Source organism: Streptomyces sp. NPDC052301 (genome assembly GCF_044593395.1).
GTDB lineage: Bacteria > Actinomycetota > Actinomycetes > Streptomycetales > Streptomycetaceae > Streptomyces.
This window is the reverse complement of record NZ_JBIUBE010000019.1, coordinates 57,672-113,265: the sequence shown is the minus strand read 5'-3', so window position 1 is coordinate 113,265 and position 55,594 is coordinate 57,672. Positions and strand designations below refer to the sequence as shown.

General features: G+C 71.4%; 51 protein-coding genes, 5 tRNA genes and 1 pseudogene (1 of these 57 running past the window's edge). 17 read left to right on the top strand and 40 right to left on the bottom strand.

All coding sequences use genetic code 11. From position 1 onward, the window contains the following. From ACIHEJ_RS36580 to ACIHEJ_RS36565, 4 genes are all read right to left on the bottom strand, one after another. On the bottom strand, nt 1-1,510 hold the 5' portion of the coding sequence (locus ACIHEJ_RS36580) for a [protein-PII] uridylyltransferase (protein WP_400142002.1). Its footprint begins 1,037 nt before the window's first position; only the first 1,510 of its 2,547 coding nucleotides appear in the window; it begins with the start codon at nt 1,508-1,510; its stop codon lies off the left edge, out of view. A gap of 28 nt (nt 1,511-1,538) precedes the next feature. Continuing rightward, on the bottom strand, nt 1,539-1,877 hold the full coding sequence (locus ACIHEJ_RS36575) for a P-II family nitrogen regulator (protein ID WP_400142000.1): 339 nt from the start codon (nt 1,875-1,877) through the stop codon (nt 1,539-1,541). Beyond that, entirely contained in the window at nt 1,874-3,217 is a 1,344-nt protein-coding gene (locus tag ACIHEJ_RS36570; RefSeq protein WP_400141998.1) for an ammonium transporter, read from the bottom strand. Before ACIHEJ_RS36570 ends, ACIHEJ_RS36575 begins: the two co-directional genes overlap by 4 nt. Nucleotides 3,218-3,560: 343 nt before the next feature. Next, on the bottom strand, nt 3,561-5,039 hold the full coding sequence (locus ACIHEJ_RS36565) for a hypothetical protein (protein WP_400141996.1): 1,479 nt from the start codon (nt 5,037-5,039) through the stop codon (nt 3,561-3,563). A 457-nt stretch (nt 5,040-5,496) separates the two neighbouring features. Here ACIHEJ_RS36565 and ACIHEJ_RS36560 point away from each other — a divergent pair, with 457 nt between their 5' ends. Further along, nucleotides 5,497-6,159: a bifunctional DNA primase/polymerase gene (locus tag ACIHEJ_RS36560; RefSeq protein WP_400141994.1), complete on the top strand. Its 663-nt coding sequence runs from the start codon at nt 5,497-5,499 to the stop codon at nt 6,157-6,159. A 692-nt stretch (nt 6,160-6,851) separates the two neighbouring features. On the opposite strand, the gene ACIHEJ_RS36555 is transcribed toward ACIHEJ_RS36560, so the two are convergent. Continuing rightward, nucleotides 6,852-7,547: a TetR/AcrR family transcriptional regulator gene (locus tag ACIHEJ_RS36555; protein ID WP_400141992.1), complete on the bottom strand. Its 696-nt coding sequence runs from the start codon at nt 7,545-7,547 to the stop codon at nt 6,852-6,854. Nucleotides 7,548-7,717: 170 nt separating this feature from the next. On the opposite strand from ACIHEJ_RS36555, the gene ACIHEJ_RS36550 reads away from it, so the two are divergent. Continuing rightward, nucleotides 7,718-8,836 (top strand): serine hydrolase domain-containing protein, encoded by a 1,119-nt coding sequence (locus ACIHEJ_RS36550; protein ID WP_400141990.1) that lies wholly within the window; start codon nt 7,718-7,720, stop codon nt 8,834-8,836. Between the two features lie 57 nt (nt 8,837-8,893). Here ACIHEJ_RS36550 and ACIHEJ_RS36545 read toward each other — a convergent pair. Next, nucleotides 8,894-9,139: pseudogene (locus ACIHEJ_RS36545) on the bottom strand (hypothetical protein); the annotation flags it as partial. Nucleotides 9,140-9,350: 211 nt separating this feature from the next. Continuing rightward, a complete protein-coding gene (gene ftsY, locus ACIHEJ_RS36540) occupies nt 9,351-10,556 on the bottom strand; it encodes a signal recognition particle-docking protein FtsY (protein ID WP_400141988.1) in 1,206 nt (401 codons plus the stop codon). A gap of 170 nt (nt 10,557-10,726) precedes the next feature. Between ftsY and ACIHEJ_RS36535 the strand changes: the two genes are divergently transcribed. Both ACIHEJ_RS36535 and ACIHEJ_RS36530 read left to right on the top strand, forming a co-directional pair. Continuing rightward, nucleotides 10,727-12,187, top strand: a complete 1,461-nt coding sequence (locus ACIHEJ_RS36535; RefSeq protein WP_400141986.1) for a cytosine permease — start codon at nt 10,727-10,729, stop codon at nt 12,185-12,187. 300 nt (nt 12,188-12,487) lie between these two features. After that, nucleotides 12,488-13,459, top strand: a complete 972-nt coding sequence (locus ACIHEJ_RS36530; protein WP_400141984.1) for an LLM class flavin-dependent oxidoreductase — start codon at nt 12,488-12,490, stop codon at nt 13,457-13,459. A gap of 323 nt (nt 13,460-13,782) precedes the next feature. Here the strand turns inward: ACIHEJ_RS36530 and ACIHEJ_RS36525 are convergent, their stop codons facing one another. The 4 genes from ACIHEJ_RS36525 to ACIHEJ_RS36510 form a co-directional block, all read right to left on the bottom strand. Continuing rightward, complete coding sequence (locus ACIHEJ_RS36525) at nt 13,783-15,201, bottom strand: sugar porter family MFS transporter (protein ID WP_400141982.1); 1,419 nt, start codon at nt 15,199-15,201, stop codon at nt 13,783-13,785. A 238-nt stretch (nt 15,202-15,439) separates the two neighbouring features. Further along, the gene (gene smc / locus ACIHEJ_RS36520) at nt 15,440-19,054 is read right to left on the bottom strand and encodes a chromosome segregation protein SMC (RefSeq protein ID WP_400141980.1); all 3,615 of its coding nucleotides are present in this window, start codon (nt 19,052-19,054) and stop codon (nt 15,440-15,442) included. A 247-nt stretch (nt 19,055-19,301) separates the two neighbouring features. Further along, entirely contained in the window at nt 19,302-19,505 is a 204-nt protein-coding gene (locus ACIHEJ_RS36515) for a hypothetical protein (protein WP_030346494.1), read from the bottom strand. Between the two features lie 381 nt (nt 19,506-19,886). Then, the gene (locus ACIHEJ_RS36510) at nt 19,887-20,168 is read right to left on the bottom strand and encodes an acylphosphatase (RefSeq protein ID WP_400141977.1); all 282 of its coding nucleotides are present in this window, start codon (nt 20,166-20,168) and stop codon (nt 19,887-19,889) included. A gap of 184 nt (nt 20,169-20,352) precedes the next feature. Here ACIHEJ_RS36510 and ACIHEJ_RS36505 point away from each other — a divergent pair, with 184 nt between their 5' ends. Both ACIHEJ_RS36505 and ACIHEJ_RS36500 read left to right on the top strand, forming a co-directional pair. Then, on the top strand, nt 20,353-21,573 hold the full coding sequence (locus tag ACIHEJ_RS36505; protein WP_400142025.1) for a CAP domain-containing protein: 1,221 nt from the start codon (nt 20,353-20,355) through the stop codon (nt 21,571-21,573). Nucleotides 21,574-22,241: 668 nt separating this feature from the next. Further along, entirely contained in the window at nt 22,242-22,403 is a 162-nt protein-coding gene (locus ACIHEJ_RS36500; RefSeq protein WP_400141975.1) for a hypothetical protein, read from the top strand. Between the two features lie 88 nt (nt 22,404-22,491). On the opposite strand, the gene ACIHEJ_RS36495 is transcribed toward ACIHEJ_RS36500, so the two are convergent. Continuing rightward, entirely contained in the window at nt 22,492-23,076 is a 585-nt protein-coding gene (locus ACIHEJ_RS36495; protein WP_400141974.1) for a flavodoxin family protein, read from the bottom strand. Nucleotides 23,077-23,200: 124 nt separating this feature from the next. Here ACIHEJ_RS36495 and ACIHEJ_RS36490 point away from each other — a divergent pair, with 124 nt between their 5' ends. Next, on the top strand, nt 23,201-23,596 hold the full coding sequence (locus ACIHEJ_RS36490) for a winged helix-turn-helix transcriptional regulator (protein WP_400141973.1): 396 nt from the start codon (nt 23,201-23,203) through the stop codon (nt 23,594-23,596). On the opposite strand, the gene mutM is transcribed toward ACIHEJ_RS36490, so the two are convergent. The 8 genes from mutM to recG form a co-directional block, all read right to left on the bottom strand. Continuing rightward, the gene (mutM, locus tag ACIHEJ_RS36485) at nt 23,569-24,429 is read right to left on the bottom strand and encodes a bifunctional DNA-formamidopyrimidine glycosylase/DNA-(apurinic or apyrimidinic site) lyase (protein ID WP_400141971.1); all 861 of its coding nucleotides are present in this window, start codon (nt 24,427-24,429) and stop codon (nt 23,569-23,571) included. The two genes, ACIHEJ_RS36490 and mutM, sit on opposite strands and share 28 nt — an antisense overlap. Before the next feature lie 83 nt (nt 24,430-24,512). Beyond that, entirely contained in the window at nt 24,513-25,325 is an 813-nt protein-coding gene (rnc, locus tag ACIHEJ_RS36480) for a ribonuclease III (RefSeq protein ID WP_400141969.1), read from the bottom strand. Nucleotides 25,326-25,345: 20 nt separating this feature from the next. After that, nucleotides 25,346-25,519, bottom strand: coding sequence for a 50S ribosomal protein L32 (gene rpmF / locus ACIHEJ_RS36475; protein ID WP_003951102.1), 174 nt, complete (start codon nt 25,517-25,519; stop codon nt 25,346-25,348). Nucleotides 25,520-25,521: 2 nt separating this feature from the next. Then, a complete protein-coding gene (locus ACIHEJ_RS36470) occupies nt 25,522-26,175 on the bottom strand; it encodes a YceD family protein (RefSeq protein WP_400141967.1) in 654 nt (217 codons plus the stop codon). Between the two features lie 127 nt (nt 26,176-26,302). Then, nucleotides 26,303-27,409, bottom strand: coding sequence for a cell division initiation protein (locus tag ACIHEJ_RS36465; RefSeq protein WP_400141965.1), 1,107 nt, complete (start codon nt 27,407-27,409; stop codon nt 26,303-26,305). Between the two features lie 57 nt (nt 27,410-27,466). Continuing rightward, nucleotides 27,467-27,946 carry a pantetheine-phosphate adenylyltransferase gene (gene coaD / locus ACIHEJ_RS36460; RefSeq protein WP_400141963.1) on the bottom strand — a complete coding sequence of 160 codons (480 nt, stop codon included), beginning with the start codon at nt 27,944-27,946 and terminating at the stop codon, nt 27,467-27,469. A gap of 26 nt (nt 27,947-27,972) precedes the next feature. Continuing rightward, the gene (rsmD, locus tag ACIHEJ_RS36455) at nt 27,973-28,560 is read right to left on the bottom strand and encodes a 16S rRNA (guanine(966)-N(2))-methyltransferase RsmD (protein ID WP_400141961.1); all 588 of its coding nucleotides are present in this window, start codon (nt 28,558-28,560) and stop codon (nt 27,973-27,975) included. Between the two features lie 110 nt (nt 28,561-28,670). After that, a complete protein-coding gene (gene recG, locus ACIHEJ_RS36450) occupies nt 28,671-30,884 on the bottom strand; it encodes an ATP-dependent DNA helicase RecG (RefSeq protein WP_400141960.1) in 2,214 nt (737 codons plus the stop codon). A 200-nt stretch (nt 30,885-31,084) separates the two neighbouring features. Between recG and ACIHEJ_RS36445 the strand changes: the two genes are divergently transcribed. Together ACIHEJ_RS36445 and ACIHEJ_RS36440 are read left to right on the top strand one after the other, a co-directional pair. Beyond that, nucleotides 31,085-32,926: an HSP90 family protein gene (locus ACIHEJ_RS36445; RefSeq protein WP_400141958.1), complete on the top strand. Its 1,842-nt coding sequence runs from the start codon at nt 31,085-31,087 to the stop codon at nt 32,924-32,926. Further along, entirely contained in the window at nt 32,919-35,864 is a 2,946-nt protein-coding gene (locus ACIHEJ_RS36440) for a tetratricopeptide repeat protein (RefSeq protein ID WP_400141956.1), read from the top strand. The genes ACIHEJ_RS36445 and ACIHEJ_RS36440 overlap by 8 nt, the downstream gene beginning before the upstream one ends. 33 nt (nt 35,865-35,897) lie before the next feature. Here the strand turns inward: ACIHEJ_RS36440 and ACIHEJ_RS36435 are convergent, their stop codons facing one another. Beyond that, nucleotides 35,898-37,640, bottom strand: coding sequence for a DAK2 domain-containing protein (locus ACIHEJ_RS36435; protein WP_400142023.1), 1,743 nt, complete (start codon nt 37,638-37,640; stop codon nt 35,898-35,900). A 258-nt stretch (nt 37,641-37,898) separates the two neighbouring features. On the opposite strand from ACIHEJ_RS36435, the gene rpmB reads away from it, so the two are divergent. Further along, a complete protein-coding gene (rpmB, locus tag ACIHEJ_RS36430) occupies nt 37,899-38,084 on the top strand; it encodes a 50S ribosomal protein L28 (protein ID WP_003993230.1) in 186 nt (61 codons plus the stop codon). A gap of 160 nt (nt 38,085-38,244) precedes the next feature. Here rpmB and thiD read toward each other — a convergent pair whose 3' ends face one another. Together thiD and ACIHEJ_RS36420 are read right to left on the bottom strand one after the other, a co-directional pair. Continuing rightward, nucleotides 38,245-39,045: a bifunctional hydroxymethylpyrimidine kinase/phosphomethylpyrimidine kinase gene (gene thiD / locus ACIHEJ_RS36425; RefSeq protein ID WP_400141954.1), complete on the bottom strand. Its 801-nt coding sequence runs from the start codon at nt 39,043-39,045 to the stop codon at nt 38,245-38,247. After that, the gene (locus tag ACIHEJ_RS36420; RefSeq protein WP_400141952.1) at nt 39,042-40,007 is read right to left on the bottom strand and encodes a thiamine-phosphate kinase; all 966 of its coding nucleotides are present in this window, start codon (nt 40,005-40,007) and stop codon (nt 39,042-39,044) included. The genes thiD and ACIHEJ_RS36420 overlap by 4 nt, the downstream gene beginning before the upstream one ends. Before the next feature lie 265 nt (nt 40,008-40,272). Between ACIHEJ_RS36420 and ACIHEJ_RS36415 the strand changes: the two genes are divergently transcribed. Next, a complete protein-coding gene (locus tag ACIHEJ_RS36415) occupies nt 40,273-40,506 on the top strand; it encodes an Lrp/AsnC family transcriptional regulator (RefSeq protein ID WP_003997603.1) in 234 nt (77 codons plus the stop codon). Between the two features lie 20 nt (nt 40,507-40,526). Then, nucleotides 40,527-41,045, top strand: coding sequence for a DUF3515 domain-containing protein (locus ACIHEJ_RS36410; protein ID WP_400141950.1), 519 nt, complete (start codon nt 40,527-40,529; stop codon nt 41,043-41,045). A gap of 10 nt (nt 41,046-41,055) precedes the next feature. Here ACIHEJ_RS36410 and ACIHEJ_RS36405 read toward each other — a convergent pair whose 3' ends face one another. From ACIHEJ_RS36405 to ACIHEJ_RS36395, 3 genes are all read right to left on the bottom strand, one after another. Continuing rightward, nucleotides 41,056-42,213: a D-alanine--D-alanine ligase family protein gene (locus ACIHEJ_RS36405; protein ID WP_400141948.1), complete on the bottom strand. Its 1,158-nt coding sequence runs from the start codon at nt 42,211-42,213 to the stop codon at nt 41,056-41,058. 104 nt (nt 42,214-42,317) lie between these two features. Further along, entirely contained in the window at nt 42,318-43,328 is a 1,011-nt protein-coding gene (locus ACIHEJ_RS36400; protein WP_400141946.1) for an NAD(P)H-dependent glycerol-3-phosphate dehydrogenase, read from the bottom strand. Next, nucleotides 43,325-44,095 (bottom strand): lysophospholipid acyltransferase family protein, encoded by a 771-nt coding sequence (locus tag ACIHEJ_RS36395; RefSeq protein WP_400141944.1) that lies wholly within the window; start codon nt 44,093-44,095, stop codon nt 43,325-43,327. The genes ACIHEJ_RS36400 and ACIHEJ_RS36395 overlap by 4 nt, the downstream gene beginning before the upstream one ends. A 154-nt stretch (nt 44,096-44,249) precedes the next feature. Between ACIHEJ_RS36395 and cofC the strand changes: the two genes are divergently transcribed. Both cofC and ACIHEJ_RS36385 read left to right on the top strand, forming a co-directional pair. Further along, the gene (cofC, locus tag ACIHEJ_RS36390) at nt 44,250-44,888 is read left to right on the top strand and encodes a 2-phospho-L-lactate guanylyltransferase (protein ID WP_400141942.1); all 639 of its coding nucleotides are present in this window, start codon (nt 44,250-44,252) and stop codon (nt 44,886-44,888) included. Between the two features lie 73 nt (nt 44,889-44,961). Then, the gene (locus ACIHEJ_RS36385) at nt 44,962-45,165 is read left to right on the top strand and encodes a hypothetical protein (protein WP_366012015.1); all 204 of its coding nucleotides are present in this window, start codon (nt 44,962-44,964) and stop codon (nt 45,163-45,165) included. 71 nt (nt 45,166-45,236) lie between these two features. Here the strand turns inward: ACIHEJ_RS36385 and ACIHEJ_RS36380 are convergent, their stop codons facing one another. The 4 genes from ACIHEJ_RS36380 to leuC form a co-directional block, all read right to left on the bottom strand. Continuing rightward, on the bottom strand, nt 45,237-45,884 hold the full coding sequence (locus ACIHEJ_RS36380; protein ID WP_400141940.1) for an HU family DNA-binding protein: 648 nt from the start codon (nt 45,882-45,884) through the stop codon (nt 45,237-45,239). A 136-nt stretch (nt 45,885-46,020) separates the two neighbouring features. Next, nucleotides 46,021-46,251, bottom strand: a complete 231-nt coding sequence (locus ACIHEJ_RS36375; protein ID WP_400141938.1) for a hypothetical protein — start codon at nt 46,249-46,251, stop codon at nt 46,021-46,023. 273 nt (nt 46,252-46,524) lie between these two features. Beyond that, on the bottom strand, nt 46,525-47,118 hold the full coding sequence (leuD, locus tag ACIHEJ_RS36370) for a 3-isopropylmalate dehydratase small subunit (RefSeq protein WP_400141936.1): 594 nt from the start codon (nt 47,116-47,118) through the stop codon (nt 46,525-46,527). Nucleotides 47,119-47,123: 5 nt separating this feature from the next. Next, nucleotides 47,124-48,548: a 3-isopropylmalate dehydratase large subunit gene (leuC, locus tag ACIHEJ_RS36365; protein ID WP_400141934.1), complete on the bottom strand. Its 1,425-nt coding sequence runs from the start codon at nt 48,546-48,548 to the stop codon at nt 47,124-47,126. A 206-nt stretch (nt 48,549-48,754) separates the two neighbouring features. Here leuC and ndgR point away from each other — a divergent pair, with 206 nt between their 5' ends. Beyond that, the gene (gene ndgR, locus ACIHEJ_RS36360; protein ID WP_009320373.1) at nt 48,755-49,471 is read left to right on the top strand and encodes an IclR family transcriptional regulator NdgR; all 717 of its coding nucleotides are present in this window, start codon (nt 48,755-48,757) and stop codon (nt 49,469-49,471) included. A gap of 396 nt (nt 49,472-49,867) precedes the next feature. Here the strand turns inward: ndgR and ACIHEJ_RS36355 are convergent, their stop codons facing one another. Next, nucleotides 49,868-50,365, bottom strand: coding sequence for a DUF4188 domain-containing protein (locus ACIHEJ_RS36355; RefSeq protein ID WP_400141932.1), 498 nt, complete (start codon nt 50,363-50,365; stop codon nt 49,868-49,870). An 80-nt stretch (nt 50,366-50,445) separates the two neighbouring features. On the opposite strand from ACIHEJ_RS36355, the gene ACIHEJ_RS36350 reads away from it, so the two are divergent. Next, nucleotides 50,446-51,090 (top strand): MerR family transcriptional regulator, encoded by a 645-nt coding sequence (locus ACIHEJ_RS36350; RefSeq protein WP_400141930.1) that lies wholly within the window; start codon nt 50,446-50,448, stop codon nt 51,088-51,090. Nucleotides 51,091-51,140: 50 nt separating this feature from the next. Here the strand turns inward: ACIHEJ_RS36350 and ACIHEJ_RS36345 are convergent. The 6 genes from ACIHEJ_RS36345 to ACIHEJ_RS36320 form a co-directional block, all read right to left on the bottom strand. Next, a tRNA-Glu gene (locus ACIHEJ_RS36345) sits at nt 51,141-51,216 on the bottom strand. A 28-nt stretch (nt 51,217-51,244) separates the two neighbouring features. Next, a tRNA-Gln gene (locus tag ACIHEJ_RS36340) sits at nt 51,245-51,316 on the bottom strand. A gap of 21 nt (nt 51,317-51,337) precedes the next feature. After that, nucleotides 51,338-51,410: transfer RNA gene (locus ACIHEJ_RS36335), tRNA-Glu, on the bottom strand. Between the two features lie 62 nt (nt 51,411-51,472). Next, a tRNA-Glu gene (locus ACIHEJ_RS36330) sits at nt 51,473-51,545 on the bottom strand. A gap of 21 nt (nt 51,546-51,566) precedes the next feature. After that, nucleotides 51,567-51,638: transfer RNA gene (locus ACIHEJ_RS36325), tRNA-Gln, on the bottom strand. 90 nt (nt 51,639-51,728) lie between these two features. Further along, nucleotides 51,729-52,460 (bottom strand): HAD family hydrolase, encoded by a 732-nt coding sequence (locus ACIHEJ_RS36320; protein WP_400141928.1) that lies wholly within the window; start codon nt 52,458-52,460, stop codon nt 51,729-51,731. Here ACIHEJ_RS36320 and ACIHEJ_RS36315 point away from each other — a divergent pair. Beyond that, complete coding sequence (locus ACIHEJ_RS36315) at nt 52,459-52,785, top strand: hypothetical protein (RefSeq protein ID WP_400141926.1); 327 nt, start codon at nt 52,459-52,461, stop codon at nt 52,783-52,785. The two genes, ACIHEJ_RS36320 and ACIHEJ_RS36315, sit on opposite strands and share 2 nt — an antisense overlap. Nucleotides 52,786-52,845: 60 nt before the next feature. On the opposite strand, the gene gltX is transcribed toward ACIHEJ_RS36315, so the two are convergent. The 3 genes from gltX to ACIHEJ_RS36300 all read right to left on the bottom strand — a co-directional run bounded on the left by gltX (nt 52,846) and on the right by ACIHEJ_RS36300 (nt 55,520). Further along, nucleotides 52,846-54,330: a glutamate--tRNA ligase gene (gltX, locus tag ACIHEJ_RS36310; protein ID WP_400141924.1), complete on the bottom strand. Its 1,485-nt coding sequence runs from the start codon at nt 54,328-54,330 to the stop codon at nt 52,846-52,848. Next, nucleotides 54,323-55,108 (bottom strand): fumarylacetoacetate hydrolase family protein, encoded by a 786-nt coding sequence (locus ACIHEJ_RS36305; RefSeq protein ID WP_400141922.1) that lies wholly within the window; start codon nt 55,106-55,108, stop codon nt 54,323-54,325. Before ACIHEJ_RS36305 ends, gltX begins: the two co-directional genes overlap by 8 nt. Before the next feature lie 217 nt (nt 55,109-55,325). Beyond that, the gene (locus tag ACIHEJ_RS36300) at nt 55,326-55,520 is read right to left on the bottom strand and encodes a hypothetical protein (protein ID WP_400141921.1); all 195 of its coding nucleotides are present in this window, start codon (nt 55,518-55,520) and stop codon (nt 55,326-55,328) included. Nucleotides 55,521-55,594 lie beyond the last annotated feature (74 nt).

The following is a 55,594-nucleotide window of genomic DNA, read 5'->3' as shown; positions in this document are numbered from 1 at the left end:
CCACGTCCTTGGCGATGATCTCCCCGGCCAGCGAGTGGTCGCCGGGCCAGCCCTTCCCCATGTCGTGCAGCAGGGCGGAGACGAGCAGCAGGTCGGGGCGGCTCACCCGGCGGGTCAGTGCCGAGGCGCGGGCCGCCGTCTCGATCAGGTGCCGGTCGACCGTCCAGATGTGGACGGCGTTGCGCTGCGGACGGCAGCGGACCCGTTCCCAGTCCGGCAGCAGACGGCTGATCAGGCCTTCCGCCTCCAGTGCCTCCCAGACGTCGACGGTCGGGCGGCCGGAGCCGAGCAGGGTCACCAATTGCTCGCGCGCCTCGGCGGGCCAGGGAGTGGGCAGGGGGCGTGCGGTGGCCGCCAGGCGCCGCACGGCGTGCAGGGAGAGCGGGAGACCGGCCTGTGCGGCGGCGGCCGCGGCCCGCAGGGGCAGCACCGGATCGCGCTCGGGACGCGCGGCGCGGGCGAGCACCACCTCGCCGTCCTGCTCCACGACGCCCTCGGCCAGCGGCGACCGTTCCGCGACCGGCGTGCCGCCGCCCAGCGCCTTCGCGTCGCCCGCCACCGCCCTTCTGAGGAAGTCGCTCCGCTCCCTTGCCAGCTTGCGCAGCCGCGGCCGGACGGCGCGCGAGCGCAGCACGCGCCCCACCTCACGCCAGGTGACATCGCTGGCGTACGCGATCACGCGCGCCGCCTCGTACACCTGCCGCAGCAGGGTGTCGGCGTCGAGGAGACCGAGTTCGGCGGCCACCTGGTCCTGCTCCTGCAGGGCCAGACGGTCGGTCGCGCGGCCCGTCGCCAGGTGCAGCGCGTCCCGGACGTCCAGCAGACGCCGACGGGCCTCGGCGAGGCCCTCGCGCGGGGCGTCGGCGAGCCAGGACGCGGCGACGGCACGCAGCGCGGTGGCGTCGCGCAGGCCGCCGCGGGCCTCCTTGAGGTCGGGTTCCAGCAGATACTGCAGCTCACCCTGGCGCTCCGCGCGGTCGGCGCACAGCTGCTGCAGTTCGGGCAGGCGCTTGGGGGCCTGGTTGCGCCAGTCGGCGAGGACGGCCGTACGCAGTCCGGCGGTGAGGCCGAGGTCGCCGGCGAGGTGGCGGGCGTCCAGGAGGCTCAGCTGGGCCTTCAGGTCCTCCCCCGCGGTCTTGCGGGCCTCCGCGGGGGTGCGTACGGAGTGGTCGAGGGCGAGGCCGAGATCCCAGACGGGGTACCAGAGGCGGTCGGCGAGGGCGGCGACCGCGCCCGGGTCGGAGCCGTCGTGCAGCAGCAGGAGGTCCAGGTCGCTGCGCGGGGACAGCTCGCCACGGCCGTAGCCGCCGACGGCGACCAGGGAGACGCCCGGCAGTCCTCCCGCCGCCGCGCCGAAGAGCCCGCCGAGCCATTCGTCGGTCAGCTCGGCGAGGGCGGTACGGCGCGGCGGCCCGGACAGCGCCCCCTCAGTGAGGAGGCGCAGCCGGGCCGCCGCGTACCCGCCGGGTCCCGAGTCTTCCGCCTTCGTGCGCACATCCGTCCCGGTCACCCAGCGACTCCCGTCGTTCGTGTCGTGGTCAGAGCGCGTCCGGCCCGCGCTCGCCGGTGCGGACCCGGACGGCCGTATCGACCGGCAGGGACCAGACCTTGCCGTCGCCGATCTTGCCGGTGCGGGCGGCCTTGGTGATGACGTCGATCAGCTGTTCGACGTCGTCGTCCTCGGCCAGCACCTCGATACGGATCTTGGGTACCAGGTCGACGGTGTACTCGGCACCACGGTAGACCTCGGTGTGTCCCCGCTGCCGACCGTAACCGCTGGCCTCGGTGACCGTCAGCCCGTGGACGCCGAAGGCCTGGAGTGCCTCCTTGATCTCGTCCAGCCGGTGGGGCTTCACGACGGCGGTGATGAGCTTCATGCGTCCACCTTCTTGGTCTGCGCGGCGGCCATGGCCGGGGCGTGGGCGGCGGAGCCGAGGACACCGCCACCGGTGCCGCTGAAGTCGTAGGCGCTCTCGGCGTGCTCGGCCTGGTCGATGCCGGAGATCTCCGCGTCCTGGGGCACCCGCATGCCGATGGTCCGGTCCAGCAGGAAGGCGAGGACGGCGGAGACGATCAGCGAGTAGGCGAGGACCGCGCCGACACCCGCGCACTGCTTCCACAGCTGGGTCCAGGTGTGGTCGCCGTAGAAGACACCGGTCGCGGTGGACTGGCCCTTGCCGGTGGCGAAGAAGCCGATCAGCAGGGAGCCGATGATGCCGCCGACCATGTGGACGCCGACGACGTCCAGGGAGTCGTCGAAGCCGAACTTGAACTTCAGGCCCACGGCCGCGGCGCAGGCGACACCGGCGATGGCACCGACGGCGATCGCGCCGAGCGGGGAGACCGCACCGCCGGACGGGGTGATCGCGACCAGACCGGCGACCGCGCCGGAGGCGGCACCGAGGGTGGTGAAGGCGCCGTGCCGGATCTTCTCGTAGGCGAGCCAGGCCAGCATGGCGGCGGCCGTCGCGACCTGCGTGTTGACGAACATCAGCGCGCCGACGCCGTCGTCGTTGCCGAGCCAGGAGCCCGCGTTGAAGCCGAACCAGCCGAACCACAGCAGGCCCGCGCCGAGCATGACCAGCGGGAGGCTGTGCGGGCGCATCGGGTCCTTCTTGAAGCCGACGCGCCTGCCGATGACGAGGATGACACCGAGGGCCGCCGCACCCGCGTTGATGTGGACCGCCGTGCCGCCCGCGAAGTCGATCACACCGAGCTTGTAGGCCCAGCCGTCGGCGCCCCAGACCCAGTGGGCGACCGGGACGTAGACGATCGTGACCCACAGGGCGATGAACAGCGACCAGGCCGAGAACTTCACGCGGTCGGCGAGGGCACCGCTGATCAGGGCCGGCGTGATGATCGCGAACATCATCTGGAAGACCATGAACACGAAGATCGGGATGGTGTAGCCGGGCCAGAGCTCCGTCAGACCGATCTTGCGCAGGCCGAGCCAGTCGGGGTCCCAGCCGATCAGGGCGTTGTTCGTGCCGAAGGCGAGGGAGAAGCCGTAGAGCACCCACAGAATGGTGACGATGCCCATGCTGATGAAGCTCATCATCAGCATGTTCAGGGTGCTCTTGACGCGGACCATGCCTCCGTAGAAGAAGGCCAGACCCGGCGTCATGATCAGCACCAGGGCGGAAGCAATGAGCATGAAGCCTGTGTTCGCGGACGACAGTTTGGGCGCGTCCGCCGCAAGCATGATGGCTGGTGCCATCGGCGTCTCCTCGTCGGTTGGTACGGCCCCGTGCGGGCGGTGCCTGAGCGGTCCGGCGGGTCGTGGGGGCGGGCCGGTTATGGGCCACGAGACTGACGCAGCGCGGTTTCGGTGGAAGCCCCTCGTTGTTTCGCCGGGGTGACGAAGACGCCCTGTGTGTTACGCGTCGATGAAGCGCGGGATGTCCGGCCGGGCGCTCGTTATCGTGGCGCAGCCTGCACCGGAGCATCCGGCAGGAGAAACAGGCCGGCCGCGGCGGGCCTTCCGATGACCTGGCGTGGGGGAGCCGAGTCGGGCAGTTCGGGAGGACCGGCCGCGGCCGGGGCTCATGGGGGTGGGCCGGTCAGACGGCCTCCGCGGTTTCGGGCAGGTCCAGGGCGAGCTTGTCGCCGAGGTCGACGACGGCGGCGAGGTCGCCGTAGTCCCGCGCGGCCGTGTCGACCGTCTTTCGGATACGAGTGTTCACACGCTCGGAGCGGACCTTCCTGGCGATGTCCATGGCCTGAGCCGCATAGGTCGTGCTCTGCTCGGGCTCGCGCTGGAGCAGGTGCACGGTGGCCATGCCGATCAGGTTCAGCGCGTACGACCGCTGGTGCTCACTGTCGTCGGCGAACTTCTCCACCGCCTTGCGCATCAGCGGCTCGGCGAGGGAGGCATAGGTCGGGCTGCGTCCGGCGACGTAGGCGAGGTCGCGGTAGGAGTGGGAGTTCTCGCCGTACAGCTCGGCCTCGGAGAAGAAGCGGATCCAGTCGGGGTCCGGCTCGTCCCACTCGTCGGCCTCGGCGAAGGTGTCCTCGGCCATGCGGACCGCACGCTTGGTCTTGCCCGGCTGGCCCATGTTCGCGTAGGCGCGGGCCTCCATCGCATACAGCATCGACTGGGTGCGCGGGCTCGCGCAGTCGCGGCTGCCGTACTGGGCGAGGTGGATCAGCTCCAGGGCGTCGTCGGGCCGCCCCAGGTGGATCATCTGGCGGCTCATACTGGAGAGGATGTACGAGCCGAGCGGCTTGTCACCGGCCTCCTTGGCCGCGTGCAGGGCGAGCACGAAGTACTTCTGCGCGGTGGGCTGCAGACCGATGTCGTAACTCATCCAGCCCGCCAGCTCGGCGAGTTCGGCGGCGACCTTGAACAGCTTGCGGGTGGTCGCCTCGGGCTGCGGCTCCTGGAGCAGGTCGGTCACCTCGTGCAGCTGGCCGACGACCGCCTTGCGGCGCAGGCCGCCGCCGCACTGGGCGTCCCACTGGCGGAACATCCGCGTGGTGGACTCCAGCAGGTCCAGCTCGGGCTTGGAGAGCCGGCCCGGCCTGCGGGAGTCCGGCATCGGCTCGGGCTCGGTCGTCACCGGCGAGCCCGGGGTCGGGACGAGCCAGCGCTGCATGGGCTCGATCAGGGAGGGACCCGCGGACAGTGCGAGCGAGGTGCCGAGGAAGCCGCGCCGGGCGAGCATCAGGTCGCTGCGCGAGAACTCGCTGAGCAGGGCGACCGTCTGCGGGCCCGTCCACGGCAGGTCGACACCGGACGCGGAGGGGGACGGACGCGCGGCGCGCAGGCCGAGGTCCTCGATGGAGACCACACAGCCGAAGCGCTCCGAGAACAGCTCCGAGAGGATGCGCGGGATCGGCTCGCGCGGGTTCTCCCCGTCCAGCCAGCGGCGCACGCGCGAGGTGTCCGTGGAGATGTGGTTGGCGCCCAACTGGCGTGCCCTGCGGTTCACCTGGCGAGCCAGCTCGCCCTTGGACCAGCCGCTGCGCACGAACCACGATCCGAGCAGCTCGTTGGGGCGCTTGTCAGCGTTCGCCCCGCCACCGCCGTTGCCGCCCACTGGAACGCCCCCATCCCTGAGACCACTTGTCGCCGAGTGCGCCAAGCCCTATCAGAATGCCGGTAAATACGGCCTCTCGTCCGCCGGTTCTCACCCACCGAACGAGATGACGACTCGCCTCCGGCATACCCGTGAAGGCATATGCCCCCAGGCCTCGCACACACACAGTAATCCTACGATCACCCGCTCAGCCACGTGGATCCCTGAAACGCCACCATTCGCCACCCCTTCGAATGAACTCACGATCGCCCGCACGCGATTCACTTGACATAGGACGGCCGGGAGTGGGCGGAGTGATGCACGGAGGGGCGCGTGGACCCGGGTGCGCCACCCGAAACGCTTCAAGGCGCCGCCTTGGCCCAGCGGTGGCGCGGGGAGGCGGAGCCGTAGCGTTACGTTCCGCTTCCGTCTCGCTCCGTGCCGTAACCACCGGCGCGCCGGACCTGTTGGAGGGGGCATGGGCTTCACGATCGGCGGCATCCGCGAGATCCGCTCGGGCACGCGTCGGCGCGGCCGCTCGTCGGAGTGCACCGCCGTCGCCGAGTTCACCGGACTGTGGGGCTGGGACGTGGTCCCGGGCGCGCGGGCCGCGGCGGGTGTCTGCTCCTGCGGACCCGCCGGCTGCCCGGCCCCCGGGGCGCACCCCCTCGACTTCGCGCCCCAGGTGCCGGCCGGGGCCACGCTGGACGAGGTCACCAAGGCCTGGTCCGAGTTCCCGGGCGCTGCGGCGATGCTGCCGGTCGGCCGCGCGTTCGACGTCCTGGAGGTCTCCGAGCCCGCCGGGCGCCGCGCCCTGGCCCGGCTGGAGCGCATGGGTCTCCCCCTCGGCCCGGTCACCGCGACCCCGGACGGCCGCGCCCACTTCTTCGTCGCGCCCGGAGCCGCCGCCGAGCTGCCCGGGCTCCTGTACCGCATGGGCTGGGACGACCCCTCCGCCCTGGACCTGCGCGGCCTCGGCTCCGGCGCGCACATCACCGCGCCGCCCTCCGACCGGGGCGGCCTGGGCCCGGTGCGCTGGCTGCGACCGCCCGCGCTGGACTCGGCGACCCGGCCTCCGGCAGCCCGGCTGCTGCTGGGCACGCTGGCGTACGTGGCGCACCGGTCACGGGCGCGTGCCTGATCGGGCCTCGGCGTTCAACCGCACCGTGGCCGGCGCTGAGATGGTCAAGGTCCGGCCGTAGCCGGAGGGCGTCGACGCGGCTCTCGTTCGCGCGTCGGGCCCTGCGCTTGGCCGGGATCGACGGGGCGCCCTGGGCGGCATCGAGGGGCTGGCAGCGGGCGAGGAACGGGCGGCGAACCGGGGGCGCGGCGGCGATGCGCAGTGTGTGGCCCCGGCCGCGCCGTACGTTCACGCCCTGGTTGGGCGCGGCCCGCTCGGCGTCGTCCGGCTCGGTCGCGCGGAGGAAGTCGGCGGCCTTGTCTGGCATCTCGCGTGCGACCGGCAGCTCCGGGGCCGGTGCGTCCGCCTGATTGGCCGCGGTGTGCTCGGACACGAGGTCGGCGACGGCCGTGCGGACGGCGCCCCGGCCGACGTCGTCCTCGCGGGCCAGGGCTGCGATGGACCGACCGTCCAGGTATGCGGGGCGGCCGGCACCCGCCCGTCGCGGCCGGGCGCCGGCCGCCCTTGTCGCCCCTGGCCTCGGCGGACCGCAGCCCGTCGCAGGTCGGTTCACGCGGGAGGTCGCGCTGGAGTCCGCCGGCGGCGGCGAGGGTCTGCACGATGAACTTCGCGCGGGTGGCGGGCGGTGAGGTCCATCACGGAGAGGAGACCCCGGATCGTCCGGGTTCATCGGACATCCGCCGCGCCTGTCGTCATTCGATCGTTGCCGACACTCCCGAGCCGGTCCGCCGGCTCGGACGGATCGCGGCCTCGATGTGGGCGAGTTGGGCGGCGATGATCTCTTCGAACGCTGCGCGGCGATCGGCCCCGAGGGGACGGACGTCGCGGGCGAAGTGGGCCAGGGTCGGGAAGCGTTCGGGGTCGGCGCCCAGAACCGCCACGCGGAACAGCTCCATGCCCTGTTCGTACTCTCCGGGGGTGACGGTGCTGACCCCGGCCTCGGAGGCGATCAACGCGGAGATGAGGACCGCGATCCGGTGGTAGCGCGCCGGGATCTCCTCGTCGGGCAGCCCCGACGCGCGCAAGGCCTGCAGCACCTCTTCCATGACCAGCCGGGAACCGGTGCCGCTTGACGCGTAGCGTCCCCAGACCGCGGCGAGCTGGGGCTGCCGTCCGAAGGCCTCTCTCAGCCGCAGGGCCAAGGTCGTGACGCGCTGCTTCCAGTCACCCTCGGGGCGATAGCCGTCCATCGCGGCCACCAGGATCCGGTCGGCGACCGCGCGCAGCAGTTCCGTCTTGCTGCGGAAGTGCCGGTAGAGGCTGGAGGAGTCGGTCCCGAGGGCCGCGGCCAGCTTGCGCACGCTGAACGAGTCCGCGTCGCCCGTGCGCAGCAGTTCCGCCGCCGCATCCAGGATCTCTTCGGTGGACCAACGCCTTCGGCCTGCCATCTTGCTCCTCTCGCCACCTCTCATCCTATCTGTGCACTTGGTGTTGCACGCACTGCGTGCATAATAAGGACATGGCTATGCCGGGCGGGTCGGCATGCCACTCGTGCCCTGTTGTCCGGGCCAGGCGACCGATGCGGAGCTCACCCCGGGAAAACGAAAGGACGCATGACGTGAGGAACCCACTGGATCACGTGGCACTGGACGCGGCCGTCGAGAACGTCCACCGCGCCGGGATGCCGGGCCTGTTCGCCGAGGTGCGGGACGGAGACCAGGTCTGGCGCGGCGCAGCCGGGGTCGCCGATGTCGCCACGGGCCGCCCCGTCACCGCCGACATGCGGCACCGTGTCGGCAGCATCACCAAGACCTTCACCGCCGCCGCGGTTCTGCAGCAGGTCGAGAACGGCCGGATCGGTCTCGACACACCGATCGGCCGGTACCTTCCGAAGCTGGTTCCCGGTGAACGCGGTGACGCGATCACCGTCCGGATGCTGCTCGACCACACCAGCGGCCTCGCCGAGTACCTCCCGTACGCCTACCCCTCCCTCAAGGCGTACCCCGCCCTCGCGGAGACCGGACCCCAGAGCCTGGACGACCACCGGTTCACGCGGTTCGACCCCGTTGAACTGATCGAGATGGGCGTCACCGCACCTGCCGTCGGCGCCCCGGGCGGCACTCCGGGGGTGTACTCCAACACCAACTACCTGCTCCTCGTCCAACTCCTGGAACAGGTGGCGGGCACGCCGGCGGAGCGATACATCACCCGGCACGTCATCGAGCGCGCCGGACTCCGGGACACCGAACTCCCCGCCGGACCGTACGTCGACGGGCCGCACTCGCAGCTCTACGAGGCGTGGTTCGGCATGATCGACCCGCCGCGCGACTACAGCGTCTACGACATGTCATGGGTGGGGCCGTCGGCCTCGCTGATATCGACCGTCACGGACCTCAACCGCTTCTTCGCCATGCTGCTGGCCGGAGAGATCGTCAGTCCGTCGTCGCTCGCGCAGATGCAACGCACCGTCCCGGTCGTCTCCCAAGAGGGGAAGACGATCGACTACGGCCTCGGCCTGCACCCGATGGAGGGGCCCGGTCAGGGCACCTTCTGGGGCCACGGCGGTACGGTCTGGGGTGGTGGAGCGCTGGCCATGACCCGTGCCGACGGCAAGCGGCAGATGTCCGTCGCGGTGAACCTCCAGAGGTGGAACCGGCTCGACTCCTCCGGCAAGCCGCAGCCCCATCCCATCGACGACGCGCTTGCGACTCTGTACCGCGTGGCGATGTACGGCTGACCGGGCCGCCTGCTGAACCCGTCGGCCGCTCTCATTCCTCTTCGTCCTCGTCGGGACTGCCCGCACGTCATTCACCCGCTCCAGCGCCTTCGCCGGGCTCGCGCCCGCCGTCCGCGTCGGCGGCCGGCGCAGCCGCTGCAGTTCCGAGATCCGACGCCCGTCCGGCACCCCCCGGCAGAGCCGTCCGATCCGCCGGCAGTGCGGTGCCTGCCCGCCGCGCGGCGCCCGCCACTGTCGCGCACAGCCGCTTGTCCGCTGCCTGTCGCACCGATGCACCTGCTGGGCCGGCACGCTCACGCCCGGCCACGGCCGACCACGACACGTCCGGCGGATCACCGACCAAGAACCGGCCGACGTACCGGACGGTGCGCATCCGCACCGCGAACCCCAGCCGGTGCGGTGCGACGGAGCCCCGAGGCCGTGATCGTCGTACGGCGCGCCGGACAAGGCGAAGCGCCCGTCCCCGACTGCACCTTGGGGCGGGCGCTTCATGTGTACCTACCGGTACACGGTCCTAGTCGCCGATCAGCGCGTCCACGAACGCCTCCGGCTCGAACGGCGCGAGATCGTCCGCGCCCTCGCCGAGCCCGACCAGCTTGACCGGCACGTTCAGCTCACGCTGGACCGCGACGACGATGCCGCCCTTGGCCGTACCGTCCAGCTTGGTCAGCACGATGCCGGTGATGTCCACGACCTCGGCGAAGACCCGGGCCTGCACCAGTCCGTTCTGCCCGGTGGTGGCGTCCAGTACGAGCAGCACCTCGTCCAGCGGCGCGTGCTTCTCCACGACCCGCTTGACCTTGCCCAGCTCGTCCATGAGACCGGTCTTGGTGTGCAGGCGGCCGGCGGTGTCGATGAGGACGACGTCGACCCCCATCTCCTTGCCTTCCTTGACCGCGTCGAAGGCGACGGAGGCGGGGTCGCCGGCCTCCGGACCGCGCACGGTGTAGGCGCCGACACGCTCGCCCCAGGTCTGCAGCTGGTCGGCGGCGGCGGCACGGAAGGTGTCGGCGGCGCCGAGGACGACCGTACGGCCGTCGGCGACGAGCACGCGCGCGAGCTTGCCGGTGGTGGTGGTCTTGCCGGTGCCGTTGACGCCGACGACCATCACGATGCCGGGCTTGCGGTCCTCGGGCTCGGTGCGCACCGTGCGGTCGACGTCGGTGCCGACCAGCTTGAGGAGCTCCTCACGCAACAGGCCGCGCAGCTCGTCGGGGGTGCGGGTGCCGAGCACCTTCACCCGCTCGCGCAGGTTGTCGACCAGCTCCTGGGTGGGCTGCACGCCGACGTCGGCGGTGAGCAGCGTGTCCTCGATCTCCTCCCAGGTGTCCTCGTCGAGGTGCTCGCGGGAGAGCAGCGTGAGCAGCCCCTTGCCGAGGGCGTTCTGCGAGCGGGACAGGCGGGCGCGCAGCCGGACCAGCCGGCCCGCGGTGGGCTCCGGGATCTCGATCTCGGGCGCCTCGACAGCGGCAGGGGGCTCCTCCACGACGACCGGTGCGGGGCCGCCCGGGAGATCCACCTCCTCGATCGTGCGGCGCGGTTCGTCGCGCGGCGTCTCGGCCTCGTCGCCGACGTGCGGCTCGGCCGGGGGCGCGGTGATGTCGGGCGTCTTCGGGGGCGGCGGAGGCAGCGGCTTCCGGCGCCGGCTGCCCACGATCAGCCCGCCGAGCGCGCCGAGCACGACCACGGCGATGATCACAGCAAGGATGATGGTTTCCATAACGGCTCCAGTATCAGCCATGGGGTAGGGCGGGAGGTTGTTTGTGGCTTCCTCCGAGAGACAAACGCCACCTATGAGAAGGAGTCGGAGCAAAGTACGATGGTGGCGGCTCGGTTGACGCGCGTAGAGTCCCGACCGTCACCTGTCCCCCCACGTCTGGCCCCTTTTTCATGAGCAAAACCGTCGAGACCGAAGGCGCTCTCGAGACCCGCGGCATCGAGCAGGTCCCGGATCACGAGCGCACCGCGCAGACCCGTGAGCTGTTCCCCACCTGGGTCGGCGCCAACATCAGCGTGCTGCTGCTGACCATGGGCGCGAGCCTGGTCGTGGCGTACCACCTGAACATCTGGCAGGCGCTCGTCGTCGCGGTGGCCGCGCCGGTCGTGTCGTACGGCCTGGTCGGCCTGATCGGCATCTCCGGGAAGCGGGGCGGGGCGCCCGGCATGGCCCTGTCGCGCGCGGTCTTCGGACAGCGGGGCAACCTGCTGCCCGGCTCGCTGATCTGGGTCGCGCGCTGGGGCTGGGAGACGATCAACGCGGTCACCGGCGCCTACGCGATGCTCACCATCCTGGACATCCTGTTCGGCATCAAGGGCAACAGCGTGCTGGACATGGTGACGCTGCTGGTGTTCGTCGTGGCGACCTTCGCGATCTCCGGGCTCGGCATCAACGCCGTGCAGAAGTGCAACAAGTACGCGACCTATTTCTTCGGCGTCTTCTCGGTGCTGGTCCTGGTCTACCTGGCCGTCAACACGGACTGGTCGAAGGTCGTGCACCACGGCGGCGGGTCGACGGCCGCGGTGATCACCGGTGTCGGCATGATCGCGGCCGGCGGTGTCAGCTGGATCCCGACGGCGCCCGACTTCACGCGCTACCTGCCGCGCACGGCGTCCTCGAAGGCGATCGTGGGCACGGCCGTGGGCGGTGCCGGCATCGTGGTCCTCCCCATGGTCCTCATGGGCGCGGTGATGGCGGTCTCCACGCCGGACCTGGCCTCGGCCACCGACCCGGTGTCCTTCCTCGGCGAGATCCTGCCGACGTGGATCGCGGTGCCGTACCTGTTCATCGCGCTGGTCGGCATGCTGCTGATCAACTCGATGTCGATGTACTCAGCGGGCTTCACCGCGCAGACCCTGGGCTTCAAGGTGCCGCGGCACTGGGCGGTCTCGGTCAACGCCGTGATCTCGCTGGCCTTCGGCGGGGTGCTGATGCTGGTGGCGACGAGCTTCATGGGCTCCTTCATCGCCTTCCTGTCCCTGCTGGCCGTCGCCTTCTCCGCCTGGGTCGGCGTCTTCGGCGCGGACATGCTGCGCCGCACGGAGTACGACGGCGAGGCGATGACCGACACCACCCGCACCAGCGCCTACTGGTACAAGGGCGGCTTCTCCCCCGCCGCCGTCGCCGCCTGGGCGATCGGCCTGGTGTCGGGCCTGATGTTCACGACCTCGGACTGGTTCACCGGCCCGCTCGCGAAAAACAACGTCATCGGCGAGTACGGCCTCGGCTGGGTCGCCACGATCGTGATCTCCGGCCTGCTGTACCTGGCCCTGCCCAAGCCTCGGGTGACGGCTCCGGCCGGGGCCACCGAGGCTGCCGAGACCACCGAGGAGCGGGCGACCGCCGACGTCTGACCGCGGGCTCAGCCGGACAGACCACTCTCGTGCAGGGCCGCGCTCGCCCGGGAACGGAGACGAGCGCACCGGCCCTCGGCCTCCTCGTCGGCACCGTCCGGGCAACAGCAAGGGGCGGCCGGCCACCGCAGGTCCCCCGGCTCGAGCCACTGGGCGGCCCGCCTCCGCCCGGCGTCCACCCGCGGATCGTCGGGTACGGCGTCGGTCGTCCGCCGAGCCCGGCCCTCGGCCTCCTGGCTATCTGACGCTACGTCAGCTACCGTCCCCCTCCACCGCAGCGCACCGGAGGGGGACCTTCCCATGCCCGTCACGGTCGTACGTTTCAACCTCGTCGCTCCCGGCGCGAGCCCCGCCGCCCTCTCCGCCCGCTACCGGGCCGCCCTGGAGATGGCCGCGTACGCCGATGAGCACGGCATCAGCACCGTGCAGACCGAGGAGCACCACGGCGCCGAGAACAACTGGCTGCCGTCGCCGTTCGCCTTCGCGGGCGCGGTGTTCGGGGCGACCCGCCGGATCGCGGTCACCGTGTCCGCGCTGATCGGCCCGCTGCACGACCCGCTGCGGCTGGCCGAGGAGATCGCCGTACTGGACCTGTTGAGCGCCGGTCGGCTGGTGACGGTGGCCGGGATCGGCTACCGGCCCGAGGAGTACGCCCTCTTCGACGTGGACTGGAAGCGGCGCGGCCGGCTGCAGGACGAGCTGCTGGAGACGCTGCTGAAGGCCTGGTCGGGCGACGAGTTCGGCTACCGGGGCCGCAGCGTCCGGCTCACCCCGCGCCCGTACACCGATCCGCACCCGCTGCTGCTGGTCGGCGGCTCCTCGAAGGCCGCCGCCCGCCGGGCCGCCCGGCTGGGCCTGCCGTTCTTCCCGAGCGCGCATCTGCCGGAGCTGGAGGCGTACTACAAGGAGAAGCTCACCGAGTACGGCACCGAGGGCTGGGTCATGATGCCCGCCGCCGAGACCCCGCTGCTGCACATCGCCGAGGACCCGGACCGGGCGTGGGCGCACTACGGCGAGCACTTCCTGCACGAGGCACGGACGTACGCCTCCTGGCAGTCCGGGCAGATCCGCTCGGCGGTGAAGTCGGCGGCCACGACGGTGGAGGAGCTGCGCGCGGAGGGTGTGTACCGGATCCTGACATCACAGGAGTGCGTGGCGCTGGGGGCCGACAGTCTCGTACTGCATCCGCTGGCGGGCGGGATGCCCCTGGAGGAGGCGTGGCGAAGCCTGCGCCTGTTCGCGGAGCAAGTGCTTCCGCAAGCGGGGGCCTGAGCTCGCCCTTCGGGCGGGAGTGAGGGGCGGATCCGTTCCGGCGGCGGGTGCGGACGGCCAGGGTTCGCGCAGGTCAGGCTCGTGCGACCCGGGGCGTGAGGTGCGGGCGGTGGAACGGATCTGCCGATCGGCCCCCTCCGGGCCGGCGCGACGCCGTGGGCGGGCGCGACGCCGTGGGCGGGCGGGGTCCGGACCGGTGGGGGCCGGGTCGGGGAGGGAACCGCCGCCCCCGGACCGGTGGGGGCCGGGCCGGGGGCGGCGGACGGTACGAGGAGAGGGGCAGCGGGGACTTGGCCCTTCTCCCCGAGTTCGGGGGCCGGTGATCAGCCCATCTCCTCCAGGGCCTTGCCCTTCGTCTCCTTGACGTACTTCAGGACGAACGGGATGGAGAGCGCGGCGAAGAGCGTGTAGATCACATAGGTGCCGGACAGGTTCCAGTCGGCCAGCGACGGGAAGCTCGCGGTGATGGCCCAGTTGGCGATCCACTGCGCGGAGGCGGCCACGCCGAGGGCGGCGGCACGGATCTTGTTCGGGAACATCTCGCCGAGGAAGACCCAGACCACCACGCCCCAGGAGAGGGCGAAGAAGAGGACGAACACGTGGGCGGCGATCAGGGCGACCCAGCCCTGCGTCGCGGGCAGCTTGCCGTCGACCAGGTGGTACGAGAACGCCCAGGCCTCCAGCGCGAGGCCGACGACCATACCGACCGAGCCGATCAGGGCGAGCGGCTTGCGGCCGACGCGGTCCACGAAGATCATCGCGATCACGGTGCCGATGATGTTGATGATCGACGTCGTGAAGGAGTAGAAGAACGAGTCCGTCGGGTCGACACCGACCGACTGCCACAGCGTCGAGGAGTAGTAGAACGCGACGTTGATGCCGACGAACTGCTGGAAGACCGACAGGCCGATACCGACCCAGACGATCGGCTTGAAGAAGAAGGAGCCGCCGAGCAGGTCCTTGAAGGAGGACTTGTGCTCGCTCTTCATCGCGTGCTCGATCTCGGCGACGCGGGCGTCCAGGTCGGTGCCCTTGCCCTCGACCTCGGCGAGGATCTCCTTGGCGCGCTCGCGCTTGCCGACGGAGAGCAGGAAGCGCGGGGACTCGGGGATGGCGAAGGAGAGCAGGCCGTAGAGGACGGCCGGGATGACCATCACGCCGAGCATGACCTGCCAGGCCTCCAGGCCCATCAGCTCGCCGCGCTGGTCGCCGCCGGCGGCGTTCAGCAGGCCCCAGTTGACCAGCTGGGAGATGGCGATGCCGACGACGATCGCGGCCTGCTGGAAGGAGCCGAGCCGGCCGCGGTAGGCGGGCGGGGCGACCTCGGCGATGTAGGCCGGGCCGATGACGGAGGCCATGCCGATGGCGAAGCCGCCGACGATGCGCCAGAAGGCCAGGTCCCACAGCGCGAAGGGGAGGGCCGAACCGACGGCGCTGATCGTGAAGAGGACCGCGGCGATCTGCATGCAGCGGATGCGGCCGATGCGGTCGGCTATGCGGCCCGCGGTGGCGGCGCCGATGGCACAGCCGATCAGGGCGATCGCGATGACCTGGGCGAGGGCCGCGGAACCGATGTCGTACTTGCCGCGGATGGCCTCGACCGCACCGTTGATCACGGAGCTGTCGTAACCGAAGAGGAAGCCGCCCATGGCGGCAGCCGCCGCGATGAAGATGACGTGCCCGAGATGTTCGGGGTGAGCCGTCCCGGCTCCTGACTGAGGTGCCTGCGCTGTGCTGGTCACGTAAATCTCCTCGGGCCACGGCAACGCTGCCGCGGGTGGGGGTGATCCCATTCAGGTATCCAGTGGCGCACTGGTTCACACCACCCACACCTGAAGGTAAAAGCAACGTTGCAGAGACTATGCCTTCAAGTTTCGAAGTCAATAGTTCAGGTGCTGTGAGTTTTGAGTCACCCAGAGGCTCTCGGTGTTCAAGAAGTGAACACTGAGTCAGTTGATCTTCTTTGTGGATCTTGAAGAGTCAGCGAAGGCGCTGCGAGATGACCTTGGACACGCCGTCGCCCTGCATGGAGACGCCGTAGAGCGCGTCGGCGACCTCCATCGTGCGCTTCTGGTGCGTGATCACGATCAGCTGCGAGGCCTCCTGCAGCTCCTGCATGATCCGGATCAGCCGCTGCAGGTTGGTGTCGTCGAGCGCCGCCTCGACCTCGTCCATGACGTAGAAGGGGCTCGGCCGGGCCTTGAAGATCGACACCAGCAGCGCCACGGCCGTCAGCGAGCGCTCGCCGCCGGAGAGCAGGGAGAGCCGCTTGACCTTCTTGCCCGGCGGCCGGGCCTCGACGTCCACGCCCGTGGTGAGCATGTTGTCGGGGTCGGTGAGCACGAGCCGTCCCTCACCGCCCGGGAACAGGCGGCTGAAGACGCCCTCGAACTCGCGGGCCGTGTCACGGTAGGCCTCGGTGAAGACCTGTTCGACGCGCTCGTCGACCTCCTTCACCACCTGAAGCAGGTCGGCGCGGGTCTTCTTCAGGTCCTCCAGCTGCTCGCTGAGGAACTTGTGCCGCTCCTCCAGCGCCGCGAACTCCTCCAGCGCCAGCGGGTTGACCTTGCCCAGCTGCTGGTACGCCCGCTCGGCGGCCTTCAGCCGCTTCTCCTGCTCGGCCCGCACGAAGGGGCGCGGCTGGTTCCGGGGGTGCTCGGGGTCCTCCGGCAGCTGCTCGCCGTCGGCGGGGGGCGAGGGCGGCACGGGCTGGTGCGGCCCGTACTCCGCCACCAGCCCCGCCGGCTCGACACCCAGCTCCTCCATGGCCTTGGTCTCCAGCTGCTCGATCCGCAGCCGCTTCTCGGCGCCGAGCACCTCACCGCGGTGCACCGAATCCGTCAACTTGTCGAGTTCGGCCTTCAGTTCGCGTCCCGCGGTGCGCGCGGCGGCCAGCTCCTGCTCGCGCCGGGCCTTGGCCGCCTCGGCGGCGGCACGCTCCTGCTCGGCGCGGGCGACGGACACCTCGACATGGGCGAGCAGTTGCCGGGCGCCGGAGGCGACGGCCCCGGCGACGGCCTCCTCGTGACGCAGCCGGGCGCGGCGCTGCTCGGCACGCGTGCGTGCCTCGCGTTCCGCGCGGGCGGCCCGGTCGAGCGAGTCGGCCCGCCCGGCGAGCCCCTTGACCCGCTCTTCGTGGGTACGGACCTGGAGGCGAGCCTCCATCTCGGTCTGCCGGGCGTTGGCGCCGTCGGCGGCGAGCCGGTCGCGTACGGCGGTGTCGGGCTCCTCCTCGACCGGCATCTCCTCGGCGACGGCCAGGCGCTCGGCCAGCTCCTCGGCCTCCTGTACGGCCCTGTCCAGCGCCTCCTGGGCACGTGCGGCCGCGGCGGCGGACCGCTCGGCCTCGCCCGCGGCACCCCGGGCCTGCCCGGCGAGCCGGCCCAGTTGCTGGGCCACGGCCGACTTCTCCCGGTCGGCGGCCCGGCGCCGCTCCCCGAGCTCCTCCACGAGGCCGGCCGCCCGCTTGCGGTGCTCGGCCGCCGTGTGCTGTGCCTCGGCCAGCTCCTCGCAGCGGACCACCAGCTCGGCCAGCTCGGCGGCGGCCTCGTCGACGGAGGCCTGCACCTCCAGCAGGCTCGGCGCACCGGCCGACCCGCCGTGCGCGAAGTGGGCGGCGAAGAGGTCGCCCTCGGCGGTGACGGCGGTGAGTTCCGGGTGGGCGCGGACGAGGTCTTCGGCGTCCTCGAGGGTCTCTACGACGACGGTTCCCCGCAGGAGACGGCGGACGGCGGGCATGAGGTCGGCGGGGCCGCGGACGAAGCGCTCGGCCGGTCGGGGCGCACCGGGCAGTGGTGCGTCGGCGGGTGCGTCGTGGCCGGGCACGCCCGGCGGCGGAGCCGCATCGTGATGCTGCCCCGAGTCCGTTCGGGGCGTGTCCCCCGCCAGGAGGAGTGACGCCCTTCCGCCGTCCTGCTTGCGCAGGAGTCTGATCGCCTCTGCCGCCGAGGCCGGGGTCGTCACGGCGATCGCGTCCGCCGCCGCGCCGAAGGCCGCGGCCAGGGGGACCTCGTAGCCGGGTGTGACCGTGAGGAGTTCCGCGGCCGGGCCCAGGACGCCGGCGAGGCGATCACGGGCGCCGAGGAGTATGCCGGTTCCGTCCTTGCGGCGCAGGCCCAGGGCGAGGGCCTCGTGGCGGGCCTGGGTCGCGGCGCGGGCGCGTTCGGCCGCGGTGGCCGCCTCGCGGGCGGCGGTGAGTGCCGCCTCCGCTTCCGTCAGCTGCCGCTTGGCCGCCTCGTGCTGCTCGGCGAGGTCCGCGTCGTCCGCGTCGAGGCCGTCGACCTCGGCCTTCAGAGCCTCGTACTCCTCCTGGGCGCGCACCGCGCGTTCCTGCGCCTCGTCGCGGGCCGTGGCCAGCCGGTCGATCTCGGCCTGGGCGGAGGCGGCGCGTGAGCGGGCCGCGTTGACCTGTCCGGAGAGGCGGGCGAGTCCCTCGCGCCGGTCGGCGATGGCACGGGCCACGTCCTTCAGCCGGCGCTCCTCGACGGCCAGCTCCCGCTCCAGCTCGGCGCGGTGGGCGACGGTGTCGTCGAGGGCGCGCTGGGCCGCCTCCAGGGCCGCTTCCAGCTCGGCCTCCTGCTCGCGGACGCGGGCGGCCTCCTGCTCCAGGTCCTCCGGGTCACGGCCGCGCCGTTCCTCCGCGGGGGCGGAGGTGGCGCTCTTCACCCGGGCGTCGGCCAGCGAGATCGTGCCGCGGACGCGTTCGGCCAGCTGGGACAGCTCGTACCAGGTCTGCTGGGCGCGCTGGAGGCGGGGCGTGAGCTGCCGTACCTCGTCCTCCAGCAGGGCTTCCCGCTGGAGTGCCTTCTTCAGCTCCTGCTCGGCGGCTTCCTTGCGCTCCTTGAGGGCGGCTTCGTCGGCGATCTCAGTCCTGAGCGCCTCGCGGAGTCGTACGAGGTCGTCGGCCAGCAGCCGCAGACGCGCGTCCCGCAGGTCCGCCTGGATCACTGCGGCCCGGCGGGCCACCGCCGCCTGCCGGCCGAGCGGCTTCAGCTGGCGGCGCAGTTCGTCCGTCAGGTCCTGCACGCGCGCGAGGTTGGCCTGCATCGCGTCCAGCTTGCGGAGGGCCTTCTCCTTGCGCTTGCGGTGCTTGAGGACACCGGCCGCCTCTTCGATGAAGGCGCGGCGGCCCATCGGATCGGCGTGCAGGACGGAGTCGAGCTGGCCCTGGCCGACGATGACGTGCATCTCGCGGCCGATGCCGGAGTCGGAGAGCAGTTCCTGGATGTCGAGGAGGCGGCAGGTGTCACCATTGATCTGGTACTCGCTGCCGCCGTTGCGGAACATGATCCGCGTGATGGTGACCTCGGCGTACTCGATGGGCAGGGCCCCGTCGGAGTTGTCGATGGTCAGCGACACCTCGGCCCGGCCGAGCGGCGGGCGGCCGGTGGTGCCGGCGAAGATGACGTCCTCCATCTTGCCGCCGCGCAGCGACTTGGCGCCCTGCTCGCCCATGACCCAGCTGAGCGCGTCCACGACGTTGGACTTGCCCGAGCCGTTCGGTCCGACGACGCACGTGATGCCCGGTTCGAACCGGAGCGTGGTCGCCGAGGCGAACGACTTGAACCCGCGGAGGGTCAGGGCCTTGAGGTGCACGCCGCCGGACTCTACCGGGCGCCGCTATCTCACTCCATGAACCCCCGCAACCGCGCGGTTTCGCCACTGAACATGCAGGGCAGACCGTACGTTAAAGAGGGTGAAAGGATGCGCGGGGAAATAGAAAGAAGGGACGCCGAAGCGTCCCTTGCAGTTCTCTACGGCTGGGTCACAGCCGCTGGATCAACTGAGCGGTTGATACGGGCAGCCCCACCACTGCGACTGCTGTCGTGAAGCGATGCAGTGATCAGGTGAGCGCAGGCTCCGCCTGGTGTGCGTCGATGCTCTCCATGATCCTGTCCTGAGAGGCGGCAGCCGTCAGCGCTTCGTTCTCCGCCTGGATCCGTCCGAGCTCGGACTCCAGGTCCTGCACACGCTGCTGCAGCCGTCGCATCTCGGCGAGGAGTCGAGGGTCGGAGCCGCCGACGTAACCGAGAAGCGCCTTTGCCATGATGGATGGTCCTCCACAATGAGTGACCGACCGATGCGGTGTGGGTCGTGAGGGATTTGCACCCGCGGTGCTTGGCACATCCGGGTGTTGCTCTGCTGTTGCTCCATGCCAAACAGCTAAGGTGCGCGGGGCTTTCAGCGTCTCACCAAAAAGTTTGACGGTCAACACGATCACGCCCTGTATTGGCGGGCGAACCGGGTGCGCGGCCGGAAAAGTGGCGGCGCTGGGAGTCATCCGGAGCCCTCAGGGCGTGACGATCAGCTGTACCAGCGGAGCCTCCCACGCCACGGCGTTCTTGGCAACCACCAGGTCGTTTCTGCTCTCCGCATGTGCCCCCGGCAGTTCGCCGCACCCCGGCCTGCACGGCTTTACAGAAACGGCTCAGCGGATGGCGAAGCCGTCGTAGCCGCCCCGCGGTGTGTCCCAGATCTCGGTGACACCGTCGACGTGGCCGGGCGTGTCGTCACCCTCGAGCCAGTCGAGCAGCCCCTCGCAGTCCGCACGCGAGCCCTCGGCGACCACCTGGACCCGGCCGTCGGCCAAATTGAGAGCAAAACCACTCAGGCCGCCGATCTCCAGCGCCTTGGCGCGCGTGAACCAGCGGAAACCCACACCCTGCACGCGTCCACGCACCCAGGCGACCAGCCGTACATCCTCGCTCATGGATGCAACCTAACCGGCCGATGTCGCTCGGAGCGCATCGCCCCTCGGGGGCATGGGGTACCGTCCCGACCCGATAAATCTCATATGAAACTCACTCGTTCGAGTGAGTCGGGTTGGCCAGAGGGAGTCACGCACGGCGCACCGGCACCGGGCCGACCGCGAGGACGAGGAAGAGGGCAAGGACATGGGACGCCACCGCCGCTCCGCCGCCGACCGCGCCGCCACGGGCCACGCCACGGGGGGCACGCACACACGCCGTTCCGCTGCCGGCGCCGGAGGGACCGCAGGTGGCGAGGGCTCCCAGGACCGGTACGCGGACGGCTCGTACGGGGGCGGCCGGGTGCCCCGGGGCATCGCTCCGTATCTGAACCCCGAGGCCTACGCCGACGCGACGGCCAGGGCACACGCGTACTTGTTCGAGGCGGAGGACGGTCGGCCGCTGGGCGGTGACGGTACCGCGGGCGGCGGTTTCACCCCGGAGGGCGGCCCGGCGGACGGCTCCGCCCACCGCGGCCGGCGCCGGAAGAAGGGAACGCGGCCGGTGCGGACGGGCCTGCTCGGGGTGTCGGCGGCCGTCGCCCTCGGTACGGCCGCCGTGGCCACGGGCGTGGTGCCCGGCCTGCAGCACTACAAGCTCGGCGGTGCCACGCACACCACCGGCGGCGACCGAATACAGGCGGCGGACTCCCCCACCGACACGGCCATGGCGCAGGGCGGCACGTCGGGCAGCGCCGACGGCGGTACCGGCACCGCCCCGGCCGGCCGGAGCACCGGGCCCGCGGCGTCCCCGAGCCCGTCCCCCTCCGCGTCGTCCTCCGCCCCTTCCGCCCCTTCCTCCCCGTCCCCCTCCGTTTCCCCTTCGAAGTCTGCCTCGCCGAAGCCGCGGGCCACCGAGGCCACCCCGTCGAGGACGGCCGCCCGGAAGCCCGCCGTCCCGAAGGTGACGCCGTCCACGCCGAAGAGCCCTCCGTCGCGCACGGCGACCGAGGCACCGACGCCGAGCTCCGCGCCGGTGACGGTGTCGGCGCAGGCCGCCGCCGAGGCGCAGGTGCTGAAGCTCGTCAACGAGGAGCGGGCGAAGGCCGGCTGCAGCCCCCTGGCGGCGAGCTCCTCGCTGACCAGGCTGGCCGAGTCCTTCAGTGGCGACATGGCGACCCGGGACTTCTTCGACCACACCGACCCGAACGGCAGGACGCCGTGGGACCGGGCGGCGGCGGCCGGGGTCACCGACCTCGGCGGCGAGAACATAGCCCGCGGGCAGGCCGACGCGGCGTCCGTGATGCAGGCTTGGATGGCCAGCCCCGGCCACCGCGCCAACATCCTGAACCGCGACTTCAAGACTCTCGGCGTCGGTGTCCACTTCGGCCCGGGCGGGCCCTGGTGGACGCAGGACTTCGGCTATTGAGACAGCCGCAGGTCAGAGACCTACGCGCCGTCCTGGGCCGCGTCCGGATCCCCGTCATCGTCCGACCGCCATCGCGCAAGGAGACACCTGCTCGGGAGGAAGCTACGCCTGACTTGCCCGGTCGAGGTCGATCAGATGCTCCTGGACCGGCTCGTACGACCCGTACACCATCACGTCGAAGAAGGCCCACCCCATCCCATCGTGGGGGAACGGCACCACTACCAGGACGGTCCGGGCGGCACCATAGCCGTGTCCGTGACCAAGAGCGGCACGGCTCACCGACCAGGCCCGGCCGGCCCTCGCCGCCGTTGAGGGCGGGACGGTGGTCGAGGCCGGCACGGGAGCGCGTGACCGACGGCGTCCGTACAGAGCCCACCCTGAACCGGGGCAAGACCTACCGGCTCGACCTGGTGTGTATCGGCTGCGACAGCGGACAGTTGACCTCGACACCGTCCGATCGAAGCGCCCAGCACGTACAGCAGCGAAACCTCGGCGACCTACTCGCCCGTAGTTCGCATGGAGGGCCCACCGCGACACCCCCGTCCGGGCCGTCTCCGGACCGTGCGGGGGTGCTCAACGATGACCGACGCCGACAACCACCTGCTCAATCACAGGTCGCAGCGTTGATCGGTTGCACAGCTGTGTACAGTCCGCGGCCAGGGGGCGCTGTGGACCGGGACGACGACACCGAGTACCACCAGGCCCTGACAAGGACGTGGGTCATGGTGGCGATCGCCTCGTGCTGCTCGCTGCTGGTCCTCGTGTTCGTGGTCCTGGCCGTTCTCGGCGTGGGCGTTTTCCTGGCTCTCGCGGAGGCCCTCGGCCGATAGCCCGTCGCAGCGTTGATCGACGACCCGGCCGGAGTCCGGAATCCCCCGGCCCTGCGCTTCTTCGGGCCCCGATGCTCCGGCGGCTCCCCTAGGCGGCGAGGCGCCCCCGGGTGAACACGGTCGCCGTCTCGGCCACCCGGCGGCCCAGGTGCTCGGCGGTGGCGATGTCGGCCTTGTGGACGGCCTCCGGGCCCTCGTCGGTGTTGCTCTGGGCGGCGGCGCCGGCGAAGAAGCCGAGGCGGTTCAGGTCGTTCTCCGACGCGGTGCTGGCGTTCCAGCCCGGGTGCAGGCCGAGGTTGACCCAGGTCATGCCGTGCTGGGCGGCGAGCGTCTGGAAGAACTGCAGGGTGTGCAGCTTGTCGCCGCTCTTGGACGCGGAGTTGGTGAAGCCGGCGGCCAGCTTGTCCTTCCAGTCCTGGCCGAACCAGCGCTTGGAGGTCGCCTCGGCGAAGACGTGGAAGGCACCGGAGGCGGTGCCCATGTAGGTGGGCGAGCCGAAGACGATCGCGTCGGAACGGTCCAGCACCGCCCACTCCTCGTCAGTGATCTCGTCGACCTTGATCAGGTGCGCCTCGGCACCCGCGTCGGCGGCACCGGCCCGGACGGCCTCGGCGAGGACGGCGGTGTGGCCGAAACCGGAGTGGTAGGCGACGGAGATGACAGGGCTGGTCATGAGGACTCCTCGAAAGGGCAGCTGGGAAGCTTGGGCAGCTCACATTGAACTAACCACAGGAAAGCACTATCCAGAAGTTAGTGCAACCTGGTGGTTAGCGCTGCACGCGCGTACCCTGGTTGGCATGAGCGCCACCACTCCGGACCAGGACGACCTCGCCTACGACGTCTTCGCCAAGGCCTGCCCGTCGCGCGGAACGCTGGAGCACGTCACCGGCCGCTGGGGCGGGCTGACGCTCGGCGCGCTGTACGAGGGCTCGCTGCGCTTCAACGAGCTGCGCCGCCGTGTCGACGGAGTGAGCGAGAAGATGCTGTCCCAGACGCTGCACGCGCTGGAGCGCGACGGACTGGTGCACCGCGAGGCCCAGCCGACCAACCCGCCCCGGGTGGACTACGAGCTGACTCACCTGGGCCGGCAGGTCGCGGGGCGGCTGCTGGCGCTCATCCACTGCGTGGAGGGCGCCATGGACGACGTCCTGGCGGCCCGTGCGCGCTACGACGAGACGCGCGGCGGCCTCTGACACTTCGGGCAGAAGTAGCTGGAGCGGTTCATCCAGGCACGTCGGCGCATGGGCGTCCCGCACCGCTTGCAGGGCAGACCCTCGCGGCCGTACGCGTCCAGGGAGCGGTCGAAGTAGCCCGACTCGCCGTTGACGTTGACGTACAGGCTGTCGAAGCTGGTGCCGCCGACGGCCAGGGCCGCGTTCATCACGTCCCGGATGTGGCCGAGGAGTGCGGTGGTGACCGGGCGGGTGAAGTTCGCGGTCGGGCGCTCGTAGTGGATACGGGAGCGCCAGAGCGCCTCGTCCGCGTAGATGTTGCCGACCCCGCTGATCAGTGACTGGTCGAGCAGGGCCCGCTTGACGGTGGTCCGCTTGCGGCGCAGCGCCAGGTGGAAGGCCTCGTCGTCGAACAGCGGATCGAGGGGGTCGCGGGCGATGTGCGCGATGACGTCGGGCAGGCCCTCGGAGGTGTTGTCGTGCAACGACAGTCCGCCGAAGGTGCGTTGGTCGACGAAGCGGAGTTCGGTGCCGAGCGAGTCGGCGAACCGGACCCGGATGCGCAGGTGCTTCTCGTCCGGCGCCTCGTGCGGCTGCACCAGCAGCTGGCCGCTCATGCCGAGGTGGGCCAGGACGGACTGGTTGGTCTCCTCCAGCGGCAGCCACAGGTACTTGCCGCGCCGGCTGGGGGTGCCGATGTGGTGGCCCTTGAGCCGGTGCGCGAAGTCGTCGGGGCCTGCCAGGTGCCGGCGCACGGCGCGCGGGTGCAGCACCTCGGCCTCGGCGACGGTGCGGTGCGCGACCCAGCGCGCAAGGCCCCGTCGGACTACCTCGACCTCGGGCAACTCGGGCATCGGGACCCCCCGTACGGAGCGTGGATGAGCCGAGCGCCCGCCCCGGTTGTGAACGGCGGGGCGGGCGCTCGGGACTGCTGTCGTCAGGCGGAGGCCGACGCCTCGTCGGTGCTCTGGGCTGCCTCGGCCGCCGCGGCCGCTTGGGCCGCCTCGGCCGCCGCAGCCGCCTTGGCGCGCTCGTCCGCCGCGGTCCGGATGGACCGCCAGGCGGACTCGGCGGCCTGCTGCTCCGCCTCCTTCTTGCTGCGGCCGGTGCCGGTGCCGTACGAGACGCCTCCGACGCGGGCGGCAGCAGTGAAGGTCTTCTCGTGGTCGGGGCCGGTCTCCGTGACCAGGTACTCGGGCACGCCGAGCCCCTCGATCGCGGTGAGCTCCTGGAGGGACGTCTTCCAGTCCAGGCCGGCTCCGAGGTTGGAGGACTTCTCGATCAGCGGGTCGAAGAGCCGGTGCACCAGCTCGGACGCCGCGTCGAGGCCCTGATCGAGATAGACCGCGCCGATCACCGCTTCGAGGGTGTCGGCAAGGATGGATGCCTTGTCCCGGCCGCCCGTGCCCTCTTCACCACGGCCGAGCCGGATGAAGGCGCCCAGGTCGAGGCCGCGCCCGACCTCCGCCAGCGCACGCGAGTTGACCACCGCGGCCCGCAGCTTGGCCAGCTGGCCCTCGGGCAGGTCGGGGTGGGTGCGGTACAGCGTGTCCGTGACGACGAGACCGAGGACGGAGTCACCGAGGAACTCCAGCCGCTCGTTCGTCGGCAGACCGCCGTTCTCGTACGCGTAGGAACGGTGGGTCAGCGCGCGCACCAGAAGGGCGGACTCGACCTTGTAGCCGAGCCGCCCTTCCAGAAGCGTGTGGGACGAGGCCTGGTTTTCCGCCGCCTTCTTGGGACTGGACACAGTGCCTCTCACCAGCCCGCTCAGACTTCGAGGACCTGGCGCTTGTTGTAGGTGCCGCAAGACGGGCACGCGATGTGCTGCTGCTTGGGCTCGTGGCAGCGCTCGCACGCAACCAGGGTGGGGACCGCAGCCTTCCACTGCGACCGGCGGTGGCGCGTGTTGCTGCGCGACATCTTCCGCTTCGGAACAGCCACGGCTACTTCTCCTGCTTCTCGTCGGCGCGTGCTGACTGAGGCGCGCCGCCGCTCATCTCGTCCTTCTCGCCGTCTTCGAGTGAACCGGCGAGTCCCTGCAATGCCGCCCAACGGATGTCGACGGCGTCGTGGTGGTGGTCCGGGTCGTCCGCGAGCCGCGCTCCGCACTCGGAGCACAGGCCCGGACAGCCTTCCTGGCACACCGGCTGCATCGGCAGTGCGAGCACCACCGCATCGCGCAGCAGAGGTTCGAGGTCGAACAGTCCGTCCTCGAGGAAGAACCTGTCCTCGTCGTCCTCGGCGTCGTCGCCCGGTTCCGCGATCACGCGGCCCCGGTCGTCGGCGTCAGGGTACGAGAACAGTTCCTGGAAGTCCGCTTCGAGCTCCAGCTCGACCGGCTCCAGACACCTTACGCACTCCCCCTCGGCCTGTGCACGGGCGGTGCCTGTGACGAGCACCCCTTCCATGACCGACTCGAGCCGGAGCTCGAGCTCCACCGGGGCGCCTTGCGGCACTCCGATGACCCCCTGGATGCCGAGATCGGCGGGAGCGTCGATCGTGCGGGTCAGGCGCTGCAGCGCGCCAGGACGCCGACCCAGCTCGTGCGTGTCGAACACGAGGGGGTTGCGGTGGTCGAGGCGGGCGTTGGAGGCCATTCCTGCTTTCGATCTTCGAGCTCGGAGGGCCGCCGCCCGTGGGTACTGCGGGCAGCGGTGATCGCGGACGTACGCGCGACCGAACAGCCAGGATACTGGACCTTTCGCTCAGGACCCAATCCGGGCGTCACTGCAGACCGCGGCCCTGCTCGTACGCCCTCAGCTGCTCCGCGCTGATCATGCTCGTGTCGAAGAGGCTGGTCTCGTCGAGGGCGTAGCCCTGCTGATGGTGCTGCTGGGCCTGCTGGGCCTGCTGCGGGTCGTAGGCGGCCTGCTGGGGGTCGTAGGAGCCCTGGAAGGGGGCACCTCCCGCCGGAGCGAAGCCGGAGGCGGGGGAGGAGTACGGGTCGGCCTGCTGGTAGCCGTACGGGTCCTGCTGGCCGTAGGCGGGCTGCTGCGGGAAACCGCCGTAGGGGTCCGGCTGCTGCTGGTCGTAGGAGTAGGCCGGCTGCGGCTCGTACGACGGCTGCGGCGGCTGCTGCGGCCGGTCACGGCGTTCGGCCGGGGTGTCCTGCTCGGCGAGGGCCGCGAGGTCGGCGAGGTAGTCGGCGTCGCTGGAGTGCTGGAAGGTCGTGGAGTCGTCGGCGAGGGCGCCGAGGTCGTCCGTGGCGATCCGGCCGTGCAGCTTCTGCCGGCCGCGGCCGACGGCCTCCAGGGTCTTGGCGAGGACCGCCTCGAAGGCGCCGAGCTTGACGTCGACGTACTGGTCGGCGTTGTGGCGCAGGGTCTCCGGGTCGTGGCTGCGCTCGGGGGCGTCCTCGTCCTCGTAGCCGTTCTCGTCCAGGCCGGGTCCGGTGCCGAGCAGCTTCTCGCGGCCACGGCCGACCGAGCCGAGGGTCTTGGTGAGGACGACCTCGAAGTTGGCGAGCTTGGAGTCGACGTAGTCGTCGGCCTCGGCGCGGATCTCCTCGGCCTCCTTGCGGGCCTCGGCGAGGATCCGGTCGGCCTCGGCCTGGGAGCGGCGGGCGATCTCGGTGCCGGAGACCAGCGAGCCGCGTTCGGCGTGCGCGTTCTCGATGATCCGGTCGGCCTCCATGCGGGCCTGCTCGACCATCTGGTCACGGTCGCCGATCAGCTCCTGCGCCTGTGCGAGGGAGCCCGGCAGCGCCTGGCGCACCTCTTCGAGCAGCGCGAGCAGCTCGGCGCGGTTGACCACGCACGACGCCGACATGGGCATGGACCGGGCACCGGAGACCGTGGAGACGATCTCGTCGAGCTTCTTCTGCACGTCCACCTGTGCTCGCCACTCTCTACAGCCGGGTTGGAGACGGACGGGACGACTGTAGCCCCATCAGTCCTTGCGCAGGCGCTCGTTCAGGGCCCGGAGCACCGGGGCGGGCACCAGGTGGGAGACGTCTCCACCCCAGGCCGCGACCTCCTTGACCAGGGAGGAGGAGAGGAAGCTGTAGGTGGGGTTGGTGGGCACGAACAGCGTCTCGACGCCGGTGAGGCCGATGTTCATCTGGGCCATCTGCAGCTCGTAGTCGAAGTCGCTGACGGCGCGCAGACCCTTGACGATGGCGGGGATGTCGCGCTGCTTGCAGAAGTCGACGAGGAGGCCGTGGAAGGCCTCGACGCGGACGTTGGCGTACTCGGTGGTGACCTCGCGGATCAGCTCGATCCGCTCCTCGATCTCGAACAGGCCCTTCTTGGACTTGTTGATCATCACCGCGACGTAGACCTCGTCGTACAGACGGGAGGCGCGGGCGATGATGTCGAGATGTCCGTTGGTGATCGGGTCGAACGACCCGGGACAGACGGCGCGGCGCACTTGTGATCCCTCGCTCTCCGGTCCGGTCATCGTGCGTCTTCGCACGTAGAGGCGGCGCGACCGTACCAAAACGTTCCCTCGCCGTAGCGACGGGACCGGATCGCCTCGAAGCCGTCCGGCCAGCGGAATTCGCCGCCTCTGGTGCTGCGCTCCACGGTGACGAGCGCTTGCTCAGCGAGCCACCCTTCCGAGTGGAGTGTGAGCAGAATCTCGCGAAGATCGTCGTCCGTGACGGCGTACGGGGGATCGAGGAAGACCAGGTCGTACGGGTCCTCCGGTGCCGGCTGCCTGATGATCTGTTCCGCTTTGCCTGCTCTGACCTCGGCGCCCGGAAGGCCCAGGGACTTCACGTTCTCGCGGACGATCCTCGCCGCGCGGGCGTCGGCCTCGACGAGGAGGGTGTGGCTCGCGCCCCGGGAGAGCGCCTCCAGGCCCACGGCGCCCGAGCCCGCGTAGAGGTCCAGGACCCGCTCGCCGTCCAGGGGGCCGCCCAGCAGTGACTGCCAGGTGGAGAAGAGACCTTCGCGCGCGCGATCTGAAGTGGGGCGGGTTCCGGTGCCGGGGGGTACCGAGAGGCGCCGTCCGCCGGCCCGGCCGGCGATCACGCGGGTCATGTGGGGTCCTTCTTGGTGGGCGACTTCACGGTTCATTGTGGCTGTTCGGGCCCGTGCGGCGGTAGCCGCATACGGAGTACGGCCCCGCGCCCCTGCGGGGGCGCCTCCCCTCAGCCCTTTTCCAGGTACTGCTCCCTCTCCTCGTCCAGGAGGGCGTCCAGGGCGGTCCGGAGACCCGGCAGACGCTCCAGCTCGGGGTCCGCCGCCACCAGCGCCGCCGCCTCCTTCCGCGCCTCCGCGATGACTTCCTCGTCCTCGATGACCGCGAGGACGCGCAAGGAGGAGCGGGCGCCGGACTGGGTCTGGCCGAGGACGTCGCCCTCGCGGCGCTGTTCGAGGTCGATGCGGGAGAGCTCGAAGCCGTCGAGGGTGGAGGCGACGGCGTTCAGCCGCTGGCGGGCCGCGCTGGCCTCGGGCATCTCGCTGACCAGGAGGCACAGGCCGGGGGCCGACCCTCGGCCGACGCGGCCGCGCAGCTGGTGGAGCTGGGAGACGCCGAAGCGGTCGGCGTCCATGATGACCATGGCCGTGGCGTTGGGGACGTTCACGCCGACTTCGATGACCGTCGTGGCGACCAGGACGTCCGTCTCGCCGGCCGCGAAGCGGCGCATCACGGCGTCCTTGTCGTCCGGGTGCATGCGGCCGTGGAGGACCTCGACCCGCAGGCCCTGGAGGGGTCCGCGGCTCAGCTGGTCGGCCACGTCGAGGACGGCGAGCGGCGGGCGCTTCTCGGCCTCGTCCTCCGGGGACTTCTGGGCGGCCTTCTTCGGGTCGGCCGCCTCGTCGACGTCGTCGCCGATGCGGGGGCAGACCACGTACGCCTGGTGGCCGTTCGCCACCTCCTCGCGCACCCGCTCCCAGGCGCGGGCGAGGAAGTGGGGCTTGTCGGCGGCCGGGACCACGTGGGTGGCGATCGGGGAGCGGCCGGCCGGCAGCTGGTCGAGGACCGAGGTCTCCAGGTCGCCGAAGACCGTCATGGCGACCGTGCGCGGGATGGGGGTGGCCGTCATGACGAGGAGGTGCGGGGGTTGTCTGCCCTTCCCGCGCAGGGCGTCGCGCTGCTCGACGCCGAAGCGGTGCTGTTCGTCGACGACGACCAGTCCGAGGTCGTGGAACTGGACCTTGTCCTCGATCAGGGCGTGGGTGCCGATGACGATGCCGGCCTCGCCGGTGGCCAGGTCCAGCAGAGCGTGGCGGCGGGCCGCCGCGCCCATGGAGCCGGTGAGCAGGACCACCTTGGTGGCGTGCTCGGCGCCGCCCAGCATGCCGCCCTCGGCCAGCTCGCCCATCATCTCGGTGACCGAGCGGTGGTGCTGCTGCGCGAGGACCTCGGTGGGCGCGAGCATGGCCGCCTGGCCGCCCGCGTCGACCACGGCGAGCATGGCGCGCAGGGCGACCATCGTCTTGCCCGAGCCCACTTCTCCTTGCAGCAGGCGGTGCATCGGGTGCTCGGTGGCCAGGTCGTCGAAGATCTCGCGGGAAACCTTCCGCTGCCCCTCGGTGAGGGTGAAGGGCAGGCGGTCGTCGAAGGCCGTCAGGATGCCGTCCGGCTTCGGGGTGCGGGGGACGGCGGGGAGCTGGGTGTCGGCGTACCGGCGGCGGGCCAGGGCGACCTGGAGGACGAAGGCCTCGTCCCACTTCAGCCGGGCGCGGGCGTCGTCGATGTCGGCCTTGGTGTGCGGGCGGTGGATCTTGAGCAGGGCCTCGGGGAGCGGGAGCAGGCCGCGGCCCGCGCGGAGGGAGTCCGGGAGGGGGTCGAGGGCCTCCTGGACGCTGGGCAGGACCGTCTGGACGGCCTTGCCGATCTTCCAGGACTCCAGCTTGGCGGTGGCGGGGTAGAGGGGGATCAGGGCGCCGGCCCAGGTCTCGACGGTCTCGTCGCTGTCGCCCCGGAGCAACTCGTAAGCCGGGTGTGCCAGTTGGAGTCGCCGGTTGAAGACGGAGACCTTGCCGGCGAACATCGCGCGGGTGCCCGGGAGCAGTTCCTTGTGGGGCTTGTGCACGCCGTTGCCGAAGAAGACCAGTTGGAGCCGGCCGCTGCCGTCCGTGATGGTCACCTCCAGGCGCTGGCCCTTGCCCCGGGGGGCCTTGGCCGAGGCGAAGGTGTGCAGGCGGGCGTCGGCGACCTGGGCGACCACCGTGACGTGTTCGTCCATCGGGAGGTCGGCGAGGTGGGTGAGCTGCCCGCGCTCCTCGTACCTGCGCGGGTAGTGGTGCAGGAGGTCGCCGACGGTCTGCAGGCCGAGGTGCTCGGCCATCACCTTCGCGGTGGCGGGGCCGAGCACCTTCTTCAGTGGTTCTTCCAGTGCGGGCACGAGATCCATTGCACACCACGCCACTGACAATGCCGTACACGCTGCCCTGCGGATTCGTCCCGCGATGTCGGAGAGATTCGGGAAACCCCTGGTCAGGTGGCCTGTTCCGCTCTAGGATGACGCGCTCCGGCCATCCCCCGCGGTCACCGGCCCATCCGGGACCGCCCGACCCCGCGCCGTCCCCGTCTCCCCCCTCCGGCGCAGTGACGATGGACTCCCAGACCTCACAGTCATCCCAGGCATCCCAGTCACCTCACTCACCTCATACGTTCCAGGTCGACCTGCGTGGTCTGGTGGACCTGCTCTCCCACCACCTCTACTCCAGCCCCAAGGTCTATCTGCGCGAGCTGCTGCAGAACGCCGTGGACGCCATCACCGCCCGGCGGGCGGCGGAGCCGGGTGCCCCGGCGCAGGTCCGGCTGTACGCGGCGGACGGCGGACTGCGGGTGGAGGACAGCGGCGTCGGACTCACCGAGGCGGACGTGCACAGTCTGCTGGCGACGATCGGGCGCAGCTCCAAGCGGGCCGAGAGCCTGCAGGAGGCCCGGTCCGACTTCCTCGGCCAGTTCGGCATCGGCCTGCTCGCCTGCTTCGTGGTCGCCGAGCGGATCCGGGTGGTCAGCCGCAGCGCCCGTACGCCGGACGCCCCGCCGGTGGAGTGGACGGCGTGCGACGACGGCTCGTACACCGTGCGCACCCTGCCGGACGCCGAGCGGCCCGAGCCGGGTACGACCGTGCACCTGGCCGCGCGGGCGGGGGCGGCCGAGTGGCTGGCGCCCGAGCGGGTCCGCACGCTGGCCCGGGACTTCGGTGCGCTGCTGCCGTACGACGTCCGCGTGGGCGAGGAACGGATCACCGATCTGCCCGCGCCCTGGGACCGGCCGTATCCGTCCCCCGCCGGGCGGCGGGTGGCGCTGGCCCGGCACTGCCACGAGCTGTTCGGGTTCACACCGCTGGACTCGATCGACCTGGACGTGCCACTGGCCGGGATCCGCGGGGTGGCGTACGTGCTGCCGTCGGCGGTCAGCCCCGCCCAACGGGCCACGCACCGGGTGCACCTGAAGGGCATGCTGCTGACCGAGCGGGCCGAACAGCTGCTGCCGGACTGGGCGTTCTTCGTGCGCTGCGTGCTGGACACCGACAGCCTGCGGCCCACGGCCTCGCGCGAGTCGCTGTACGAGGACGAGACCCTGGCGGCCGTGCGGGAGGCGCTCGGGACACGGATCCGGTCCTGGCTGACCGGGCTGGCCGCCGGCGATCCGGAGCGGCTGACGGCCTTCCTCGCCGTGCACCACCTGGGCGTGAAGTCCCTGGCCCGGCACGACGGCGAGATGCTGCGCACGATGCTGCCGTGGCTGCCGTTCGAGACGACCGACGGGCAGCTGTCCCTGGAGGAGTTCGCGCAGCGGCACCCGGTGGTGCACTTCACGCGGACCGTCGAGGAGTACCGGCAGGTCGCGCCGATCGCCGCCGCGCAGGGCGTGGGCGTGGTCAACGGCGGCTACACGTACGACGGCGAGCTGGTCGAGGCGCTGCCGTCGGTGCGGCCAGGGACGGTGGTCGCCGAGCTGGACGCGGACACCGTGACCGCGCACCTGGACGCGGTGGACCCGGACGAGGAGCTGGCGCTGTCGGGCTTCCTGGCGGCCGCGCGGGCGAAGCTGGACCCACTGGGCTGTGACGTCGTCCTGCGGGCCTTCCGTCCCCTCTCCGTGCCCGCGCTGCACCTGGACGACCGGGGGGCCCGGCACGAGCAGGCGCGGGCGGCGGCCGAGGAGCAGGCCGACGACCTGTGGGCGGGCATCCTGGGCTCGCTGCGCGGCAGCGCTCCGCGCGCGCGTCTGGTGCTCAACCATCTCAACCCGCTGGTGCGGCGCATCGGTTCGCTGCGCGACCGGGAGCTGATCGGCACCGCGACCGAGTCGCTGTACGGGCAGGCGCTGCTGATGGCGCAGCGCCCGCTGCGGCCGGCCGACTCGGCGCTGCTCAACCGTGCCTTCATCGGCCTGCTGGAGTGGGCGACCATGGAGAGGGCGACGGGCGATGAGTGAGATCACGGACTTCGACGGGCTGCGCCGGGCGATGGCGGAGAACGGCGAGCAGCCGGAGGGCCCGGCCCGCAACGCGCGCGCGGAGCAGCTGCTCGCCGAGGCGGAGCGGCTGAACATCCCGCTCGCCGTGATCGAGGCGCTCGGGCACCAGCTGAAGGTCTACAACTACAGCTCCGAGAAGGACAAGATGTTCGTCCCGTTCGCGCGGCTGCTGCGCCTGTGGGACGAGCGGCCCGAGGACTTCGACGAGTACGAGGCGCACTCGCTGCACTGGGTCTTCAAGTGGATGTCGGCGGGCATGCTGGACCAGCCGCACGTCCCGCTGGCCTCGGTCGAGAAGTGGCTCGGCGAGATGGAACACCGCTACCGGCTCGCCGGATACTCGGAACGGGCCGTGCGCAGCGCGGAGTTCAGCGTGGCCTCGCACGTCGGAGACCTGGCGCGGGCCGAGCGGGCGTACGGGGCGTGGCTGGCCGCGGACCGGGACGAGATGGCCGACTGCCACGCCTGCGAGCTGCACGGGCAGGGCATCTGGCAGGTGGAGCGCGGCCGGGACGCGGAGGCGCTGCGGATATGGGGGCCGGTGCTGGAGGGCGAGTACAGCTGCGCGCACGAGCCGCACACCGTCCTCGCCTCCTCGCTGACCCCGCTGCTGCGCCTCGGGCGGGTGGAGGAGGCCCGGGCGCACCATCTGCGGGGCTTCCGGCTGGTCCGCCCCATGGAGAGCATGCGGAGCGCGTACGCGGATCACGTGGAGTTCTGCGCGCTGACCGGGAACGAGGCGCGTGGTCTGGAGTTGCTCGCCGAGCGGCCGGCGTACTTCACGGACACCGGGCACCCGCGCAGCCGGCTGGAGTTCATGGCCGTGGTGACGCTCCTGACGGACCGGCTGACCGAGCTGGGCCTCGGTGAGCGGCAGGTGCCGGGACCGGCCGGGCGGACCTGGACGGCGCGGGAACTCGCCGGGCACGCGCGCGCGGAGGCGCTGGAGCTGGCCGACCGGTTCGACCTGCGCAACGGCACCGTGCACGTCGGCGACCGGATACGCGCGCGCATGGCCCAGCGCCCTGTGGTGGACCGGCTCCCGCTGGGCATACGCACGACCCGCTCCGTCGCGGCACCGGCTCCCTCGGCGACTCCCCCGGCGCGCCCGGCCGAGCCGGACCTGCCGTCGCTGCTCGCGGAGGCACGGCGGCTGTCGGACGCCCTCCAGCCGCACGCGCTGGAGGCGTGGGCGGCGGTCGCGCGGGCCGCGCGGGACGTGGAGCTGGACCCGCGGGCCCGCGCGGAGGTCACCGACCACGAGGCGATGGCCCGCGGCCCCGAGGGTGTGGAGCTGTTCGACCGCGCGGCCGAGCTGTACGCGGAGGCGGGCGACCCCGGCGAGGCGCTGGCGGCACGCGCGCGCGGGGCGTACGTCCGTGCCCTGCGGGGCGAGCCGGCCCCGGCGGTGACGGCGGTCACCGCGCTCTACGACGAGGTGCTCGCCCTGTACGCCGAGGGGGCCACCGGAGTACGGCAGACGGCCTCGGTCCTGATGAGCCGGGCCCGCATCCTGGTGCACCGCGTGCACGGGGGGCCGCCGGGCGCGGTGCCGGACGGGCCGGTGCCGGACGGGTCCGTCGTCGGTGGTGCGCTGGTGGCGGCCGAGCAGGCTGTGCGGGAGGTGCTCGCGCTGGTCGGCGGGCGGGTCGGGGACGACGTGCGGCTGGCGGCCCGGGTCGCGGAGGCGCGGGCCATGCTCGGCGAGCTGGCGGAGCGCCGGGGGGACGCCGAGCGGGCCGCGGAGTCGTTCCGGCGGGCGGCTGCCGAGTACGTGGGCGCCGGGCTGCCGTGGTTCGCGGTGGAGTACCAGGTACGGGTCGCGGCACTGGCCCATCAGGCGGGCGACCTCACCGAGGCCGAGCGCGCGCTGCGGGCCGCTCTGGAGCACGGCGGCGCGTACGTGGAGCCCATCGGGCGGGCCCAGCTGCATCTGCAGCTCGCCGAGGTCGTCGGCGGCCGGGGTGAGCCCGTCGAGGCCGCCGAGCACGCGCTGGAGGCCGCGCACCGGGCCGACGAGGCCGGTGAGAGCGGCACCCTGGGCGCCTGGGCCCGGCAGCAGCTGGGTGGCTTCCTGCTGCGGCAGGGGCGGTGCGCCGAGGCCGCCGAGGTGCTGGAGTCGGCGCTGGCCGAGCTGAACGCCGAGACGCACGGCGACGGGGCGGTCGTACAGGCGCGCTGGTGGCTCGGGGACTGCCTGGAGGAGCTGGGCGAGCACCGGGCGGCGGCGGAACACCGGCTGCGGGCCGCCGAGATCGCCCGGCACTGGCCCGAGCAGCAGGACCACGCCACACTCGCCCACCTGGCCGCCGAGTCCCTGGGCAACGCCGGTCTGCCGGCGGAGGCCGACGAGGCCTACGCGCGCGCGGGCGAGCTGTGGCGTGCGCTGGGCAACCCGCAGTTCCTCGTCCGCTCGCTGCGCGCCCGCGGCTGGCTCGCGCTGCGCGGGGAGTCCGGGGTGGAGGGCGCTCGGGAGCTGATGGTGGCCGCGGTGCACACGTGCGAGCGTGCGCTTCAGGCCGCGGCGGACCCGGTGGCCCGCGAGCAGCTCACGGCGGAACTGGGCACCACCCATCACCAGTTCGGCGACCTGCTGGCCCGCTCGGTGGCCGAGGAGGCGGAGGACGGGGTGATCCAGGCCGCGTTCGAGGCCGCGCTGGTCCAGATGGACCGGGCGGTCACGCTGTTCGGCTCGCTCGGCGTGGACGGGCTGCACAGCCGTACCGGCGCCGAACTCGCCGCGGGCTGGCTGGAGGCCGACCTGGCGCGGGCCGCCGACGCGGCGGCACGCGCGCGTGGTGTGCTCGCGGCCTATGCGGGTGCCGACGCCGAGGAGGAGACCGCCGGGGCCCGGCGGGCCGAGGCCACGCAGCTGCTCCAGGCGGTGGAGGAGTGAGCAGAGCCCGGAAAGGGTCCGCTCCGGGAAGTCCTACTCCACGCCGATGAGCAGCAGCGCCCCTTGCCGGCCGCCCCGGTAGACCACCGTGTCCACGGCGAGGTACGACTCCCGTACGCGTGCCTCCAGGCGATCGGCGACACTCTGCGGTGCCTCCTCGCCGACGACGAGGGTGACCAGCTCGCCACCGGCCTGGAGCATGCGGTCAAGGACGGTCTCGGCGGTGGCGGTGACGTCGCCGCCGATCACCGCCACGTCCCCGTCGATCAGGCCCAGCACGTCCCCGGCCTGGCAGATGCCGGCCGTCGTCCAGGACTGGCGTTCGGCGACGACGACCTCCGCGTACCGGGTGGCGCCCGCCGCCGAGGTCATCTGGACGACGTCCTCGTCGAAGCGGCGCTCCGGCTCGTGCACGGCGAGCGCGGCGATGCCCTGGACCGCCGAGCGGGTCGGGATCAGGGCCACGCGGATGCCCTCGCCGCGGGCCTGCTCGGCCGCCGCCGCGGCCGTGAGACGCAGTTCGGCGTCGTTGGGCAGCAGGACGACCTCGCGCGCGTGGGCGCGACGCAGCGCCTGCACCAGCTCCCCGCTGGCGGGCGGCTCTCCGGGGCGCGCGAGGACGGTGGTCGCGCCCGCCTCGGTGTACAGCCCGGCCAGGCCCTCGCCCGGTACGACGGCGACGACGGCCCGCTGGGCCCGCTCGCGCGGGGGCCGTGCACCACCGGTGTGCACGTCCCCGAGCCCGAAGTGGGTGATCCTGATCCGGTACGGCCGCCCGGCCTCCACGCCCGCTTCCACGGCGGCTCCGGCGTCGTCGACGTGCACATGGACGTTCCACAGCCCGTCGCCGCCCACCACGACCAGGGAGTCCCCGAGGTCGTCGAGCCGCTCCCGGAGCCGCGCCACGGCCGCGTCGTCGGCCTCCAGCAGGTAGATCACCTCGAACGCCGGGCCGGCCGCGCCGGCCCCGTCCGCACACGACCCGGCATCGACGGCCACGCACGCGTGCGCATCGGATGCGGAAACGGACGCCGGGGCGACAGCGACGGAGGAAGCGGCCACGGAGACACTCCCCGAGGCCGCGCCCGAGGCCGTCCCCTCGTACATCCCGCTCTCCCGCACCGCCTCCCCCGTGAACGCCTCCACCAGCGCCCCCAGCACCGCCACCAGTCCCCGCCCGCCCGCGTCGACCACGCCCGCCCGCCCGAGCACGGGCAGCTGGCCCGGAGTCGCCGCCAGGGCCGTCCGTGCCCCCGCGTAGGCGGCCCGCGCGACCGTCCCGCAGTCGCCCTCCGCCCGCGCCGCGGCGTCGGCTGCGGCCGAGGCCACCGTCAGCACCGTGCCCTCCACCGGACGGGCCACGGCCTGCCGGGCGGAGTCGGCGGCCCGGCGCAGCGCCAGCCGCAGCACGGACCCGTCGATGTGGGGCGCGTCCCCACCGTCCGCGAGCACCTGGGCCATCCCGCGCAGCAGCTGGGCGAGGATCGTCCCGGAGTTCCCCCGCGCCCCGATGAGCGCCCCGTGGGCCATGGCGCGGACCGCGTCGGCCGGCGAGGGCTCCTCGGAACCGGTCTCGTACCCGGCGAACACCGCCTCCACGGCCGTCGCCGCCGACTCCAGGGTCAGGTAGAGGTTCGTCCCGGTGTCACCGTCGGCCACCGGATAGACGTTGATCGCGTCGATCTCCTCACGGGCCCGTCCCACCGCCCGGAGCGCCAGACCGCACCAGGTGCGCACCGCGAGAGCATCGAGGAATGTCTGCGGCACCTGCGCCACCTGCGCCTCCCTGAGCTGGCTGAACGTGGGACGCAGCGTAGACCCCGGGACCGTGTGCACCGGAAGAGGGCCGGGAGCGGGGCCCTGAGCTGCCATGGTAATTTCCTTGTACGGACGCAGTCGTTGTATGCTGCTCCGGTTGCCCGATCTGATCGGGCCATTCCCCCTGGCAACGCCACTCAAGATCTCAGTCTTAGGATCTCGATCTCGGCATGCCGGGATCAACCGTAAGTGCATCTGAAGTCTTTGGAGTGACCCGTGGCTGCCAACTGCGACGTCTGCGGCAAGGGGCCGGGCTTCGGCAACAACATCTCGCACTCGCACCGCCGTACGTCCCGCCGCTGGAACCCGAACATCCAGCGTGTGCGTACCGTGGTCGGCGGGACGCCGAAGCGCGTGAACGCTTGCACCTCGTGCATCAAGGCCGGCAAGGTCTCGCGCTGACGCTACAGCTGAGCGCGCGGCCACTGCCTGGTTCGCTGCACTGAGCCGGTCCACCTCACGGTGGACCGGCTTTTTGCCGTACCCGCGACCGCCTCGTACCCGTGATCATCCCGTACCCGTGATCACCCGCCGGGCCGCCCACCGGGCGGCCCGCTCCCCCTCATCCGCGGAAGCGCTGTCCGCGGAAGCGCCACCCGTGGTCGACCGGTCCGATCCCCGCGCCCAGCGCGAACCCGGCGGCGATCGCCCCGGTGACGTACTCCTTGGCCTCCGTGACCGCCTCCGGCACGCTCAGGCCCTTCGCCAGCCCCGACGCGATCGCGGACGCCAGCGTGCAGCCCGTGCCGTGCGTGTGCCGGTTGTCGTGGCGCGGGGCCCGCAGCCAGTGCTCCGCCGAGCCGTCCGTGAGCAGGTCCACCGCGTCGCCGGACAGGTGGCCGCCCTTGATCAGCACCCAGCGCGGCCCGTACGCCAGGACGGCCGCCGCCGCCCGTCGCAGATCGTCCTCCGTCTCGACCCGTACCCCCGTGAGCTGGACCACCTCGTCCAGGTTCGGCGTCGCCACGGTCGCCACCGGCAGCAGCTTGGTGCGGACCGAGTCCAGCGCGGACGCGGCCAGCAGCGAATCGCCGTGCTTGGAGACGCCCACCGGGTCCACCACGGCCGGCACGTCGGTGCCGGAGATCAACTCGGCCACCGTCTCGACCAGTTCGGCCGAGGCCAGCATGCCCGTCTTCACGGCCTGGACGCCGATGTCGTCCACGACACTGCGGTACTGGGCCCGTACCGCCTCCACGGGCAGCTCCCAGGCACCCTGCACCCCCACGGAGTTCTGCGCGGTCACGGCCGTGATCACGCTCATCCCGTGCACGCCGAGCGCCAGCATCGTCTTCAGGTCGGCCTGGATGCCGGCCCCGCCGCCGGAGTCCGAGCCGGCCACGGTCAGCACGCGCGCGATCATGACTCCATGTCTCCGAAGTGGTCCCAGCCGCCCTTGCTGGTCCAGGGCGCCCCGTCGACGGTCACCTGGGGCAGGGCGGAGGGGTTGAGGACCTCGCCGATGACCTTCCAGCGGGCCGGGAGCTTGGCGTCCGGCGGGAAGGTCGCGACGATCGCGTGGTCCTCTCCCCCGGTCAGCACCCACTGCAGCGGATCCACGCCGACGGCCTGCCCGATGTCGTTCATCTGGGTCGGGATGTCGATCGCGCCGGAGCGGATGTCGATGCGGACCTTGCTGGCCTCGGCGATGTGCCCGAGGTCGGCGATCAGTCCGTCGCTCACGTCGCACATCGCGGTCGCGCCGAGCGCGGCGGCGGCCGGGCCCGCGTGGTACGGCGGCTCGGGGCGCCGGTGGGCCTCCACGAAGGCGCGCGGCGAGCGGAAGCCGCGGGAGAGCACCGCGTAACCGGCCGCGGACCAGCCCAGCCAGCCGGTGACGGCCACGAGGTCGCCGGGCTGGGCACCCGCGCGCGTGACGGGCTCCTGGTTGCGCAGATCGCCGAGCGCGGTGATCGACACCATGATCGTGTCGCCGCGTACGACGTCCCCGCCGACCACGGAGGCGCCCGCGACCTGACACTCGTCCCGCAGGCCGTCCATCAGCTCGCTGGGCCAGGTGACCGGCAGTTCGGCCGGGACGACCAGGCCGAGCAGCAGTGCGGTCGGTACGGCGCCCATGGCGGCGATGTCCGCGAGGTTCTGTGCGGCGGCCTTACGGCCGACGTCGTAGGCCGTGGACCAGTCGCGTCTGAAGTGCCGCCCCTCCAGCAGGATGTCGGTGCTCGCCACCACCCGGCGGTCGGGCGCGGCGACCACCGCGGCGTCGTCACCGGGTCCGACCCGGACCGCCGGGGTGGCGGTGAGACGGGAGGTGAGCTCCCTGATGAGCCCGAACTCCCCGAGCTCACCAACAGTGCCCTTCATGTCCCTTGCTCCCCTTCTCTCCCTTGCCGCGCCCACTCGCGCCCCCTCAGTGTCCCCGATACGGTGAGGTGACCGTCGACGCGGTCGGGGTGACCGTCGATCGGCCCGGAAGACGGTCGTACGACCCGGATGACCGTCAACTTCCGTCGTGCCTGCACCCTGGCGCGCAAGCCCGGTTCCCGCAGGTCTCCCCGCGGGGAGCGGCGACGCGATACCGTGGCGTTCCTTTTCCCCACATGATCCTCGTGGCCGCCCTGGAGGTTCCGTGGTACAGGCGTACATCCTGATCCAGACGGAGGTCGGCAAGGCGTCGACCGTCGCCGAGACGATCAGCAAGATCCCTGGAGTGATCCAGGCCGAGGACGTGACGGGACCGTACGACGTCATCGTGCGCGCCCAGGCCGACACGGTCGACGACCTCGGTCGCATGGTGGTTGCGAAGGTCCAGCAAGTGGACGGCATCACGCGCACCCTGACCTGTCCGGTCGTGCATCTGTAGCCCCCGTCTACCCTTGGCCGGTGAACATCTTCCGTCCCCGGCCCCTCGGACTGCTCGCGCCGGCCCTGCTGATCACGGTCGCGGGCTGCTCCACAGCGGACGACGGCGCCACGGTGGCGGTTCCCAGCCCCGACGTGAAGACGACGAAGGTGTGCCGGGAACTGCACCGGGTGTTGCCGCGGAAGCTCGACGGACGGGAGCGTGCCGACCCCGAGCCCCGGTCCGCCTACACGGCGGGCTGGGGAAACCCGGCGATCATACTGCGCTGCGGTGTCGTACGACCGCCCAAGATGGTCGACCCGAAGGTGGCCGAGGGCGACGACCCCGACGCCGTCGCGGGCGGGGTGGACGGCGTCGACTGGCTGATGGAGAAGCAGGCCGACGGCACCTGGCGGTTCACCACCGCGAGCCGCGTGGCCTACGTGCAGGTCAGCCTGCCCCAGGGGATGTCCGCGCAGGAGGAGGGCACCGCGGTGCTCACCGATCTGGCGCCCTCCGTCAAGAAGGCGATCCCCGAGGGGATCGCCTCCATGAGATGAACGTCGTGGCTCAGCGCAGGCCGGTCGGGCGGCGCAGTGCCGCCTGCACCAGCCGGTCGATCAGCTCGGGGTAGCCGACCCCGGTGGCCTGCCACATCGCCGGGTACATCGAGATCGGCGTGAAGCCGGGCAGGGTGTTGATCTCGTTGATGACGAACTCGCCGTCCTCGGTGAGGAAGAAGTCCGCGCGGACCAGGCCCTCGCAGGAGGCCGCCTCGAACGCCTCCACCGCGAGCCGCCGCACCTCGGCGGTCTGCTCCTCGGTGAGCGGGGCCGGGACGATGCCGGGCGTGGAGTCGATGTACTTGGCCTCGAAGTCGTAGTACGCGTGCGTGTCCGGCGGCGGGATCTCGGCCGGGACGGAGGCGCGCGGGCCGTCCTCGAACTCCAGGACGCCGCACTCGATCTCGCGGCCCCGCACGGCCGCCTCGATCAGGATCTTCGGGTCGTGGGACTGCGCCTCGGCGATCGCCTCGTCCAGTCCGGAGAGGTCGTCGACCTTGGTGATGCCGATCGACGAGCCCGCGCGCGCGGGCTTCACGAACAGCGGCCAGCCGTGCTCGCCGGCGAAGTCGATGATCTTCTTGCGGGCGGCGGACTCGTCCTGCTGCCACTCGCGGGGGCGGATCACCACGTACGGGCCGACCTTGAGCCCGAACGAGGTGAAGATCCGCTTCATGTACTCCTTGTCCTGGCCGACGGCCGAGGCGAGCACGCCTGCGCCGACGTACGGCACCCCGGACAGCTCCAGGAGGCCCTGCAGGGTGCCGTCCTCGCCGTAGGGGCCGTGGAGCACCGGGAAGACCACGTCGACCTCGCCGAGCGCCTTGGGCACGGAGCCGGGCTCGCTGTAGACGACCTCGCGGTTGGCGGGGTCGACGGGGAGCACCACGCCGCCCTCGTGCGACTCCGCCAGCTCCTCCACGGTGGGGGTGCGGCGGTCGGTGATGGCCATCCGCTCCGGCTCGTCGGCCGTCAGCGCCCAACGTCCGTCCCGGGTGATGCCGATCGGCAGGACGTCGTACTTCGTCCGGTCGATGGCCTTGAGGACGGCGCCGGCCGTGACCACGGAGATCCCGTGTTCGGAGCTGCGCCCGCCGAACACGACGGCCACGCGCGGCTTGCGCGACGGCTGCTCAGGGCTCTGGGGAAGGTTCTCGGTGCTCATATCGCGTTGAGAGTACCCGTTGGTATCCCCCGAGTCAGCGCCAGCCGGGGCGCCGTGACTCCGTGTCCCTCGGGCGGTCGCTGAGCGTCGCGCCGGCGGTCCGTTCAGCGCCTCTCGGGCTTGGCGCTGCGCGACATCAGCTCCTTGAGGGCGACCACCGGGGGTTTGCCTTCGTGCACGATGTCCACGACCGTCTCGGTGATGGGCATCTCGACGCCGTGCCGACGGGCGAGATCCGCAATGGACTCGCAGGACTTGACGCCCTCGGCGGTCTGCTTGGTGACCGCGATGGTCTCCTGGAGGGTCATGCCCTTGCCGAGGTTGGTGCCGAAGGTGTGGTTGCGGGACAGCGGCGAGGAGCAGGTGGCCACCAGGTCGCCGAGGCCCGCGAGTCCGGAGAAGGTCAGCGGGTCGGCGCCGAGGGCCATCCCGAGCCGGGTGGTCTCGGCGAGTCCGCGCGTGATGAGCGAGCCCTTGGCGTTGTCGCCGAGTCCCATGCCGTCGGCGATGCCGACCGCGAGCCCGATGACGTTCTTCACCGCACCGCCGAGTTCGCAGCCGACCACGTCGGTGTTGGTGTACGGCCGGAAGTACGGCGTGTGGCAGGCGGCCTGGAGGCGCTGGGCGACCTGTTCGTCGGTGCAGGCCACGACGGCCAGGGCGGGCATGCGGGCGGCGATCTCCCGGGCCAGGTTGGGCCCGGTGACGACGGCGATCCGGTCGGTGCCGACCTTGGCGACGTCGTCGATGACCTCGCTCATGCGCATGGCCGAGCCGAGTTCGATGCCCTTCATCAGGGAGACGAGGACGGTGCCCGGCGCGAGCAGCGGGGTCCACTCGGCGAGGTTGGCGCGCAGGGTCTGGGAGGGCACGGCGAGGACGGTGAAGTCGGCGTCCCGCAGGGCCTCGGCCGCGTCCGCGGTGGCGCGCAGGCTCTCGGGAAGTTCCACGCCGGGCAGGTAGTCGGGGTTGGTCCGGGTGGAGTTGACCGCCTCGGCCAGCTCGGGCCGGCGGGCCCACAGGGTCACCTCGCAGCCGGCGTCGGCGAGGACCATGCCGAAGGCGGTGCCCCAGGAGCCGGTGCCCATGACGGCGGCCCGCACAGGCTTGCTCACTTGCTCTGCTCCTCTTCCTGCCGGGCCCGGGCCTGAGCCTGGGTGCGGCGGCGCTGCTCGATCCGCTCGCGGCGCGGGTCGTAGGGCGTGGCGGGCGCCTTCTCGCCGCGGATCTCCTCGAGGAGGCGGGTGATGGCCGCCATGATGACCTCGGTGGCTTCCTTCAGCAGCTCCGGGGTCATTTCCTTGTCGTAGAAGGGCGACAGGTCCACGGGCGGGCCCGCCAGCACGCGGTGGGTCTTGCGCGGGAAGAGGTTCGGCTTCTTGGCGTACGCCGGCAGCAGTTCGTTGGCGCCCCACTGGGCGACCGGGACGACCGGGCACTTGGTCTGCAGGGCCACCCGCGCGGCGCCCGTCTTGCCGGTCATGGGCCAGCCGTTCGGGTCGCGGGTGAGGGTGCCCTCGGGGTAGAAGGCGACGCACTCGCCGCGCTCCACGGCGTCGATCGCGGCGCGGAAGGCGCTGAGCGCGTCGGTGGACTCGCGGTAGACGGGGATCTGCCCGGTGCCGCGCATGGCGGCGCCGACGAATCCCTTCTTGAAAAGGCCGCTCTTCGCCAGGAATCGCGGAACCCGGCCGGTGTTGTACTGATAGTGCGCGTACGCGAAGGGGTCCACGTGGGAATTGTGGTTCACCACGGTGATAAATCCGCCGTCGGCCGGAATGTGCTCCATTCCGCGCCAGTCCCGCTTGATCAGAACCACCAGCGGCGGTTTGCAGATCACCGCGGCGAAGCGGTACCAGAAGCCGATTCTGCGGCGGGGCACAAGGACACCTTCCTCTAGGGGCTGCCACCCCGGCGGGGGCCGGACAAGTGTCGCCCCGGGCCGCCGGTCTGTCGAGGACACCGTACGCCCCGCCGCCCGGCGTGCCGGATGCCGCGGGGGACAATGAGCGCAACGAGAGAGGGACGGTACGCCGGTGCAGTGGACCTTGGTCATCCCGCTGAAGCCTTTGGCGCGGGCCAAGAGCAGGCTCTCGGACACCGCCGCCGACGGAGTGCGGCCGGGGCTGGCGCTGGCGTTCGCACAGGACACGGTGGTCGCGGCGGTGGCGTGTCCGGCGGTGGCGGATGTGGTGGTCGTCACGGACGACGAGCTGGCCGCGCGCGAGCTGGCGGTGCTGGGGGCGCGGATCGTCCCCGACGCCCCGGGGAGGGGTCTGAACGCCGCTCTGCGGCACGGGGTGAGCGTCGTACGGGAAAAACGTCCCGGCATCGCGATCGCGGCCCTCAACGCCGATCTGCCCGCATTGCGGGCGGCGGAGCTGGGTCGCGTACTGGGCGCGGCCGCCGCATTTCCGCGGGCGTTTCTCGCGGACGCGGCGGCGCTCGGTACGACGCTGCTGGCGGCGGCGGGGGGCCACGACCTGGAACCCGCCTTCGGCAGGGACTCCCGTGCCCGGCACCGCGCGTCGGGCGCCGTGGAACTCGGGCTCGCGGACGTGGATTCGGTACGGCAGGACGTCGACACCGGTGAGGACCTGCGCGCGGCGCTGGCCCTGGGGGTGGGCCCGCACACGGCTGCGGTGTCGGCGGGGTTGCTGATCCCGGGGGCCTGAAGGGACGCGGGGCCGTGCCGGTACGGGGTCGTGCCGCGTGGCGCGACCGGCCACGACCAGTAGGCTGGCTGCCATGCAGGCCACCGCATACACGTACGACGTCGAGACCCGCAGCGGACAGGTGTTGCTCGACGACGGCACCCCGGTCCCCTTCGACGCGGCGGCGTTCGACGCGGGCGGGCTGAGGCTGTTGCGTCCCGGACAGCGGGTGCGGATCGAGACCGAGGGGGCCGGGGACGGCCTGCGGATCACCCTCGTAACCCTTCAGACCCTGTAACTCCCCTTACACACGCCGCGGGCCGGGCTCCCGAGGGGAGTCCGGCCCGGCGCGTGGGTGCCCTGCTGGGCTTACGACTGCGCCTTGCGCGCGGTGGTCTTCTTCGCCGTGGTCTTGCGGGCCGTCGACTTCTTGGCCGGGGCCTTCTTGGCGGTGACCTTCTTCGCCGGAGCCTTCTTCGCCGTGGTCTTCTTCGCCGTGGTCTTGGACGCCGCGGCCTTGGCGGTCGCCGTGGTCTTCTTGGCGGGCGCCTTCTTCGCGGTCGTCTTCTTCGCGGTGGCCGTCGTCTTCTTCGCCGGCGCCGCCTTCTTCGCCGTGGTCTTCTTCGCGGCGGCCTTGGTGGTCTTCTTCGCGGCGGCCTTCTTGACCGTCGCCGCGGCGCCGCCGGTCAGGCTGCCCTTGGGCGCCTTCTTGACCGAGACCTCGCCGCCACGGGGCAGCTTCTTCGAGCCGCTCACCAGGTCCTTGAAGCCCTGACCGGCGCGGAAGCGCGGCACGGAGGTCTTCTTGACCCGAACCCGCTCGCCCGTCTGGGGGTTACGGGCGTAGCGAGCGGGGCGGTCCACCTTCTCGAAGGACCCGAAGCCGGTGACCGAGACCCGCTCGCCCGCGACGACCGCGCGGACGATGGCGTCCAGGACATGATCGACAGCCTCGGCGGCCTGCTGGCGGCCACCGACCTTCTCGGCAATCGCTTCTACGAGCTGCGCCTTGTTCACGTCTTCCCCTTCGGAGACATCGCCAGAACGAAAGTGTTCAAGCTTTTTCGCACGTTAGGCAGATATATACCGCAAATCAAACACGAAACGGGCTTATCACCCTTGTGCCGCAGCCGACTCGGTGGTCTCGGGCTGTTCAGCGGTCCTCGTCGGGGATCCGACCCTCGTCCAGGTCCGCGTTGAACCGCTCGAGCCGCCTTGCCGCAGCGGCGAGATCGTGCTTGGCCGCGGCCGTAATGACCAGCAGCTTCCGGGTCAGCGCCATCCGTACGCCCTCCGGGACTTGCAGTGCGCGCACTCTTGCGTGCGCTTCCTTCAGTTGGTTCGCGACCGCCGTATAGAGCTGGAGTTGGCCGTCGGGTTCCATGCACAGATTGTGCCATCTGGGGCGAGTTGTCGCCTGCGCAGGGGGTAACTGCCGCCTCAAATGGCCTTCCAGGCACTTGCGGTGGGCGCGATCACAGCACTCACGTACCCGTGCAACACCCTTCCTAACGTGGGAAGTTGAGGCGAGAGTAAGAGGTGGGCGGGGCCGTTCGGGTGCAGACACGGCTGTACCCCCGATCGTGGCGATCGGGGGTACAGAGGGGATGTTGGGTGGCCGAATCTCGACCTGTCCGGGCCTTCGCGGCCCAGTGGATCAGCTCTGCAGCGTCCGCGGCTTGTAGGACGGCCGCTCGGCCTCGTAGGCGGCGATGTCGGCCTCGTTCTGCAGCGTGATGGAGATGTCGTCCAGGCCGTTCAGCAGCCGCCAGCGGGAGTTCTCGTCCAGCTCGAAGGAGGCGGTGATGCCCTCCGCGCGCACCTCACGCGCCTCAAGGTCAACAGTGACCTCGGCCGTGGGGTCCGCTTCCGTGAGCTCCCACAGCGCGTCGACGATCTTCTGGTCCAGGACCACCGTGAGCAGGCCGTTCTTCAGCGAGTTGCCCCGGAAGATGTCGGCGAAGCGCGAGGAGATCACGGTCTTGAAGCCGTAGTTCTGCAGCGCCCAGACGGCGTGCTCGCGGGAGGAGCCGGTGCCGAAGTCGGGGCCGGCGACCAGGACCGTGGCGCCCTGCCGCTCGGGGCGGTTGAGGACGAACCCGGGGTCCTTGCGCCAGGCCTCGAACAGACCGTCCTCGAACCCGTCCCGGGTGACCTTCTTGAGCCAGTGAGCAGGGATGATCTGGTCGGTGTCGACGTTGCTGCGGCGCAGCGGGACGGCCCGGCCGGTGTGGGTGGTGAAGGCTTCCATGGTTCTCAGACTCCAGCGGGCGCGGGGGCGTCGGACAGATCGGCGGGCGAGGCCAGGTGGCCGAGGACGGCGGTGGCCGCCGCGACCTGCGGCGACACCAGGTGGGTACGACCGCCCTTGCCCTGCCGGCCCTCGAAGTTGCGGTTCGAGGTGGAGGCGGAGCGCTCACCCGGGGCCAGCTGGTCGGGGTTCATGCCGAGGCACATCGAGCAGCCCGCGTGCCGCCATTCGGCGCCGGCCTCCTTGAAGACCACGTCCAGGCCCTCGGAGACGGCCTGCAGACCGACCCGCACGGAGCCCGGGACGACCAGCATCCGTACGCCGTCGGCGACTTTGCGGCCCCGCAGCAGGTCCGCGGCGGCGCGCAGGTCCTCGATGCGGCCGTTGGTGCAGGAGCCTACGAAGACGGTGTCCACGTCGATGGAGCGCAGCGGCTGGCCGGCCTCCAACCCCATGTACTCCAGGGCCTTTTCGGCGGCCAGGCGCTCCGAAGCGTCCTCGTACGAAGCCGGGTCGGGGACGGACGCCGAAAGGGGCGCGCCCTGGCCCGGGTTGGTGCCCCAGGTGACGAACGGGGACAGCTCGTCGGCGCGGATGACGACCTCGGCGTCGAAGACGGCGTCCTCGTCGGTCTTCAGGGTCTTCCAGTACGCGACGGCCGCGTCCCAGTCGGCGCCCTCGGGGGCGTGCGGGCGGCCCTTCAGGTACGCGAAGGTGGTCTCGTCGGGGGCGATCATGCCCGCGCGGGCGCCGGCCTCGATCGACATGTTGCAGATGGTCATCCGGGCCTCCATCGAGAGCTTCTCGATGGCGGAGCCGCGGTACTCCAGGACGTAGCCCTGGCCGCCGCCCGTACCGATCCTGGCGATGATCGCCAGGATCAGGTCCTTGGCGGTGACGCCCTCGGGCAGCTCACCGTCGACGGTGATCGCCATGGTCTTCGGGCGGGCCATGGGCAGCGTCTGGGTGGCCAGCACGTGCTCGACCTGGGAGGTGCCGATGCCGAACGCGAGCGCACCGAAGGCACCGTGCGTGGAGGTGTGGGAGTCACCACAGACGACCGTCGTACCCGGCTGGGTCAGGCCCAGCTGCGGGCCGACCACGTGCACGACACCCTGCTCGACGTCGCCCAGCGGGTGCAGGCGCACCCCGAACTCGGCGCAGTTCTTGCGCAGCGTCTCCAGCTGGACGCGGGAGACCGGGTCGGCGATGGGCTTGTCGATGTCGAGGGTCGGGGTGTTGTGGTCCTCGGTCGCGATGGTGAGGTCGAGGCGGCGCACCTGGCGGCCGTTCTTGCGCAGCCCGTCGAAGGCCTGCGGGCTGGTCACCTCGTGCAGCAGGTGCAGATCGATGAAGAGGAGGTCGGGCTCGCCCTCGGCGCGCCGGACGACGTGGTCGTCCCAGACCTTCTCCGCGAGTGTCCTACCCATCGCTTTCCCTCCGGCCGGCAAGCGTGCACCGGCCCAACTAGAGATCTTGAGGAAGCGGCGCCCACGCCCCTGCCGCCGGGATACCGGTGATTTCGGGCGCCTACCGCCAGGCCCGTTGGTCCGCGGGCCGCTGTGTGATTCCAGGGTGGCGCGTTCCACGGAAAATTGAACTTGCGTTTCACAGAGTGAGACGCGAGTATCGTTGCATGGACAACAGTAGCGGCGTCGGCGTTCTGGACAAGGCGGCCCTCGTCCTGAGCGCTCTGGAGTCCGGTCCGGCCACCCTCGCGGGTCTGGTCGGAGCCACCGGACTGGCACGACCCACGGCTCACCGCCTGGCCGTGGCTTTGGAACACCACCGCATGGTCGCGCGTGACATGCAGGGCCGGTTCATCCTCGGACCGCGCCTCGCGGAGCTGGCCGCCGCGGCCGGCGAGGACCGCCTGCTCGCCACGGCGGGCCCCGTGCTCACCCACCTCCGTGATGTCACCGGCGAGAGCGCGCAGCTCTACCGACGCCAGGGTGACATGCGGATCTGTGTGGCCGCGGCGGAGCGCCTGTCCGGCCTGCGGGACACGGTCCCGGTGGGCTCCACGCTGACCATGAAGGCCGGCTCCTCGGCGCAGATCCTGATGGCGTGGGAGGAGCCCGAGCGGCTGCACCGCGGCCTGCAGGGTGCCCGCTTCACGGCGACGGCCCTGTCGGGCGTACGACGGCGCGGCTGGGCCCAGTCCATCGGCGAGCGCGAGCCGGGCGTGGCGTCCGTCTCCGCGCCCGTGCGCGGCCCTTCCAACCGTGTGGTGGCCGCCGTCTCGGTCTCCGGACCCATCGAGCGCCTGACCCGCCACCCGGGCCGTATGCACGCCCAGGCGGTCATCGACGCGGCGGCTCGCCTCTCGGAGGCCCTGCGCCGCTCGGGCTGACACCGCAGCGAAGCCCCGCCTCGCGAAGGACCCGCCTCAACGCCGCGGCAGGTGCCTCAGGGGGCGGGGCAGCCGGCCTTCCGGGGGGAGACGAGGGAGCCGCGCGAACTGCCGGCCGACCGGACGGACCACGACGCGGCGGGCTTCCGGCTCGGCGTCCACCTCGCCGTCTTCCCGCCCGAGCGGACCTTGTCCTCGGTGAAGCGCATGTGCTGGATGTCCGGCCGCCGGCTCGGCGAGATGCCGGTCGACATGCCCGACCGCACGACGGACGCCGGCGTCCTGCTGAACGCCGACGTCCTGCTGAAGGACGCCGACGCACCGGCCCGCACGTGGAGTCCCGCGGGACCCGGCCCCGGTCCTCACGCGCACCGGCATCGAGGCCCGCGACGGGGGCTAGGCGCTCAGCCCCTCCCCCGACCTGTGGGCGAACCGGTCCTTGGCATACCGGCCCCGCCTCTCCAGCGGCACCTGGCCGTGGGCGGCGGCGAGACCGAACGCCGGCATGTCCCCGTAGATCGCCTCGTACGACCCCTCGGGCACGACGTACGTCTCGTGCCAGATCCCGACCTGCCCGCGCAGCCTGCCGGTGCGCTCCTTGCGGTTGATCACGGCCCACGCCTTGTGGTGGAACGCGTCCGGCGCGGTCGCGTAGGCGTAGAGCTTCTCCTTGGACTCCCAGTACTGCACCACGTAGTACGTGCGCGGCGACGCCGTCAGCAGCACCTTGGCGCGCAGCCCCCGCCCCGGGTCCCTCTGCAGTTCCCGGAGCATGCGGACCATCGCGAGCATGACCGGCAGCCACAGGTGCACCGCCCAGAAGCGGTTGATGCGCATGCCGATCAGCAGGACGACGACCTCGCCCCGCGCATCGGCGGTCGTACGGGACACCATGAGTTCCCCCTCATCGGCGAGCGGCGCTATCCAATGACCTCTGCTTGGATAGTGCCGTTATCCGACAAGGAGCGCAAGAGATGCGGCTGGCCGAGCTGAGCGAGCGCAGTGGGGTGTCCACCGCGACGATCAAGTACTACCTGCGCCAGGGTCTGTTGCCGCCGGGCCGCCAGATCAACGCCACGACGGCCGAGTACGACGAGGAGCATCTGCGCCGGCTGCGGCTGGTGAGGGCGATGATCCAGGTGGGCCGGGTGCCGGTGGCGAAGGTGCGCGAGGTGCTCGGGCATGTGGACGACGACTCCCTGGGCCGCTCCGTCCGCCTGGGCGCGGCGCTGTGGGCGCTGCCGCAGGTGCCGGAGCCGGACGAGGACGACGAGTGCGTGCAGGCCGCGCACCGGGAGGTGGCCGCGCTCCTGGACCGGCTCGGCTGGCGGAACGCCGAGCGGCTCACGTCCCTCTCCCCCGCCTACCGCTCACTGGTGGTCGCGGTGGCCGCGTTCCGCCGGCTCGGCTACGACTGGGGGGTCGAACAGCTCGCACCGTACGCCGAGTTGATGCACCGGACAGCCGTACTCGATCTGGACAACATGGAGACGCACCCGTCGGAGCCGGAGCGCATCGAGTTCGCGGTCCTGGGGGCGATTCTCAACGAGCCGTTGCTGCAGGCGCTGCACCGGCTGGCCCAGGAGGAGGAGACGACCCGGCGGTACGGCCTCGAGTAGCCGGCGCCGGGCACGACGAAGGCCCTCCGCCGAAGCGAAGGGCCTTCCTGTGGTACCCCCGACCGGATTCGAACCGGCGCTACCGCCTTGAGAGGGCGGCGTGCTAGGCCGCTACACAACGGGGGCATGGACACTGCGTTTCCGCAGGTCCGAGCTGGTCTACCTGGACTCGAACCAAGACTAACTGAACCAGAATCAGTCGTGCTGCCAATTACACCATAGACCAATGATGGTTTAGACCAGTCAGTACCCCCGACCGGATTCGAACCGGCGCTACCGCCTTGAGAGGGCGGCGTGCTAGGCCGCTACACAACGGGGGCCCTAGCGATCCTGCATCGACAACGGTGGGAGCTACCCTGGCCGTCCTCGCGGGAAGGATCAGTACCCCCGACCGGATTCGAACCGGCGCTACTGCCTTGAGAGGGCAGCGTGCTAGGCCGCTACACAACGGGGGCTTTGCAGATAAGCTCTGCGAGCTGGCCTACCTGGACTCGAACCAAGACTAACTGAACCAGAATCAGTCGTGCTGCCAATTACACCATAGGCCACTGGAACTCAAGCCCCTGCGGGGTTCTCGTTCTAGCTTGCTCCTCGGGGCTCCGGCCTTTCGGCCCGCTCCCCTCGGCGCAGGAAGAACATTACCCGAAGGTGGACGGGGCTCCAAAACGGGTATGCGCGCGGACGAGCGCGGGGAGTTCGGCGAGGGTCGAGATCCGGTGCGCGACGACCTCGCCGGCGGCCTGTGCGCACGCCGTCCCGCGGTCGATCCACACGGACAGCAGGCCGGCCTCGGCGGCGCCCCGCCCGTCGATCTCCGGGTGATCGCCGACGTACGCCACCTCGCGCGGAGGCAGCCCCAGCGCCTCGCAGGCCGCCAGGAAGGCGCCGGGGTCCGGCTTGGAGACGCCCAGCTCGGCGGCGCACAGCACGGCCTCGAAGCGGTCGAGGAGGCCCAGGGTGCGCAGCTTGTGCTCCTGGACGGTGATGCTGGAGTTGGACAGCACCGCGTGCCGGTAGCCGGCGGAGAGGGCCTCCAGGGCGGGCAGGACGTCCGGGAAGACGCTCCAGGCGGCCTCGTAGTGCCCGATATACCGCTGGAACCAGGCGTCGCACTCGGCGTCGGTCAGAACCGTGTCGAGGAACACACGCACGCGGTCGCGCCGCTGGTCCCGGAAGGAGCACTCCCCCGCCGCGTACCGCGCCCACTGCCGGTCGGTGATCTCGCGCCACCGCAGGAGGGCCTCCTCGGGCGTCGCGTACCCGGCGAGCAGCCCTTCCACCGCCAGATGCGCCCGCATGCCCTCACGGTCCGCAGTCGTGTAATCGAACAGGGTGTCGTCCACGTCCCAGACCACGGCTCTGATCGTCATGACACCGACGGTACCGCCGAACGGCTGGCAGCCTGGTCCGCATGAGCGAGTACCGCGTCCAGTTCCCGTCGAAGCCCGCGCGACGTTCGACGCCCTGCCCGCAGAGCGCCGAGCGCAGTTGGACAGGGCCGTACGGATACTGGCGCGCGACCCGTTCCGGAAGACATCGACCGCGCAGCTGGGCCCTGACGAGCACCTGCGCAAGGCGTACGTGGCCCCGGGCGTCATGCTGAAGTCCGTGGTGGCCGGCGCGATCATGGTCGTCGTCGTGCTGGAGATCTTCGACGAGAGCGCCTATCTGATCGACGAAGCCGACGCCCAGTGATCGACGCGAAAGGGGCGGCGCCCGGAACACTCCGGATGCCGCCCCTGACGCATGTGCCGGCTAGGCGCTCAGCTTCGCCAGCGCCGCGTCGATGCGGGCCAGCGTCTTCTCCTTGCCCAGGACTTCGAGGGACTCGAAGAGCGGAAGGCCGACCGTGCGGCCGGTGACGGCGACGCGGACCGGGGCCTGGGCCTTGCCCAGCTTGAGACCGTGGGCCTCACCGGCGGCCAGGACGGCCTCCTTCAGGGACTCGGCGGAGGTCCAGTCGGCCGACTCCAGCTTCTCGCGGGCCGTGCGCAGGAGGGCGTCGCTGCCTTCCTTCATCGCCTTGGTCCAGCTGGCCTCGTCGAAGACCGGCTCCGCCAGGAACAGGAAGTCGACGTTGTCGGTGATCTCGGAGAGCACCTTCAGGCGGGTCTGGGCGTGCGGGGCGATCGCCTCCCACTTGGCCGCGTCGAAGTCCTCCGGCGCCCAGGGGGCGAACGGGGCCTTCAGCCAGGGCGCGCAGCGCTCGGTGAACTCCTTCACATCCAGCATGCGGATGTGGTCGCCGTTGATCGCCTCGCACTTCTTCAGGTCGAAGCGCGCCGGGTTGGGGTTCACGTCGGAGATGTCGAACGCGGCGACCATCTCGTCGATCGTGAAGATGTCCTGGTCGGCCGAGAGCGACCAGCCCAGCAGCGACAGGTAGTTGAGCAGGCCCTCGGGCAGGAAGCCCCGCTCGCGGTAGAGGTTCAGCGAGGACTGCGGGTCACGCTTGGACAGCTTCTTGTTGCCCTCGCCCATGACATAGGGGAGGTGACCGAAGTGCGGGGTCCGCTTGGCGATGCCCAGCTCGGTCAGCGCCTTGTACAGGGCGATCTGGCGCGGGGTGGAGGAGAGCAGGTCCTCGCCGCGCAGGACGTGGGTGATCTCCATCAGGGCGTCGTCGACCGGGTTGACCAGCGTGTACAGCGGGGCGCCGTTCGCGCGGACGATGCCGTAGTCCGGCACGTTCTCCGGGGTGAAGGTCAGTTCGCCGCGGACCAGGTCGGTGAAGGTGATCGTCTCGTCCGGCATGCGGAAGCGGACGATCGGGGTGCGGCCCTGGGCCTGGTAGTCCTCGACCTGCGCCTCGGTCAGCTCGCGGCAGTGGCCGTCGTAGCCGGAGGGCCTGCCGGCGGCGCGGGCGGCCTCGCGGCGGGTGTCCAGCTCCTCCTGCGAGCAGTAGCAGCGGTAGGCGTACCCGCCGTCCAGGAGCTTCTGGGCGACGTCGGCGTAGATGTCCATGCGCTGCGACTGGCGGTACGGCGCGTGCGGGCCGCCGACCTCGGGGCCCTCGTCCCAGTCGAAGCCGAGCCAGCGCATCGCGTCGAGCAGCTGGTTATACGACTCCTCCGAGTCGCGGGCCGCGTCGGTGTCCTCGATGCGGAAGACCAGCGTGCCCTGGTGGTGGCGGGCGAACGCCCAGTTGAACAGGGCGGTGCGGACCAGGCCCACGTGCGGGTTACCGGTGGGCGAGGGACAGAAACGGACGCGTACGGGGGAGCCGGGTGCGCTAGCCACGCTTGACAACCTTGTTGGTGAGAGTGCCGATGCCTTCGATGGTGACGGCGACCTCGTCGCCGACGTTCAGGGGGCCGACCCCCGCGGGGGTGCCGGTGAGGATGACGTCGCCGGGGAGCAGGGTCATGGCCTCGGAGATGTTGACGATCAGATCCTCGATGGAGTGGATCATCTCGCTCGTGCGGCCCAGCTGGCGCTGCTGCCCGTTGACCGTGAGCTGGACGGTGAGGTCGTTCGCGCGCTCGAGGTCCAGGTCCGTCTCCACCCAGGGGCCGAGCGGGCAGGAGGTGTCGAAGCCCTTGGCCCGGGCCCACTGCTTCTCGCGCTTCTGCACGTCGCGGGCGGTGACGTCGTTGGCGCAGGTGTAGCCGAAGATCACGTCCTTGACGCGCTCGCGCGGCACCTCGCGGCACATGCGGCCGATGACGACGGCCAGCTCGGCCTCGTGGTGCAGTTCCTCGGAGAACGGCGGGTACTGGATGTCGTCGCCGGGGCCGATCACCGAGGTGGAGGGCTTGAAGAAGGCGAAGGGGGCGTCCGGGACCTCGTTGCCCAGTTCGCGCGCGTGCTCGGCGTAGTTGCGGCCGAACGCCACGACCTTGTTGGGGAGGACCGGCGGGAGCAGCCTGACCTTGCTCAGCGGCACCTTCGTACCGGACAGCTCGTGGTCCGCGAAGGGGATGCCCTTGATGATGTCGAGGACGAGTTCGTCCTGCTTGTCGCCCTCGACCGCGCCGAAGGCGACGTTCCCGTCGATGGAGAACCTGGCGATGCGCACGGGATCCTTGCGCCCCTCAACTAGAACCGGCGTACTGACGCCCCAGGTTAACCGGTCGGGCGCCCCGCCGTTCGGCCGGTAGCGCCGCCGGACAGGTGTTTTCCGGTGCCGCGGGGCCCCGGGCGAAGTGCCGGGAACCGCCCGGAACGCGAGCGCGGCCGGGAGGACCACCGCGGGTGCGTGATCCTCCCGGCCGCGCTCGGCCGGGTCTGCCGGGTTACTCTCCGGACGCGGCGGCGGCGCCCACCGGGACCTCCATCAGGACGGTGCGCCTGGGGTTGGCCGTCTGGGCGGGAAGGTCGACGGAGTGCTCCGGGGACGCGATCGTCTGCAGTTCGTCGGCGTCCTCGAGGTGCGCCAGGGTCGTGCGTCGCGGGTTTGCGATCTTGTGGAACATCATCGTCGTCTTCACCGTTGTCGTCCTGTGCCCTCTGGTCGAGTGGGTTTGCAGAGTCGTCCCTCTTGTAAAGCGTCAGGCTAAACATC

Excerpts from the sequence above, each read along its gene's own strand:
- ACIHEJ_RS36315 (WP_400141926.1), top strand. The coding sequence starts at position 52,459 with ATGACACCGACGGTACCGCCGAACGGCTGGCAGCCTGGTCCGCATGAG.
- ACIHEJ_RS36375 (WP_400141938.1), bottom strand. The coding sequence starts at position 46,251 with ATGGAACCCGACGGCCAACTCCAGCTCTATACGGCGGTCGCGAACCAA.
- ndgR (WP_009320373.1), top strand. The coding sequence starts at position 48,755 with ATGGACAACAGTAGCGGCGTCGGCGTTCTGGACAAGGCGGCCCTCGTC.
- ACIHEJ_RS36440 (WP_400141956.1), top strand. The coding sequence starts at position 32,919 with ATGAGTGAGATCACGGACTTCGACGGGCTGCGCCGGGCGATGGCGGAG.
- ACIHEJ_RS36575 (WP_400142000.1), bottom strand. The coding sequence starts at position 1,877 with ATGAAGCTCATCACCGCCGTCGTGAAGCCCCACCGGCTGGACGAGATC.
- rsmD (WP_400141961.1), bottom strand. The coding sequence starts at position 28,560 with ATGACCCGCGTGATCGCCGGCCGGGCCGGCGGACGGCGCCTCTCGGTA.
- ACIHEJ_RS36530 (WP_400141984.1), top strand. The coding sequence starts at position 12,488 with ATGCCCGTCACGGTCGTACGTTTCAACCTCGTCGCTCCCGGCGCGAGC.
- ACIHEJ_RS36535 (WP_400141986.1), top strand. The coding sequence starts at position 10,727 with ATGAGCAAAACCGTCGAGACCGAAGGCGCTCTCGAGACCCGCGGCATC.
- mutM (WP_400141971.1), bottom strand. The coding sequence starts at position 24,429 with ATGCCCGAGTTGCCCGAGGTCGAGGTAGTCCGACGGGGCCTTGCGCGC.
- ftsY (WP_400141988.1), bottom strand. The coding sequence starts at position 10,556 with ATGGAAACCATCATCCTTGCTGTGATCATCGCCGTGGTCGTGCTCGGC.
- ACIHEJ_RS36505 (WP_400142025.1), top strand. The coding sequence starts at position 20,353 with ATGGGACGCCACCGCCGCTCCGCCGCCGACCGCGCCGCCACGGGCCAC.
- ACIHEJ_RS36555 (WP_400141992.1), bottom strand. The coding sequence starts at position 7,547 with ATGGCAGGCCGAAGGCGTTGGTCCACCGAAGAGATCCTGGATGCGGCG.
- ACIHEJ_RS36385 (WP_366012015.1), top strand. The coding sequence starts at position 44,962 with ATGCAGGCCACCGCATACACGTACGACGTCGAGACCCGCAGCGGACAG.
- ACIHEJ_RS36490 (WP_400141973.1), top strand. The coding sequence starts at position 23,201 with ATGAGCGCCACCACTCCGGACCAGGACGACCTCGCCTACGACGTCTTC.
- ACIHEJ_RS36355 (WP_400141932.1), bottom strand. The coding sequence starts at position 50,365 with ATGGTGTCCCGTACGACCGCCGATGCGCGGGGCGAGGTCGTCGTCCTG.
- ACIHEJ_RS36570 (WP_400141998.1), bottom strand. The coding sequence starts at position 3,217 with ATGGCACCAGCCATCATGCTTGCGGCGGACGCGCCCAAACTGTCGTCC.
- ACIHEJ_RS36495 (WP_400141974.1), bottom strand. The coding sequence starts at position 23,076 with ATGACCAGCCCTGTCATCTCCGTCGCCTACCACTCCGGTTTCGGCCAC.
- ACIHEJ_RS36405 (WP_400141948.1), bottom strand. The coding sequence starts at position 42,213 with ATGAGCACCGAGAACCTTCCCCAGAGCCCTGAGCAGCCGTCGCGCAAG.
- ACIHEJ_RS36470 (WP_400141967.1), bottom strand. The coding sequence starts at position 26,175 with ATGGCCTCCAACGCCCGCCTCGACCACCGCAACCCCCTCGTGTTCGAC.
- ACIHEJ_RS36510 (WP_400141977.1), bottom strand. The coding sequence starts at position 20,168 with ATGAGCGAGGATGTACGGCTGGTCGCCTGGGTGCGTGGACGCGTGCAG.
- ACIHEJ_RS36560 (WP_400141994.1), top strand. The coding sequence starts at position 5,497 with ATGGGCTTCACGATCGGCGGCATCCGCGAGATCCGCTCGGGCACGCGT.
- ACIHEJ_RS36320 (WP_400141928.1), bottom strand. The coding sequence starts at position 52,460 with ATGACGATCAGAGCCGTGGTCTGGGACGTGGACGACACCCTGTTCGAT.
- ACIHEJ_RS36445 (WP_400141958.1), top strand. The coding sequence starts at position 31,085 with ATGGACTCCCAGACCTCACAGTCATCCCAGGCATCCCAGTCACCTCAC.
- ACIHEJ_RS36420 (WP_400141952.1), bottom strand. The coding sequence starts at position 40,007 with ATGAAGGGCACTGTTGGTGAGCTCGGGGAGTTCGGGCTCATCAGGGAG.
- ACIHEJ_RS36515 (WP_030346494.1), bottom strand. The coding sequence starts at position 19,505 with ATGGCAAAGGCGCTTCTCGGTTACGTCGGCGGCTCCGACCCTCGACTC.
- leuD (WP_400141936.1), bottom strand. The coding sequence starts at position 47,118 with ATGGAAGCCTTCACCACCCACACCGGCCGGGCCGTCCCGCTGCGCCGC.
- thiD (WP_400141954.1), bottom strand. The coding sequence starts at position 39,045 with ATGATCGCGCGCGTGCTGACCGTGGCCGGCTCGGACTCCGGCGGCGGG.
- leuC (WP_400141934.1), bottom strand. The coding sequence starts at position 48,548 with ATGGGTAGGACACTCGCGGAGAAGGTCTGGGACGACCACGTCGTCCGG.
- recG (WP_400141960.1), bottom strand. The coding sequence starts at position 30,884 with ATGGATCTCGTGCCCGCACTGGAAGAACCACTGAAGAAGGTGCTCGGC.
- ACIHEJ_RS36350 (WP_400141930.1), top strand. The coding sequence starts at position 50,446 with ATGCGGCTGGCCGAGCTGAGCGAGCGCAGTGGGGTGTCCACCGCGACG.